Here is a 56,253-nt window from a genome sequence, read left to right as displayed (position 1 = left end):
CGGTGGTCCCCGGCCACCGCCACCTCGACCCGCACATGGTCCGGGGCGGTGTGCACCGGGCCGCCCATGACGCGGGTCAGCGAGACCACTCCCGGCACCCCGGCGGCCGCCGTCGCCACCGCGCCCTCCGGCTCCGCGCCCCGGGCCGACGGCGCCGTCTCCGCCGTCGTCACCTGATCGGCCGCACCGACCTCCAGCAATGCCGTCACCGTCAGATCCACCTCGGCGATCTCCAGACCCAGCCGGGCGGTGGCGGCCGCGAGGAGCGCCGCGCGCAGGGCCGCCGCGGCGTCGGGCAGCGGCCGGTCCGGGGTGGTGGAGAACTCCGCCTCGATCCGCAGCGCTACCGGCGGCAGCGCGTTCGGCGGAGCCGGGGGCGGCACCGGCTCCGCCGGGTCCCGCGATGCGTCGTGGCCGCCGGCCACCGCTGCCTCCACCGCTTCCTCCGTCGGGCCGATCCGCAGCTTCCCCAGCACCGTCCCGGGGCGGGCCGTCGCCCCGCGCAGCACCGCGGCGGCAGCCGTCTCCGCGATCCACGCGCCGTCCGCCGGGCCGCCCAGCGGCAGCAGCCTGCCCAGGCCCAGCCGTTGCCGTACCGCGGCGGTCCATCCGTCGACCCTCTGCGGGTCCCGCGCTGTTGTCATCGCCCCAGCCTGCCGCATCCACGGCGCGGGATGGGGAAAGCGCACTTAACGTGGGCAAGGAAGTCCCCTCCTGTCCCGAAGGGAAGATCGGCGATGACTGAGAGTTCCCAGCGCAACAATCCCGACAGCGGCTCGGGCGGCAAGTCGCTCGGCAAGCGTGGCGGCGGCGACCCCGGCACCCGGGGCCGTACCACCATTGCCGACGGCGTCGTCGAGAAGATCGCCGGAATGGCGGCCCGCGACGTGGCCGGCGTCCACGCGATGGGCAGCGGCCTGTCGAGGACGTTCGGCGCCGTCCGCGACCGGGTCCCCGGCGGCGGCAAGTCCGTCACCCGCGGCGTGAAGGCGGAGGTCGGCGAGTCCCAGGCGGCCCTCGACCTGGAGATCGTCGTCGACTACGGCGTGTCCATCTCCGACGTGGCCCGCGACGTGCGCGAGAACGTCGTCGCCGCGGTGGAGCGCATGACCGGTCTCGAAGTCGTCGAGGTCAACATCGCGGTCAGCGACGTCAAGCTGCCCGACGAGGAGGACGACGAGGACGAGTCCGAACAGCGGGTCCAGTAGCCCTTCCGCATCTCCGTCGCACGCCAGTTGAGGAGAGAAACACGATGAGCATGGCTGTCGCCGGCCTGTTGGCCGGCATGGCACTCGGGTTCGCCGGATACTTCGGCGGGTTCGGAGCCTTCGTCCTGGTGGCCGCGCTGGGCGCGGTCGGCTTCATCGCCGGCCGCTTCCTGGACGGTGACCTGGAACCCGGCGACTTCTTCCGGAGTCGCGAGCGCGGCGACCGGCGACGGTGACGGCGGTGACCGGCCGGGTCGCCGCCGCCGAACGGGGCGAGACCCGGATCGCCGACCGCGTCGTCGCCAAGATCGCCGCCCAGGCGGCGAAGGAGGCGATCGACGAACCGCCCGCGGACGGGCCGTCGCCCCGTGCCACGGTCACCGTGCACCGCGACGCGGCCCGGGTCCGCGTCAGCCTGGAGCTCGGCTACCCCAGCGACATCGGCCGCCAGTGCGGCGCCGTACGCCGCCGGGTCGCCCAGCGGGTCAAGGCACTGGCCGGCATGGAGGTGCCCGAGGTGGCCGTGCAGGTCGAACGGCTGCACCCCGCCGGAGCCGCACAGGGGAGGATCCGATGACCGAACCCGGTGAACCGACCGGCTCCACCCGGCGGATGCCCACCGTGGAACAGGGCGACGGCGACGCGCACACACCGCTCCCGGACGCTTCGGCCGACGCCCGCGAACCGGTCCCCACCCTGGAACAGGGCGACAGCGGCGCCGGCCGCTTCTGGTCCGCGCGCCGGGTCCCGGCCGCCCTGCTGGCCCTCGTGCTCCTGGGCGGGGCCGGGCTGCTGCTCTACGACATCGCCGCCGTACGGGCCGACCACCCGGCCATGCAGTGGCGTCGCTCCCTCGCCGACGGACTGGCCGAACGGCACCTGGACGACGTCGTGGTGCTCATCGGGGCGGGCGTCGCGGCGTTGATCGGCCTCTGGCTGATCCTGCTCGCCCTCACCCCCGGACTGCGCGACCTGCTGCCGATGCGCCGCGACCGCGCCGACGTCCGGGCCGGACTCGACCGCACCGCCGCCGCACTGGTCCTGCGGGACCGGGCCGTGGAGGTGTCCGGCGTGCAGTCCGTGCGGGTCAGGATGGGACGGCGGAAGGCGAAGGTGCGCGCGCTCTCCCACTTCCGGGAACTCGACGACGTGCGGACCGACCTGGACACCGTGCTGGAGAACGCCGTACGGGAGCTGGGCCTGGCGAAGCCGCCGGTCCTCTCCGTCGAGGTGCACCGACCGGCGAAGAAGGGATGAGCCGCATGCGCTCCACCGTCAACCGGGTCCTGCTGGCCCTGGCCGGGCTGGTGCTGGTCGTCGTCGGCGGAGCCGTGCTCGCCGCCGGCCTCGGCGTGTCCGTGCCGTCCTGGTGGCCCTGGGACGGCAAGACCGACGTGCTGCTCAGCGTGGCCGACCGGCAGCGCTGGCGCGACGACGGCTGGTGGTGGCCGACGGTGATCGCCGTCCTGGCCGTCCTCGTGGTCCTCGCCCTGTGGTGGTTCCTGGCCCAGCTCCGCCGCGGCCGGCTCGCCGACGTACTGGTCGACAGCGGCGACGGCGAAGGGGCACAGCTGCGGGGCCGCGCCCTGGAGAGCGTCCTCGCCGAGGAGGCGGGCGGACTCGACGGAGTGGCCCGCGCCCAGGCGATGCTGACCGGCCGCCCCACCGAGCCCCGGGCCCGGGTCCGGCTGCTGATGGAACCGCACGCCGCGCCCCTGGGGACGCTGAACGCGGTCGTCGACGGGGCGCTGGCACACGCCAGGAACTCCGCGGGCCTGGACGGACTTCCCGCCGAGGTACGCCTCAAGGCCGTCAAGCACCGCGCGGAGCGGGTTTCCTGACGGCCCCTTCGGCACCGGAGGAGCGTCGGTCCGGTCAGAAGCCGTGCCGTGCTCCGCCGTCGACCGGGACCATGATTCCCGTCAGGTACGAGGCCGCGGGGGAGAGCAGGAAGGCCGCGGTCTTCCCGAACTCCTCGGGCGTCCCGTAGCGCCGCAGCGGGATCCGCGCCTCGTTCGCGGTACGGGCGGCTTCCGCGTCGCCGGACAGGGCGTCCAGTTCGCGGACCCGGTCGGTGTCGATCCGGGCCGGCAGCACGCCCACCACCCGGATGCCGCGCGGGCCCAGCTCATCGGCCAGCGACTTGGCGAAACCGGCGAGACCGGGGCGCAGCCCGTTGGAGATGGTCAGCCCCGCGATCGGCTCATGGACCGATCCGGAGAGCACCAGGCCGATCACGCCGCCCTCGCCGAGCGCCGCCGCCGCCGTCCGGGCGAGCCGTACCGCTCCCAGGAACACCGTCTCGAACGCCGTCTGCCACTGGTCGTCCGTGTTGTCCGCGAGGAAGCCGGGGGCAGGTCCGCCGACGCTGATGAGGATGCCGTCGAGCCGCCCGAAGCGGTCCCGCGCGGTGTCGACCAGGCGCTGCGCGGCGCTCGGGTCGGCGTTGTCGGCGGCGAGCCCGACCGCGTCCGGGCCCAGCTCGGCGGCGGCCTCCACGACGGACTTCTCGTCCCGGCCCGTGATGATCAGTTTCGCGCCGTCGGCGGCCAAGGAGCGGGCCGTGGCGTTGCCGAGGCCCCGGGTCGCTCCGGTGACGATGTAGACGCGGTCCTTCAGTCCAAGATCCATGGCCCTATCCTGCCGGGTCCTCCCCGGCCAGGTCGACAGCGGAGTTCACCAGACCGATATGACTGAAGGCCTGCGGGAAGTTGCCCAGCTGCCGCCCGGCCGCCACGCCGTACTCCTCGGCCAGCAGACCCACGTCGTTGCGCAACTCCAGCAGATGCTCGAACAGCTCCCGCGCCTCGTCCGGCCTGCCGATCCGCTGCAACGCGTCGACCAGCCAGAACGAGCAGGCGAGGAACGCGCCCTCGTCGCCCGGCAGTCCGTCCACCGAGGCGCCCTGGGTGCTGTAGCGACGGACCAGACCGTCGCTGCCCAGCTCCTCGCGGACCGCGTCCACCGTGCCGATCACCCGGGGGTCGTCCGGCGGCAGGAACCCGGTCCGCACGATGAGCAGCGTCGAGGCGTCCAGCTCCCGTGACCCGTACGACTGGGTGAAGGTGTTCCGCTCGGGGTCGTACCCCTTCTCGCAGACCTCGGCGTGCACGGCGTCCCGCATCGCCCGCCAGCGCTCCGGGTCGCCGGGCAGCTCGGAATTCTCCTCCAGGGAGCGGACCGCCCGGTCGGCGGCGACCCAGGCCATCACCTTGGAGTGCACGAAGTGCCGCCGGGCGCCGCGGATCTCCCACAGCCCCTCGTCCGGCTCGCGCCAGGTCGACTCCAGGAAGCCGAGCAGGCTGAGCTGGAGATTCCAGGCGTGCGGCTTGTCGCCGAGACCGGCGACGCGGGCGAGCCGGAGCGCGTCGATGACCTCGCCGTACACATCGAGCTGACGCTGCCGGACGGCCGCGTTGCCGGTGCGCACCGGCCGGGAGTGCTCGTACCCGGCGAGCCAGGGCAGCTCCGACTCGGGCAGCCGCCGCTCGCCCGCCAGCCCGTACATGATCTGGAGGTCGGCCGGGTCCCCGGCGACGGCCCGCAGCAGCCAGTCCCGCCAGGCCTCCGCCTCCTCCAGATAGCCGGCCGAGACCATCGCCCCGAGCGTCAGGGTGGCGTCCCGCAACCAGCAGAAGCGGTAGTCCCAGTTCCGTACGCCGCCGATCTCCTCCGGCAGGGAGGTGGTCGGGGCCGCCACGATGCCGCCCGTCGGGCCGTACGTCAGCGCCTTCAGGGTGATCAGGGAGCGCAGCACGGCGTCGCGGTAGGGGCCTTCGTAGGTGCACCGCGCGGTCCACTTCGCCCAGTCGTGCAGGGTGTGCTTCAACGCCTTGTGCGGGTCGATGAGCTTCGGGCGCGGCGAGTGCGAGGGGTGCCAGGTCAGGACGAACGCCACGCTCTCGCCCTCGGTGACGGTGAACGAGGAGCAGGTGCTGAACTGCTGGCCCCACGTCTTGACCGGCGGCTCGCTGCGCAGCCATACGGAGTCGGGGCCGGCGACCGCCACCCGGTGGCCGTGCGACCGCCGCACCCAGGGCACCACCGAACCGAAGTCGAAGCGCAGCCGCAGCACCGAACTCATGTCGACGGTGCCGCTGACGCCCTCGACGATCCGCATCAGGTCCGGCGACCTGTCGCGCTGCGGCATGAAGTCGATGACCTTCACCGTGCCGGTCCGCGTCTCCCAGTACGTCTCCAGGACCAGGGAGTCACCCGCGTATCCGCGCCGGGTGCAGGTGTCCGAGGCGCCCGCACCCTTGGGCGCGATGCGCCAGTGGCCGTTCTCCTCGGTGCCGAGGAGGGCGGCGAAGCAGGCGCCGGAATCGAAGCGGGGCAGGCAGAGCCAGTCGACGGAACCGTTCCTGCCGACGAGCGCGGCGGTCTGGAGATCGCCGATCAGGGCGTAGTCCTCGATGCGTGGGGTCACGCCAGGCGTTTTCCCGAACCGGGCCGATGTCAACCAGCCGACCGGTCAACGGTCCGAGCGTGTGCCGGGAGTCTCAGGCGCTCGCCGGTTCGGGCTGCTCCGGGGCGTCGGCCGTCGCGTTCTCGGCCGCGGCCTGCTCACGGTCGCGCTTCTCACGGCGTACGAGAATGATCCAGCCGACCGGGACGGCGGCGACGAACAGCCACCACTGGACGGCGTAGGCCATGTGCGGGCCGATCGAGCTGTCGTCGGGGGAGGCGATCTGCTCGGGCAGATCCCCCGTCGGCCGGGGGGCGGTCTGCTCGATGTACCCGCCGAGGACCGTCCGGGACAGCAGCTGGGACTGCTGGTCGCTGTTGATCAGCATCACCTGCCGGTCCGGCAGTCCCGCCAGGTCCTTGATGCCGCTGCTGCCGGTCGTCTCGTCCGCCTTGAGGCGGCCGGTGACGGTCACTTCGCCCCGGGGCGCGGGCGGCACGTCGGGGAAGGCGGTCTGGTTCGGCGCGGCCGGGACCCAGCCTCGGTTGATCAGGACGGTGCCGCCGCCCTTGAGGTCCAGCGGGGTCAGGACATGGACGCCGATGCGGTCGTCGTCCGAGGTCCGGCGGCGGACGACCACCTCGTGCTCCGTGTCGAACGTCCCCGTCGCGGTGACCGCCCGCCAGTAGTCCGAGCGCGGGACGGTGTGTCCGGGAGAGGTGAGTTCGGAGACCGGGACCGGCTGGGCGTCGAGGTTCCGCGAGATCAGCGCGTTCTGCTCGACCCGGTGTTCGTGCCGGTGGAACTGCCAGAAACCCAGCTCGATCATCGTCGGGATCAGCGCGAGGCCGAGCAGGGTGAGGATCACCCACTGCCGGGTCAACAGGAAGCGGTACACCCCATGACCGTACAACCGGGGTCATGGGGTGCGGCACTCAGGGGTGCTGCCGGAGCGATCCGGCGATGGGATGTTCCGTCACACTTTGTCCACGATGCCTGCCTTCCCCTCGGCGCGGGCGCAGTGGGCGCCGCAGTACCAGTGCCCGTCGACCTCGACGCCCTGCCCGATCACCTGGACCCGGCAGTGCTCGCAGATCGGCGCCATGCGGTGGATGGCGCAGGAGAAGCAGTCGAAGACGTGCACCGCGCCCTGCGCGTGCACCTCGAAGGACATGCCGTAGTCGTTTCCGCAAACCTCGCAACGTGCCATGCGCCACAGGGTGGGACGCCCGGCGGCCACGGGGCGAGCGGCTGCCGGGCGAGTCGTGCCCGGTTCACTCCGATGACGGTGCGGGGGCCTGGTGCGGCAGAGCCGCCCCCGGAGCCGGTACGGCGGGGGCCACATCGCGCAGCAGATGGGTGAAGGCGCTCTCCTCCAGGATCGGCGTGCCGAACGTCTTGGCCTTCTGCGTCTTGGAGGTGGCCGCGTCCGGATCGTTGGTCACCAGCAGACTGGTCAGCCGCGACACACTGGTCGCCACGTGCAGGCCGGCCTCCACCGCCCGGTCCTCCAGCAGCTCCCGGTCGATCGAGGTGTCCCCGGAGAAGGCCACCCGCATCCCCTGCTGGAGCGGCTTCTCCTTCTCGTACCGCCCCGGGTTGGGATACGGGCAGGCCGGCCGCTTGCGCGAGGGCCGCCAGCTGTTCTGCTGCCGGGAGGGCTGGTAGCCGACGCGCGGGGTGACGGGGGAGTCGGACCACTCGGTCAGCGGACGGCACTCCAGCAGGGGCAGCCGCACCCCGCCCCGGGCCGCCGCGTGCAGGCTCGGCCGGAACGCCTCGGCGAGCACCCGGGCGTCGTCCAGGGCGTGGTGGGCCTGCTGCTGCACGACTCCGAAATGCGCGGCGAGCGAGGCCAGCTTGTGGTTGGGCAGCGGCAGGCGCAGCTCCTTGGCCAGCGCGATCGTGCACAGCCGGTGCTCGACCGGGGCGATCACCGAGGCCCGTGCGTACTCCCGGGCGATCATCGACCAGTCGAACGCCGCGTTGTGCGCGACGAGCACCCGGTCCTTGAGCCGCTCCGACAGCTCGGCGGCCACGTCGGGGAAGAGCGGCGCGCCTTCGAGCACGTCGCTCGTCAGCCCGTGGATCCAGACGGGACCGGGGTCCCGCTCCGGGTTGACCAGCGTGTACCAGTGGTCCTCGACATTGCCCAGGGCGTCCAGCCGGTAGACGGCGGCGGAGATTATCCGGTCGTCGCGGGCGAGTCCGGTGGTCTCCACGTCGACGACCGCGTACCCCTGGGGGTAGGCGGTCGGCCATGGTGCGGCTGTCAGGCGGTCGTCGAGCATGGTCACAGAGAATACGGGCCATGACTGACAGTCCCCTATTCGGCCGTCTCCGGTGACGTGGTCGCGCGGTCAGCGGAGGCGGACGATGCGCTCGGGCGGGAAGAGTTCGGCGCCGGTGACGTGGGTGTTGTGGGTCAGGTGGATGGTCAGGTTTTCGGAGGCAGCGAGGGGAGCGAGATCGAACGGCTCCTCGTCCCCGTGGAGGGTGAGGGCAGTGAGGGATGGGAGTTCGCCGAGAGGGGTGAGGTCCAACTGCTGGTCGCCTGCTACCAGGAAGAGTTTGTGCAGCCTGGTGAGTGGGGCCATCAACTCCAGGTCGATGTTCGGCATGTACATCAGATGCATGCGCTCCAGGTTGTGCAGCGACGGCATCCGGCTCAGCTGCCGGAGGTGGGTCACGCCGTACAGGCTCAACGCTCGCAGACTCGTCCAGCGCTCCAGTCCCTCCAGGCTCAGGTAGCGGGTCTGCCGCGGCAGCTCGAGTTCGGTCACCTGTTCGCAGACCGGGAGTTCGCCGATGCTCTCCATGACGAAGGGGTGGCAGAGCGCCAAGAACCGGAGATCCGGCATGTTCGCGAGCGGGGACGGATCGAGTGACGGGTTGAGTTCGGCAAGGGACAGCCACTCCAGCCCAGGTCGTGCCAGGGGTTCGATGCAACGGATCCGTGGGCAGCCGCTCAACCCGATCTCGCGCAGGCGTGGCATGGCCGCGAGTGCGCTCACGTCCTCGATCAGGCTGTTGCGGTACACGAAGACCCGCTGCACGTCCTGCCGCGAGGTCACCTGGGAGAGATCATGGCGATCACCCGTCACGTGTACGTCGCTCAGATCGGGGATGTGGTGCAGTGCGGAGAGCTGCGCCTCGGTCTCCGCTCGCGCATAGCTGCCTTCCCAGGTACGGAAAGCCATGATCTCCCGCGCGTACGGCTCCGCGTCGAATCCTGCCCAGGCCTGGGACACGGCATCGCCGATCAACTCGTCCTCGTCGTCCCGGAACTGCTTCACCAGCTCGTACGCCGCTTCGCTGCCCACCGCCCCGGCCGTACGTACGACCGCAGCCGCTTCCCGATCGTTCAGCCCGTCCAGCATCGACGACAACAGCTCCAGTGCCAGATCGCCCACCTTGGCCAGCTCGTCGATGTCCTCCTGGCTGTCCGGCGGCAGCAGCCTCTCCGTCCGTGCCTCCACCTCCTCCCGCACCGTCGGATCCAGTTCCGGCGCATGGGCCAGACTCCCCGCCGCCAGCAGGACCAACCGGTGCCCGTGCTCGGGCTCCGCGTCCGCCCGCTCCAGCAAGGACGTGAGCAACGTCGCCCGCTCGTCCGGCCGGGCGTGACCCACCGCCATCTGCACCACGTCGTCCCACTGGTCCTCATGGGCGTGGCGGACCAGGACGCCGAAGTCACGGGCTTCCACGGCGGCCTTCGCGCCCAGGTAGTCCTGGAACGTCCGGTGCACGAAGTCCACCGCGCCCGGGGCCGGTTCGCGCAGGAGACCGCTCCGGTTGAGCAGGTGTGTGAAGACCTGGTCGGGGGCGCCCCGGACCTGCGACATGGCCCGCATCCAGTCGGAGATCAGAGACACCGCCTCGTCCTGCCGCGCCTCGACCAGCCCGTTGCGGATCAGCCAGTACGCGAGTCGTTGCAGCAGGGCCGTCTGCTCCTCGCGGGTCAGGTCGACGCCCTCCACCCCGATGATCTCGCGCTCCGTGTCGCGCCGGACCAGCAGCATGTCCAGCGCCGCGTCGTACAGCTCCTTGCGCGCCCGGGGCAGCTGCATCCGGCGGTCCCGGTTCAGCGCGCAGAGCAGGGCGCACATCAGCGGGTTCGTCGCGAGCAGTCCCAGGTCCCTGCGCGTCCCGACCGCACGGCGCAGGGCGTTCTCGTACGGGTCCAGCTCGGCGCGTTCCTCCTCCGAGCGGCACTCCGAGCGGGCCGCCCGGTGCCAGTGTTCGATGAAGGCGCGGACGTCCTCCTGGCTCATCGCCAGCAAACTGTGCGGCTCGAAGCCGGAGCTGGACAGCCAGGTCTCCGGGACCGCCGACGGGCGGGTCGTCACCACGTACCTGGCCCGCGGATAGGCGGCGATCAGGTCCCTCAGCCAGCGTTCCGTGCGCTTGCGGAGCCGGTCCGGAACCTCGTCGACCCCGTCCACGAGGACCAGCGCCCGGCCCTGTTGGAGCAGCCGGTCCGCCCAGCCGGGCGGGGCCGAGCCGTGCAGCGGTACACCGGCCGCGCGCAGGAAGTCCGCCGGGGCGGGCAGGACGTCGAGGGCCGTGAAGGCGCGAAGGCGCAGGACGAAGGGGACGCACCGGTTCCAGTCCGCCAGCTCGCCGCCGAACGTCTGCCGCGCGGCGTTCAGCGCCAGCCACTGCACCAGCGTGCTCTTGCCGGAACCGGCCGGGCCGCGCAGCAGCAGCCGGTCCCACTCGCCGAGGGCCTGCTCGATCCCGATCGAGGTCCGGACCGGCTGCCCCGGAACGTGCCCGCCGTCGACCTCGTAACCGCTGACCGAGAGACTGATGTAGGCCGTCTCCAGCGGCCACCCGCCGGCCGACCGCCCCAGCGTCAGCCCGAACAGCTCCACCCGGCCGTTGGCCGTCGCCACGAACTCCGCGTACCGCCGCTCGAAGTCCAGATCCGCCGCGTCCGGGCGCGGCCCGACCCGGTCGCGTACGTCCTCCACCAGTTCCCGCGTCCGCCCCGTCGCGCGGACCTGCTCCACCGCCGCCCGCGCCGCGAACGACGGGTGTGCGGTCAGCTGCTCCACCAGGTGCGCACAGCAGCGGCCGAGCAGGTCCTCGTACAGGTCGACGGCCCGCGCCGACAGCCCGGCGGCGGGGGCCGACAGCTCGGCGCGCAGTCGCTCGGGGTCCAGCTCCAGGGCGAAGAGCCGTCCGGCGTCCGGCTCGTCCGCCGCCGCGAACGTGTCCTGTACGGAGGTGAGCGCGGCCAGCCGCTCGTGCTCGGGCAGGTCGGCGAACGCATCGGCCATGCGGCCCGCGAGCACCTTCGCCAGCCGGTCCGGCTTCGCGGGGCGGGGGAGGGGGCGCACCGGATCCGGGACCAGGCGCGCGCCCGGCCCGGGGGTCAGCAGTGCCTTCGCCGCCGCGCCGATCACCGTCGTGGCCAGCCGTAACAGGGCAACTTCCGTACCGGACACGTGTGTTCCTCCCCCTCGGCGGCACGCGTTCCGTAGATCCTACGGCCGGCCCCTTGGCAGAAGGTGCCAAAGACTGCTGACGCCAGGTCTCGCATACTTGTGGGTAACAACGTCTAGCCCTCGCCGACCAGCGGCCCTACGGTGCTCGCATGGAGCCGAACCTGCCCGATGTCGTGCTGTGGTCAATACCGGCCTTCGTGCTGCTCACCGTGATCGAGATGGTCAGTTACCGCCTCCACCCGGACGAGGACGCCGCCGGGTACGAGACCAAGGACGCCGCCACCAGCCTCACCATGGGCATCGGCAGCCTGGGCTTCGACCTGCTGTGGAAGATCCCCATCCTGGCGATCTACATGGGGGTCTACGAACTGACGCCGCTGCGGGTGCCCGTGCTGTGGTGGACCGTCCTGCTGATGCTTCTGGCCCAGGACTTCTTCTACTACTGGTCCCACCGGGGCCACCATGTGATCCGGATCCTGTGGGCCTGCCACGTGGTCCACCACTCCAGCGAGAAGTTCAACCTCACCACCGCACTGCGCCAGCCCTGGACCTCCGCGACCGTCTGGCCCTTCTACCTGCCGCTGATCGCCTGCGGGGTGCACCCGGCGGCGCTCGCGTTCTGCCAGTCGGCCAACCTCGTCTACCAGTTCTGGGTGCACACCGAGCGCGTCGGCAAGCTCCCGCGCCCCTTCGAGTACGTCCTCAACACGCCCTCCCACCACCGCGTCCACCACGCCTCGCAGGGCGGCTACCTGGACCGCAACTACGGCGGGATCCTGATCGTCTGGGACCGGATGTTCGGGTCCTTCGCGGCCGAGACCGAGCGGCCCGTCTACGGGCTCACCAAGAACATCTCCACCCACAACCCGCTGCGCGTCGCGACCCACGAGTACGCCGCCATCGCCCGGGACGTCAGGGCCGCCGACACCTGGAGCGAGCGGGCCGGACGGGTGTTCCGCGGGCCGGGCTGGCAGCCGGTGCCGAAGGCAGGAGCGGCTGGAGCGGGAGAGGGGGTGGGAGCGGGGACGGAGGCCTCGGCATCCGCCCCCGTACCCGCTCAGGCCACCGCCTCCGCGCCCGCCACCGCCTCCGCGCCCGCCGCCGCCTCCGCGCCTGCCGCGGCCTCCGCCGCCCCGGCCCCGGAGCGCACCCCGTGACCGCCACCGCGTCCCGCCCCGGCGGCACCGGGCACGGCGGACGCGCCGAGCGCTTCGCCCGCCCCGTGCTCCTCGCCTTCCTCCTCGCCGCCGCGGTGGACCTGGTCGGGCTCCTCGCCGGGGCCGACACCGTCCACTTGGTCGCCAAGCCGCTGCTGATGCCGCTGCTCGCCGGGTACGCGGCACTGCGCGGCGGACCCCGGCTGCTCGTCGCGGCCCTGCTGTTCGGGTGGGGCGGCGACGTCTTCCTGCTCGCCGACAACGACCTGGCGTTCCTCGTCGGCATGGGCTCCTTCGCCGTCGGCCATGTCTGCTACCTGACGCTGTTCGGCCGCGACCGGGCCCGCGCGCCACTGGCCACGGGCGCCGGATACGTCCTCGTCCTCGTCGTCTTCCTCGTGCTGATCTGGCCGGACCTCCCGGCGGACCTGCGTATCCCGCTGACCGGCTACAGCCTGCTGCTCACCGCCATGGCCTGGCGGGCCGGCGTGCTCGGCCCGTACGCGGCGGCCGGCGGGGCGCTCTTCCTGCTCTCCGACGCCCTCATCGCCACCGGCATCGCGGAATGGCCGCAGGCGCCCGCCCCCGACTTCTGGGTGATGCTCACCTACATCGCCGCCCAGGCCCTGCTGACCCTCGGGGTGCTCACCGCGGCCCCGGCCGGGGGAACCGGGCGAACCGGGGCGTACCGTGAACGGGGTACCAGCATCTGAGACCGGCAAGGACCCCGAACGTATGCGCGCCACCGTTATCCACGCCCCCCACGACATCCGGGTGCAGGAGGTGCCGGACCCGGGGATCCAGCAGCCCACCGACGTGGTGCTCAGGGTCCTGCGGGCCTGCATCTGCGGCAGCGACCTGTGGGCCTACCGGGGCGAGTCGGCCCGGCGGTCCGGTCAGCGCATCGGCCACGAGTTCCTCGGCGTCGTCGAGGAGGTCGGCCCCGGGGTGAACGGCTTCGCCGTCGGCGATCTGGCCGTCGCCCCGTTCGTCTGGTCCGACGGCACCTGCACCTACTGCGCCGAGGGCCTCACCACCTCCTGCCCCGAGGGCGGCTTCTGGGGCTCGGTCGGCCCGGACGGCGCGCAGTCGGACGGCGGCCAGGGCGAGGCCGTCCGCGTCCCCCACGCCGACGGCACCCTGGTCAAGCTCCCGGCCGCCGCCGCATCCGACGACCGCCTGCTCACCGCCCTGCTGGCGCTCTCCGACGTCCTGGGCACCGGACACCACGCCGCCGTCGGCGCGGGCGTCGCGCCGGGCGGCACCGTCGCGGTCGTCGGTGACGGCGCGGCGGCCCTCGCCGCCGTCCGCGAGCTGACCCGGGGCGAGGGCGCGCACAGCGTCATCGAGGCCGTCGGCACCGAGCAGTCGATGCGCACCGCCCTCGGCATCGTCCGCGACGGCGGCTCCATCGGCTACGTCGGCGTCCCGCACGGCAGCGCCACCGGCGTGGACCTCGGCGTGATGTTCGGGCGGAACATCGCCCTGCGCGGCGGCGTCGCCCCCGTACGCACGTACATACCGGAGCTGCTCCCGGACGTGCTGGACGGCACGATCGACCCGTCGCCCGTCTTCGACCGGTCCATCGGCCTGGACGAGGTGCCCGTCGGCTACAAGGAGATGGACGAGCGGACCGCTCTGAAGGTCCTGATCACGCCGTAGCGCCCCGACACGGGGCGAGGGCCCGGGGAGAACGTTCTCCCCGGGCCCTCGCTCCTTGCTCGGTCACGTGCCTACCAGCGCACCGCGTCCAGCGCGTCGACCACTCCGGCCCCGTAGAAGCCGTTGTAGTTCTTGCCGCCCTCGCAGACCGCGTCGATGACGCCGTCACCGTTGATGTCGTACGGCTCACCGCACGCCTTCGCGTCCGCCTCGAGCGTCAGCAGCGCCTTCACCGCGGCCGGCGAGGCGTAGGGGTGCTTCGACTTGATCAGCGCCACGACGCCCGCGACGTGCGGGGACGCCATCGACGTACCGGCCTTGTAGCCGAACTTGCCGCCCGGCAGCGTCGACAGGATCAGCCCGTTGACGGCCGGCGGCTCGGGGGTCTGGTAGACCGTCGAGTCACCGCCCGGGGCCGCCACGTCGATGATGCCCTTGCCGTAGTTCGAGTACGAGGACTTCAGGCCCTTCGCACCCGTCGCGGAGACCGTCACGACACCCGGCAGCATGGTCGGGATGTCCGGGCACGCGCTCGGGTCGACCGTCCGCGTGACCGCCTCGGTGTCGTTCGGGCTGGTCGTGTCCTCGATCGCGTCGAGCGCCAGGTCGTGGCGGGAGTTCCCGGCCGCCGCGACGTTGACCGTGCCCTTGCGCTCCGCGTACTTCACGGCGCGGGTGAGGGCGTCGACCAGGGCGCCCTGGTCCGGGTCGTTCTTGCAGTTGAACAGCCACGGGTCGGTGTAGTAGCTGTTGTTGGTCACCTCGACGCCGCGCTCGGCGGCCCAGAGGAACCCGCAGACGACGGCCTCGGTGTAGAAGAACCCGTCCGGGTTCGACACCTTGATGCCCGACACCTTCACGCCCGGGGCGACGCCGGTGACGCCGGCGCCGTTCTTCGCGGCGGCGATGGTGCCCGCGACATGCGTGCCGTGGTCGCTCTCGCCCGCCGCCGGACGCCAGGAGCCGGCGGTGGTGTCCGGAGCGCCCGACACGCAGTTGGCCGAGGCGCCGGTGTCGAAGTTCGGGGCCAGGTCCGGGTGGGTGTCGTCGACGCCCGTGTCGATGACGGCGACCGTCACCTTCTTCGAACCCAGCGTCTTCTCGTGCGCCTTGTCCGCCTTGATCGCGGGCAGCGACCACTGGAGGGGCTCCAGCGGGTCCTCGCCGGCCTTCGCGTCCGCGGCGGCGGCCGCCGCCTGCTCGGCGGTGAGCGGCTGTGCTATCGAGCCGACGTCCTTGGTGGCCTGCGGGACGATCGGGTTCGTGCGGGTGGCGCCCGCCGACTCCACGCCGCGTACCCGACGAATCGTTTCGCCGAACGCGGGGTTCTGCGAGTGGACGACGATGACGCCGATCTGCTCATAGGCGATGACGACAGTGCCGCCGGCCTTGGCGATCGCCTTCTTGACGTTCTTGACGGTGCCGTGGCCGCCCCGGGTGTTGACCACGTAGGACAGCTTCGGCCCGTCGGTCCGCACACTCGCGGAGGTCTGCTCGCCGGTGGGCGCCGCCGTGGCCGTCGCCGTCGGCAGGAAGCCGAGCGATGCGGTCAGCGCGAGTCCGACGGGCACCGCGAGTGCGCGGGTCCGTCTCGATGCCAGATGAGCCATGGGTTCTCCACATCATCCGTGCCGAACGACCGGACACCTGGCGTGCTCGGTCGCGTACATGACGAGTGAAGCTATCGCTGATCATCCCGGTGCATCAACGCTTACGGGCAAGTGAGTTCGAAGAGTGACCTGTGCGGCTGAATGTGGACGGGGGACTTCCGGGCAACCGGACGCACCGCGACACCTCCGAGAAGGCGAAAGACGCGGTGAACCGGTTCGTCGCGCCCTCCGTGCCGTTGTCCAGGAGGCACATCACCGACCCCCCGGTATCGAGGCTTCCCATGACACCCACCGTCCCCCAGACCACCGCACCCGCGTCGCGAGGAGATTCCGTGGCTACCGATGCACCGCCGCCCGAGGGCGGTTCGCCCGCCGGCCCCGTCCAGCCCACCACCGAGGCGTTCGTCGCGATGCAGGCGAGCCCGGACTTCGCCGACCTGCGCCGCTCCCACCGCTCCTTCGCCTTCCCCCTGACCATCGCCTTCGTGACCTGGTACCTGCTCTACGTCCTGCTCTGCAACTACGCGGGCGGATTCATGGCCACCGAGGTCGTCGGCAACATCAACATGGCGCTCGTCCTCGGACTCGCCCAGTTCGTCACCACCTTCCTCATCGCCTGGCTCTACTCCCGGCACGCCGCCACCAAGCTCGACCCCAAGGCCGACGCGATCAAGTCCCGTATGGAGGCCGACGTATGAGCGCCGCCCACGCCCTCTATCCCACCGTCCAGCTCGCCGCCACCGAGGGCGCGAGCGAGCACCGGCCGCTGATCATCACGCTGTTCGCCGCCTTCGTCGTGGCGACCCTCGTCATCACCGTGTGGGCGGGCCGCCAGACCAAGAGCGCCTCCGACTTCTACGCGGGCGGCCGCCAGTTCACCGGATTCCAGAACGGACTCGCGGTCTCCGGCGACTACATGTCCGCCGCGTCCTTCCTCGGCATCGCCGGAGCCATCGCGCTCTTCGGGTACGACGGCTTCCTGTACTCCATCGGCTTCCTCGTCGCCTGGCTCGTCGCCCTGCTCCTGGTCGCCGAACCGCTGCGCAACTCCGGCCGCTACACCATGGGCGACGTCCTCGCCTACCGGATGCGCCAGCGCCCCGTCCGCACCGCCGCCGGCACGTCCACGATCGTCGTCTCGATCTTCTACCTGCTGGCCCAGATGGCAGGCGCGGGCGTCCTCGTCTCGCTGCTGCTCGGCATCACCAGCGACGCCGGGAAGATCCTCATCGTCGCCCTGGTCGGCGTGCTCATGATCCTCTACGTCACCATCGGCGGCATGAAGGGCACCACCTGGGTGCAGATGGTCAAGGCCGTCCTGCTCATCGCGGGCACCCTGCTCATCACCTTCCTGATCCTGCTGAAGTTCAACTTCAACATCTCCGACCTGCTCGGCACCGCCGCCAGCAACAGCGGCAAGGGCGCGGCCTTCCTGGAGCCCGGTCTGAAGTACGGCGCCGACAGCGTCTCGAAGCTGGACTTCATCTCGCTCGGCATCGCCCTGGTCCTCGGCACCGCCGGCCTGCCGCACATCCTGATCCGCTTCTACACCGTGCCCACCGCCAAGGCCGCCCGTAAGTCCGTGAACTGGGCGATCGGCATCATCGGCGCCTTCTACCTGATGACGATCGTGCTCGGCTTCGGCGCCGCGGCGATCCTCAAGCCCGGCGACATCATCGCCTCCAACAAGGCGGGCAACACCGCGGCGCCACTCGCCGCACTGGAGATCGGCGGCGGCTCCGGATCCACCGGCGGCGCCATCCTCCTCGCGGTGATCTCCGCCGTCGCCTTCGCCACCATCCTCGCCGTCGTCGCCGGACTCACCCTCGCCTCCTCCTCGTCCTTCGCGCACGACATCTACGCCAACGTCATCCGCAGGGGGCAGGCCACCGAAAAGGAAGAGGTCCGCGCCGCACGCTGGGCCACCGTCGCGATCGGCGTCGTCTCCATCGGCCTCGGCGCACTCGCCCGCGACCTGAACGTCGCCGGGCTCGTCGCCCTGGCCTTCGCGGTCGCCGCCTCCGCCAACCTGCCGACGATCCTCTACAGCCTCTTCTGGAAGCGCTTCACCACGCAGGGCGCCCTCTGGTCCATCTACGGAGGCCTCGCCTCCTCCGTGCTGCTGGTGCTGTTCTCGCCGGTCGTCTCCTCCAAGCCGACCTCGATGTTCCCGGACGTCGACTTCGCCTGGTTCCCGCTGGAGAACCCCGGCCTGATCTCGATCCCGCTCGGCTTCCTGCTCGGCTGGGTCGGCTCCCTGCTCTCCAAGGAGAAGCCCGACACGGACAAGTACGCCGAACTGGAGGTCAAGTCCCTCACCGGCGTCGGAGCCCACTGAGCACACCGGGACGGGCCCCTTCGGATCGTCACCGACGGGCCCTTCGGCTCATCACCCACGGTCGGCGGCCGGGCCGCGTCGTAGAGTCCTACGACGCGGCCCGGCCACGCCTCGTGGCAAACGGGCCACCCCGATGTCAGCGGTCTCACGTAGGCTCGGTAGTACCGGAACCCCGAAGGGCCGACGTCTCGCACGAGGCGACGACCCGGCAGGGGTGACGGCCCGAAAAGAGCGACCGCACCACCGCGGACACACCGGGGGAGGGGCCCACCGTGCTCATCGACACCTACGACCGGGTCGCCACCGACCTGCGCGTGTCACTCACCGACAAGTGCAACCTGCGCTGTACCTACTGCATGCCCGAAGAGGGCCTTCAGTGGCTCGGCAAGAGCGAGCTGCTCTCCGACGACGAGATCGTGCGCCTGATCCGTATCGCCGTCACCTCGCTCGGCATCACCGAAGTCCGCTTCACCGGCGGCGAGCCCCTGCTCCGCCCCGGCCTCGTCTCCATCGTCGAGCAGTGCGCCGCGCTCACCCCGCGCCCCCGCATGTCGCTCACGACCAACGGCATCGGACTCAAGCGGACCGCCACCGCCCTCAAGGCCGCGGGGCTCGACCGGGTCAACGTCTCGCTGGACACCCTGCGCCCCGACGTCTTCAAGACCCTCACCCGCCGCGACCGCCACAGGGACGTGCTGGACGGCCTGGAGGCCGCCCGCGAGGCCGGGCTCACCCCGGTGAAGGTCAACTCCGTCCTGATGCCGGGACTCAACGACGACGAGGCCCCCGAGCTGCTCGCCTGGGCCGTCGCCCACGACTACGAACTCCGCTTCATCGAGCAGATGCCGCTCGACGCCCAGCACGGCTGGAAGCGCGACGGCATGATCACCGCCGGGGACATCCTCGCCTCGCTCCGCACCCGCTTCACCCTCACCGCCGAGAGCGACGAGTCCCGCGGCTCCGCCCCCGCCGAGCGCTGGACCGTCGACGGCGGCCCGCACCGCGTCGGCGTGATCGCCTCCGTCACCCGCCCGTTCTGCCGTGCCTGCGACCGCACCCGGCTCACCGCCGACGGCCAGGTCCGCACCTGCCTCTTCGCCCGTGAGGAGACGGACCTGCGCGGAGCACTGCGCGGGGACGCGCCGGACGAGGAGATCGCCCAGCTCTGGAAGACGGCCATGTGGGGCAAGAAGGCGGGCTCCGGACTGGACGACCCGTCCTTCCTGCAGCCCGACCGCCCGATGTCGGCGATCGGCGGCTGAGGCCCGGGCGGACGAGGCTCAAGGACCCTGCGCCCATCTGCGCTCAAGGCCTCCGGCCTCAAGGCCCCGAAGCTCAGGCCCCGGTCTCCTTCCCGTCCCCGGATCCCCATTCCTTCAGCGCCACGACGTCCTTGAGGAAACCCCGTACACCGAGGAACGAGGACAGATGCTCCCGGTGCTCGTCGCAGGCCAGCCAGGTCTTGCGCCGCTCGGGCGTGTGCAGTTTGGGGTTGTTCCAGGCGAGCACCCACACAGCGGCGGCCCGGCAGCCCTTGGCGGAACAGAGCGGGGCGCCGGTGGGACTCTCGGCGGATGTCTCGGGAAAAATCACGTGACCCAGCCTAAGTCAGGTGCTCCACGAGCTTTCTGACGCATCCCCGGCCGGAGAAAGGGCGACGCCGAGCAGCCACGGGGGGAGCTGCCCGGCGTCGGTCCGTCGCTCCGACGGGGGATGCGGAGCGCCTTCGAAGTATGTCACGGGGACCGGGGTGCGGTGCACCGGAACGTCATGATTGATCTGAGCTTTTCTTGAGCTTCGCGGGACGTGCGGGCTCAGGTGTGCTCGTGCGGCGGCCGGGCCGTGCCGGACGCGCCGCCGGAGTCCCCGGGCTCCGCGGGACCGGGCACCGGCGCGGCCTCCAGAGCGGGCTGCAGCGGCATCTGCACGAACGTCGTCGGCAGCGAAGTCACGTTCTCCCGGCCCGCGTTGGCGATGACCACCGCAACGTACGGCAGCAACACCCCCAGCACGAGCGCCACGATCGCCACATGCCGCTCCACGTTCCACAGCACCGCGGCCAGCACCACCGACACCGTGCGCACCGACATCGAGATCACATAGCGTCGCTGCCGGCCGCGAACGTCGTCCGTCAGTCCCTGACGGGCGCCCGTGATCCGGATGACCTCCGTACCCGCGCTCTTCCGCGCCATGCTCCACCACCAGATCTCGTCGCCGGACGCTCCCGGCCCGGGCCGCATCCACGGTACGCCCGGCACCGGCCGGGCAGGCGACCGGGGCGGCCGAACGAGGGGTAGCGGGCGCGGCGGGCGAGTCCCTCGGACGGCGCAACCGGGCATGCGCCGACCGGGCGGTGGGCCAAGACTGGGCGGACGCGCACTCCGCGCCGTACGAGGAGGCGAAATGAGCTGGTTGTGGGCAATCATCGTGGGATTGGTGCTCGGTGTCATCGCCAGAGCGATCCTGCCGGGTAAGCAGGACATCCCGCTCTGGCTGACGGCCGTGTTCGGCATCCTCGGCAGCATCCTCGGCAACGCCGTGGCCGGCTGGATCGGTGTGGAGGACACCAAGGGCATCGACTGGATCCGTCACCTGCTGCAACTGGCGGGCGCCGTGGCGGTCGTCGCCGTCGGCGACATGGCCTGGCAGTCCTTCCGCGGCAGCCGCAAACAGCGAACCTGACCCACCGGGTCACCCCAGCGCCGCGGCCGGACACGCTTTCCTCGCGTGTCCGGCCGCGGCGCTCTGCTGCGGGCGGCCGGTGAAGCGGCGTACCGGGCTCGCGGGGTGCGGTTCCCGGGCCCAGACTGGAAGGGAGGATCTCTTGCTGCGTCCTTCGACAGATGAGCAAGGAGGAACCATGACAGCCACGACGCGGAAGGACACTCCTGTCGTCATCGAGGGCGACGGAGTGGAGCTGCGTGTTCAGGACTTCGGCGGAGACATGTCCGTCGCCTTCGTGAAGTTTCCCGAGGGCACCGACATGGCGCCGGCTCTCAAGGGTCTGGCCGACGACCTCTGCCCGTGCCCGCACTGGGGCTATCTCTTCAAGGGCCGGCTGAAGATGCGGACGCCCCGCGGCGACGAGGTCTACGAAGCGGGTGAGGCGTTCTACTGGTCGCCCGGACATGCCCCGATGGCGCTCGAGGACTGCGAGTACATCGACTTCTCGCCGGCCAAGGAGTTCAACGAGGTCGTCGACCACATCAAGGCGCAGGCGGGATGACGGTCGTCATGTGAGGGCCGGCCGACGTCCCACGGCCCGCACGACGGCCGGACCGGGCCCTGCCGCGACCGGACACCCGAAGAAAGGTGTCCGGCCGCGGCACTGTGACGCGGGGAGGATCAGCCCGCCGGGACGAGCTCCACGGCCGCCAGGTTCTTCTTGCCCCGGCGCAGCACCAGCCAGCGGCCGTGCAGCAGCTCCCCGGCGGACGGTGCGACTTCGCCGTCGACGACCTTCACGTTGTTCACGTAGGCGCCGCCCTCCTTGACCGTGCGGCGCGCCCCCGACTTGCTGGGCGCCAGACCGACCTCCACCAGCAGGTCCACCAGCGGACCCAGCTCGGCGACGGTGGCGTGCGGCACCTCGGACAGCGCCGCGCTCAGCGTCGCCTCGTCCAGCTCGGCCAGGTCGCCCTGCCCGAACAGCGCCTTCGACGCCGCGATGACCGCGGCGCACTGCGCACCGCCGTGCACCAGCGTGGTCAGCTCCTCGGCCAGCGCGCGCTGCGCGGAGCGGGCCTGCGGCCGCTCCTCGGTCAGCTGCTCCAGCTCCTCCAGCTCAGCACGGCTCTTGAAGCTGAGGATGCGCAGGTAGCGCGAGACGTCCCGGTCGTCCACGTTCAGCCAGAACTGGTAGAACGCGTACGGCGTCGTCATCTCCGGGTCGAGCCAGACGGCGCCGCTCTCCGACTTGCCGAACTTCGTCCCGTCCGCCTTCGTCATCAGCGGTGTCGCCAGCGCGTGCACGGCGGCGCCCGGCTCCAGCCGGTGGATCAGGTCGATGCCCGCGGTGAGGTTGCCCCACTGGTCGCTGCCGCCCTGCTGAAGGGTGCAGCCGTGCCGGCGGTACAGCTCCAGGAAGTCCATGCCCTGGAGCAGCTGGTAGCTGAACTCCGTGTAGCTGATGCCCTCCTGCGACTCCAGCCGCCGGGCGACCGAGTCCTTGGTGAGCATCTTGTTGACCCGGAAGTGCTTGCCGATGTCCCGCAGGAACTCGATCGCGGACATACCCGCGGTCCAGTCCAGGTTGTTGACCATCGTCGCCGCGTTCTCGCCCTCGAAGGCGAGGAAGGGCTCGATCTGCCCCCGCAGCCGCTGCACCCAGGCCGCGATGGTCTCCGGGTCGTTGAGCGTGCGCTCGGCGGTGGGCCGCGGGTCACCGATCTGACCCGTGGCCCCGCCGACCAGCGCGAGCGGCTTCAGCCCGGCCTGCTGGAGCCGCCGCATGGTGAGCACCTGCACCAGGTGCCCCACATGCAGGCTGGCCGCGGTCGGGTCGAAGCCGCAATAGAAGGTGACGGGACCGTCCGCGAGAGCCTTGCGCAATGCGTCCTCGTCAGTGGACTGGGCGAACAGCCCGCGCCACTTCAGCTCGTCGACGATGTCCGTCACGGTTCCGGTGCTCCTTATGACTGGTAGAGATGCTGGTAGAGATGTACAGGTCAGTCTAGGCGGGTCACACCCCCGGGCTGACCGAGCTCATGTTGAAGTCCGGGATGCGCAGCGCGGGCATCGCGGCCCGGGTGAACCAGTCGCCCCACTCGCGCGGCAGCGTCTTCTCCGTACGCCCCGCCTCCGAGGCCCGGGACAGCAGGTCCACCGGCGACTCGTTGAACCGGAAGTTGTTCACCTCGCCGACGACCTCGCCGTCCTCGACCAGATAGACGCCGTCCCGGGTCAGCCCGGTCAGCAGCAGCGTCGCCGGGTCCACCTCGCGGATGTACCAGAGGCAGGTCAGCAGCAGCGCCCGCCCGGACGTCGCGGCGACCATCTCCTCCAGGGACCGCTCGCCGCCGCCGTCCAGCAGCAGGTTGTCGATGCCCGGGGCCACCGGAAGCCCGGTCAGGCCCGCGGTGTGCCGGGTCGTCGTCAGCCGCTCCAGCTTCCCTTCCCGGACCCAGTCCGTCGGGGCCAGCGGCAGCCCGTTGTCGAAGACGGAACCGCCGTCGCCGGAGGAGTGGGCGATCACGAACGGCGCCGACTCCAGACCCGGCGCGTGCGGATCGCTGCGCAGGGTGAGCGGAAGCGGGGAGAGCGTCTCGCCCAGCCGCGTACCGCCGCCCGGTGTGGAGAACACCGTCCGGCCCTCAGCGGCGTCCCGCGCGGTCGACGACCAGAGCTGGTAGATCAGCAGGTCCGCCACCGCGGCCGGCGGCAGCAGCGTCTCGTACCGGCCGGCGGGCAGCTCGATGCGCCGCTCCGCCCAGCGCAGCCGCTGTGCCAGCTCCGCGTCCATCGCCGCCGGGTCGACGTCCTTGAAGTCCCGGGTCGCCCGGCCCGCCCACGTGGAGCGCGTACGGTCCGGCGACTTCGCGTTCAGCTCCAGGGTCCCGTTCGGCTGGTCGTGGCGCAGCCGCAGCCCCGTCGATGTCCCCAGGTAGGTGGAGGTCAGCTCGTGGTTCGCGAACCCGTACAGCTCGCGGCCCCCGGCCCGGGCGCGCGCGAAGGCGTCGCCGAGCGCCGGGGCGAAGTCGGCGAAGACCTCCGAGCCGGTCTCGGCGGGCGCGTCCGTGAAGTCGGGGGAGGAGGGCACCCCGCTCACCAGCGGCTGCGCGTCCTCCGCCGGACCCGCGCCCCGTGCGGCGGCCTCGGCGGCGCGCACCAGCGGCTCCAGGTCGTCCGTGGTCACCGCGGACCGGGAGACGACGCCGGACGCCGTGCCCTGCGCGCCGTCCACGGTCGCGATGACGGTCAGGGTCCGCCCCCGGGTCACCCCGTTCGTGGTGAGCGCGTTGCCCGCCCAGCGCAGATTGGCGGACGACTGCTCGTCGGCGATGACCACCAGGCCGTCCGTGGTGGACAGCTCCAGGGCCCGCTCGACGATCTCGTACGGCTTGCTGACGCGGCTCATCGTCCGGCCTCCTGCGTCGTATTGAGACTGTGCCTGCCCGGGGGACGACCCCCGGACCCCCAGCCGGTTCCGTGGTCGCGGCTCATCGTCCGGCCTCCTGCGTCGTATTGAGGATGTTGACGCCCCGGAAGAGGGCGGAGGGGCAGCCGTGCGAGACCGCCGCGACCTGGCCCGGCTGGGCCTTGCCGCAGTTGAAGGCGCCGCCGAGCACGTACGTCTGGGGGCCGCCGACCTTCTCCATCGAGCCCCAGAAGTCCGTGGTCGTCGCCTGGTACGCCACATCCCGCAACTGCCCGGCCAGCCTGCCGTTCTCGATGCGGAAGAACCGCTGCCCGGTGAACTGGAAGTTGTAGCGCTGCATGTCGATCGACCAGGACCGGTCGCCGACCACGTAGATCCCGCGCTCCACCCCGCCGATCAGGTCCTCCGTCGACAGCCCGCCCGGGTCCGGCCGCAGGGACACGTTCGCCATGCGCTGTACGGGGACGTGGCCCGGCGAGTCCGCGTACGCGCAGCCGTTGGAGCGGCCGAGGCCCGTCAGCTTCGCGATCCGGCGGTCCAGTTGGTAGCCGACGAGCGTGCCGTCCTTCACCAGGTCCCACGACTGCGCCTCGACGCCCTCGTCGTCGTACCCGATCGTCGCGAGCCCGTGCTCGGCCGTGCGGTCACCGGTCACGTTCATCACGGGGGAGCCGTACGCCAGCTTGCCCAGCTGGTCGAAGGTGGCGAACGAGGTCCCGGCGTACGCCGCCTCGTACCCCAGCGCCCGGTCCAGCTCGGTGGCGTGGCCGATCGACTCGTGGATGGTCAGCCACAGGTTCGACGGGTCGACGACCAGGTCGTACGCCCCCGCCTCGACGCTCGGCGCGCGCATCTTCTCCGCGAGCAGCCCGGGGATCCGGTCCAGCTCGTCGTCCCAGTCCCAACCGGTCCCGGTCAGGTATTCCCAGCCCCGGCCCGCCGGCGGCGCGATGGTCCGCATCGAGTCGAACTCACCGCTCGTGCCGTCCACCGCGACGGCGGTGAACTGCGGGTGGATCCGCACCCGTTGCTGCGTGGTGACGGTGCCCGCCGTGTCCGCGTAGAACTTGTTCTCGTGCACGGTCATCAGGGACGCGTCCACATGCGCGACCCCCTCCGCGCCCAGCAGCCGCCCGCTCCACTCGGCGAGCAGGGCCGCCTTCTCCTCGTCCGGCACGGAGAAGGGGTCGACGTCGTACGCCGAGACCCAGATCCGCTCGCCGTGCACCGGCTCGTCCGCCAGCTCGACCCGCTCGTCGGAGCCGGCCGCCGCGATCACCTTCGCCGACAGCTTCGCCATCGCGACGGCCTGCGAGGCCACCTTCGCGGCGGCGTCCATCGTCAGGTCGACGCCCGAGGCGAACCCCCACGCACCGCCGTGCACCACACGCACCGCGTACCCGAGGTCCGTGCTGTCCGACGCCCCGGCCGGCCGGGCGTCCCGCAGCCGCCAGGAGGCGCTGCGCACCCGCTCCAGCCGGAAGTCGGCGTGGGTGGCGCCGAGCGCCCGCGCTCTGGCGAGCGCCGCGTCGGCCAGCGCGCGCGACGGCAGGGCCAGGAATGACTGATCTACCTCGTGGGGCACAGGGAGTTCCCTTCTCGATACACCACGGCAGTGAACCATGCCTCCCCGCGCCGCATACGGGCAGTTCGGCCGCGCCCCGGGGCGGAGCCTGACCTTCCGTCATGAGATCCGCCAACTCCATGGACCCCGGAGGCGCTGCGGTGAGAAGATCCGCCTGTGCACGGGTGGCCGGTGGGGCTGAGCCCGGTTCTTCCCCAAGTCCCCCGGAGTTCCGGGCCGGAGAATGAGGTCATCGTCCTGATGGAGAGAACCGCGCCCGCCGTGGCCGCGCAGGACGTGTTGGCGGAGTTGCGCAGTTCGGGGCAGCGGCTGGCGGCCGCCCTGCGCGCGTCGGCCATCGCAGTCGAGGCCGGGACCGTGCCGGTAGCCGGTGCCGCCGACGAGCTGATCCGGTGGACGGGCGACCGGGCCAGGGTCGCCGAGACCCTGGGCGCGGAGGGCTGTCCGTGGCCCGCGGACGCCGGGTACGAGGTGGCCGAGTCCGCACTCGCCCGCGTACACAGCGCTCGGCAGGAGCAGGCTGAGGCGCTCCGGCACAAGGCGGCCTCGTACACCCAGCTCCTGGAGATGGCCGACGAGGGGGAGGAGGCCGACGACCTGCGGCGCCATCTGCATCGCATCCAGAAGCAGTTGGAGCAGTACGGCGATGTGGTCGGCACCGTTCTCCCGGAGGCCTCCGGCGCGGTCGCGAGGCCGCCGGGCACCGGTGCGGGAGCGGAGTCGGAGGGGGAGGCTGCCGGAGAGGCAGGCCTCGACGAGGGCGGAGGGACCGGAAAAGGGGAGGTCGGACCGTCTGAGGAGGCTCCCGATCCACCCGAGGAGGCGGAGCTTGCGAGGCCCGTCCCTGACGCTGTTGCCCCACCGGATGAGCGTCCGGCCCCGCGGCGGCGTCCGGATCCCGTACCGGAGCAGCCGGAGCCGGTGCTCTGCGAGACGCCCGAACAGGCGCCGGAGGCCGAGCCGGCCGAGCCGGCCGCACCTTCCGCCGAGGCCGAGCCGGTCGCGGCCGATTCCGCCGCCGAAACGGCAGCCGAGAGCCCGGCGGGGCTCCGGTCGCGGCAGCCCGCCCCGCCGAGTGAGGAGTCGTGGCCCGAGGGTGTGGACCACCCCGACTGGGACCCGCGGGCGCCCTGGGACACGGGGACGGTCTCGCCCGTGGTGCGCCTGCTCGCGGAGGGCCGGGTCGCCGAGGCGTACTGGATGACCGTCGCCTCCGACGAGAGCCCCCTACGAGCCAGAGCCCTCGCCTTCGCCACCGCCGCCTTCGGCTGTGTGTCGGACACCGAGGCCACCCCCGTACAGATCGCACACGAGTTCGAGCCCACCTTGGCGGCGGAGGACCGCGAAGCGCACCTCGTCGCGCTGGCCGCCGCGCTCCGGACCGGCGTCACCACCCGCTGGCCGCACGTCCTCATCAGCGGGTTCGTCTCACCGGCCGGTCTCTCCGGCCCCTGGCAGCACCTGCTCAACGTCATGGTTTCCGCCGTCCGTGACGGGAGAGTCTTCGAGCCGGGCATGCTGCAGACCGACGAAGGCCGGCTGGAGGCCAACGCCCGCGACGAGATCGGCCGCACCGCTCGCAGGCTGCTCGACGACCTCCCGCGCCGCAAGATGAAGTACCAGCGCGCCTCCCAGGTCCTCCAGCACCTGGTCGGCCCGTCCGGGCGGCTCCGTCAGGCGCTGAACCGGGTCATCGAATGGGCCGAGGGCAACCAGGGGGCCGAGGCGGGCGGATTCCGCGTCCTCGGCGAGGAACTGTGGCGCCCCGAGGACATCGACCGCCTCATCCAGGAGACCGACGCGCTGTTCCGTACCTCCAAGCAGGCGAAGGAACCGATAACCGCAGGTGCGCTGCGACAGCTCCACACCGCGTGCCGCTCCGTCGGAGAGGTCATGATGCGGGCCGAAGCCGCGGCTGCGGCGACCCGCCCTCAGCCCGGGGCCAACGAGCGGGGTATTCCCGAGCTGGTCTCGGTGGTCCGCGACCTGGCGGACCACCCCGAGCCGACCAGCGTGGGCGGTGCCGCGCTCGGGCTGCTGCGCAGGTGGCTCGCCGGCGAACCTGTGCCGCTGACGGAGAGCGCGGAGCGCATCCGGGAGAACGGCGGCCCGGTCCCGCCCTCCGACTGCCTGCTGGGCCTGCCCGACCTGCCCCGAGGGCCTGACGGCGAACCCCGGCTCGGCGACCCGCGGACGGCCCTGCGGATGGCGGCTCTCCTGGCCCCTGGGGACGCGGAGTCGGCACTCGACCGCTATCTGGAGAACGGCGATCTCCACCTGGCCCGCGCGCTCATCACGGCCGCCGAACGCGAGCCAGCCGCCTTCGGCACCGGTCCGGAGTGGGCCGACGCCGCACAGCCGCGCCTGGCCCAGGGGCACGAGGACTGGCGCCGGGAGGTCGGTTCACGCCACCGCGCCGCCGCCGGACTGCTGGCCCAGATGCGGACGCTCAACCAGCTCGCACCCGACCGGGAACGCGAGTTCGCCGGTCGGCTGCAGGAGTTCGCCGACGGGGAGGAGACGGGGCGCTACCGCTTCGCCCTCGACTCGCTGCACGCCCTGGAGACGGAACTGTCCTCCCTGGTCCACGAGGCCACCCGCGCCCTCCGACAAGACCTGGCCCAGCTCCGCCGGGACCCGGATCACCCGATGGACCCGGTCGACCACGAGCGCATCGCGCGCCTCATCGACGAGGGGGACACGGTCACCGCCCAGGAGTTCCTCGCGCTCGCGTCGAGCCACCAGTCCCTGCCCGAACGCATCGCGGACGAAGGCGACGAACTGGCGGGCTTCCTCGCCGGCGTCGTCGCCCCCGACGCGCCCCGCGCTGGAGGAGAGGGCGTCGAAGCCCACTGGTGGGCCGACCGGTACAGCGACCCCAGCGCCTCTCTCACCCAGGCGGCCCGCGCGGGACTCGACTCCTGGCGGTCCCTGTGCACCAAGCAGGGTCGCAGCAGCGAGTGGCAGCAACACCTGCCCCGGGTGCTGAGACTGCTGGGCCTCGAACTCTCCGGGAGCCAGCTTCACACTGACCGTGCCGCCCTCGGCCAGGGAATGCGTCGCTTCAAGGTGCGGGCGAACGTCGCCGAACGGGTCGGCTACGTCGCGGCCCTAGGTTCACGCGCCACGTCGTACACGGTCCTGCTCGTCTGGGAGGAGCAGCCCGCCGACGGGCCGCTCGCTCACCTGGAGGACGCCGACGTGGGCGCCAACATCGTCCTCTATCTGCACCCCCTCGGCTCCGAGGGGCGGCGCAGCCTCGCGGAGTCGGCCCGCTCCTTCGCTCAGCAGGCCCTTGTCGTCGATTCCGCCGTCATGGGCTGGATGGCCGCGCGAGCCCCAGGGGCCTTCCGGTCGCTCCAGCGCGTGACCCTGCCCTGGGCGGCGTACAACCCTTACACCCCCTTCGTCGCCGGGCTCGTGCCGCCCGAGGTCTTCTACGGGCGCGACGACGAGATGCGCGAAGTCATGGGGCGCGAGGGCGGGATGTTTCTCTACGGAGGCCGGCAGCTCGGCAAGTCCGCCCTGCTGCGCCGGGTTGCGGAGATTTTCCCCAGCCGCTCCGACACGCACGTCGCGGTCTACCTGGACCTGCTCAAGGCCGAGATCGGCCACGCCGAGGCGCCGGAGCGCATCTGGAGCAGGCTGGTGGAGGACCTCAAGCGCAAGGGGGTCTTCAACAACAAGATGTCCGAACAGGCTGGCCCCGAAGTGGTGGTGAAGAACCTCCGGGCCTGGCTCGACGAGGACGACACCCGCCGCGTGCTGGTCCTCGCGGACGAGGCGGACGCCTTCCTGAACACCGACTCCCGTCGCGCCTTCCGGGTCGGCAGCGAGTCGACCTTCCCGAACGTCATGCTGTTCCAGCGGCTCATGGAGCAGACGGAACGCCGCTTCAAGATCGTGTTCGCTGGTCTGCACCAGGTGCAGCGGTTCGGCCACCTCTCCAACGTCTCCACCGTGCACGGCGGTCCCGACGTGCTGGTCGGCCCGTTGGGCCAGCAGGCCGCCATCCGGCTGGTCACCGAGCCTATGGCCGCCCTCGGCCACTCCTTCGAGCGGGCCGAGCTGGTGTGGCGGATCCTTGCCATCACCAACTACCAGGCCAACCTGGTGCAGATCTTCTGCCGCGAGCTGGTGCGCACCCTGCACTCCCGCCCCTACGCGTTCTCCGACGGACCGGTGCGTATCACCGAGGACGACGTGCAGAAGGTCGCCGCTTCGGAGACCGTACGACGGCAGATCGCCGAGCGGCTCCGCTTCACGATCAACTTGGAGGACCGCTACCGGGTCCTCGCCCTCGTCATCGCGTTGCGCAGCCTCAAGGACGGCTACCGGGGCGACTACACGGCGAGCGCCCTGCTGCAGGAGGCGCGGGAGGCGTGGCCGCAGGGCTTCGAGATGCTGAGTGCCAAGCAGGCCCAGATTTTCCTGACCGAGATGGTCGGCCTCGGCCTGCTCATCCAGCTCGGTGACCGGTCCCGGTTCGCGGTGCGCAGCCCCAACGTCGTGAACATGCTCGGCACCCGTGAGGAGCTCGAACTCGAGCTCAAGGAAACCGAGTTCGGTCTGCCATACGACTACAACCCACGGGCCGCGCGACGGATCCTGGGCCGGGACCGGCACAGCGTGCAGCGCTACAGTCCACTGACCGAGGAGCAGTTGCACGACACCGCCCAGCCGGGCGTGAGCGTCATCGGCACGACCGAGCTCTTCCGACCGGAGCTGGTGCGGCAGGCGGTGGTCGCCTTCGCCGAGAACCGGGGCGTGGAGGTGCTCAAGCACGAGCGCGGTGGAGACCTTCCGGCGCTGGTCAAGCAGCGCAGGCGCAAGGCGCACCTCCTCATCGCCGACCTCCGCGGAAGCAGCGCGGGAGAGCTGCGCACAGCGGTACAAGTGCTGCTCAACCACGCCGGTCCGGCCTCCGACGACCTGGTCAGGCAGGTCGCGGGCCGCACCAGCAGCACCGCGAACCGTTCCGCCGTCGTGGTGGCCGACGCGGCTGCGGTCGCCGAAATGGAGGCGGCCGCCGGGGAGGAGCTCTCGGTCCGGCATCTGCGGCCGGAACGCTGGACGGCCGACGCGCTGCGCGCGTGGTCCGAGTGCCCGTTCGTCTCCCGCGAGGACCGGAGCCGACTGGTCGCGGCGACCGGAGGGTGGCCGCACTGGATGGAGGCGGCGGTGACGGATGTTTCGGTACACGGCTCCACTCTCGTGCAGGCCGTCGAGCGCATCCGGGCCGTCATCGACCGGCCGGCCAACGCGGATCTACACCTGCGCCGGTCCGGTCTGGACGCCGGAGACCTGGACCTGCTCACCGCCTGGACCAACTACGTCGAGGAGGGGCAGGGCGCGCCGCTCGACGATGTCCAGGCCGCGGTCGAGCTGACCGAACCGGAGACCGATGAGTGGCTGACCCGGCTGGAGCGGCTCGGCCTCCTCGACACCACCGACCAAGGCTTCGTCGTGGAACCGGTGACCTACCGCGCGGTGCGCGCGAGGGCTGCCGCCGGGGAGAGGTGAGATGTCGGACGAACCGGTCGGGCTGCCGGCCCTGGCCGACCTTCCGGGGGCGCGCGCGCAACTGCACGGGGTGACGGAGGACCTGCGCGCGGGCCTGAACAGCATCTGGCTGCTGCCCGACCGGCTGGTGGCCACCGGGCAGGCCGAGGAACTGTATCTGCGGGCCCTGTCCGGCGCGCGGCCGCACATCGACGTGCCCCCGCCCCCGGCGCCCGACACCGAACTCCCGCTGTCCGCACGACAGGCCGAGAGACGTCCGGCGCGGGCCGCCGGGTACGGGGACGACGCTGATCAGCTCCCTTACCTCGACCAGTACGACGACGGATTCGATCTCGGCTGGGAAACGGACGGGTACGCCCCGGTGATCCCCGCGCCCAGGGCGGAGAGCACCCGTGCGGCTGTACTGCAGGACGGGCTGACGCTGCGGGTCGCCAAGGAACTCTCGGTCCAGGTCCACGACGTCATCCCGTGGCTCGTGGCGCCGGACGGCGGCGGGCCGCCACCCGTGATCGGGATACGCGCCTGGGCGGAACCGGACGGCGGGCTGGTGCGCGGAGCGGCCGTCGAGCGGCTGTACCGCTCGCTGTCCGCGGCGGGCAAGGCGGCCGGCCTGCCACCGGGGGAGCGGCCGAGGCTGCTGGTCGCCGCCCGGCTGCGCGACCTGCCGGCGGGGTTGCCGGACGCGCTGCACCTCGACTCGGCGGCCACATCCGTGCACTGGTGGTGGGACGCGCTGGGGCGGCTGGACGTCTCGACCGCCGTCGCGTCGTGCCTGACCGCCGCCCGGACCGCGCGGCGGGACGGGGACTCGCTGGGAGACCGCGTACTGCGCCAGCTCACGGCGGAGACGGTCATCGAGGTCTGCGGTCCGGATCTGGAGCTGGCACGGCGGCTCGCCCTCGACTGGGACGGCAGGCAGCGTACTCTCGACGCCGCACTCCGGCGGTGCCTCGCCGCCGGTACGCCGGTGACCGGCGGCTCTCCGGAGGCGCCCGCGCGGATGGGTGCCCGGCACCGCCCGGGAGCCAACGTGCGTGAGGCGTGGTCGGGCGGCGCCATCGCGGCGTGGGAGGGGCGGCTGCGCACGCACCCGGGCACCTGGTACCCCGTCGGCCCGGTCGCCGAACTAACCGGGGACGCCAGGGCGCGGCTGGCCGCCCTGATCGCCCAGGCCCAGCAGCGGGTGGTGCTGCCGTGGATCGAGGAGGCCCGGCAGCGGCTGGCCGCGCGCTCCCTGCACCATCTGAACCGTCCCGTCGAGAGCGTCGTCGAGGACTACATCGAGCGCCCCGTCCTTCACCTGCGCACCCGGCCCGAGCGCGCGTTCCTCGAAATCCAGGTGGGGGAGTTGCTGCACGCCCACCGGCAGGGTGCGGTGGCGCTGCCCGGACAAGAGGCGCAGCTGCTGAGGCTCCTGGTCAAGGTGCGCAACATCCTGTCCCACCGGTCCGTGCTGCACGACGCCACCTTGAGAGAGTTTGGCGACGAACTGTCCCGGTCGGACCTGCGGACACCCTGACACGGGCGGATCCGGGCGTTCCGGTACGCCCCGGCTCGCCGGGTACGTGGAACACACACGTGGTGACGCGGACTGTAGGAACCCGACAGCACCCCGGACAAGCCACTGTCAGGGCCCGATTCCTCGATCGGAGCACGGTACCGATAGGTTTTCGACGTACCAGACCGCCAAGGAAAGGGTGATCCGTTGAGCCGCTCGGTTCTCGTCACCGGAGGAAACCGGGGCATCGGCCTCGCCATCGCCCGCGCCTTCGCCGACAACGGCGACCAGGTCGCGATCACCTACCGTTCCGGAGAGCCGCCCCAGGTGCTCACCGAAGCCGGTGTCCTCGCGGTCCGCTGCGACATCACGGACGTCGAGCAGGTGGAGCAGGCCTACAAGGAGATCGAGGAGAAGCACGGTCCCGTGGAGGTGCTGGTCGCCAACGCCGGCATCACCAAGGACCAGTTGCTGATGCGGATGTCGGAGGAGGACTTCACCTCCGTCCTCGACACCAACCTCACGGGGACCTTCCGGGTCGTCAAGCGCGCCAATCGCGGCATGCTGCGCGCCAAGAAGGGCCGTGTCGTCCTGATCTCCTCCGTCGTCGGCCTCCTCGGCTCGGCCGGCCAGGCCAACTACGCCGCCTCCAAGGCCGGGCTCGTCGGCTTCGCCCGGTCGCTGGCCCGTGAACTCGGTTCGCGGAACATCACCTTCAACGTCGTCGCCCCCGGTTTTGTCGACACCGACATGACCCAGGCGCTCACCGAGGAGCAGCGCAAGGGCATCGTGTCCCAGGTGCCGCTCGGCCGCTACGCGCAGCCCGAGGAGATCGCCGCCGCGGTGCGCTTCCTCGCCTCCGACGACGCGTCGTACATCACTGGAGCCGTCATTCCCGTTGACGGCGGATTGGGCATGGGTCACTGATCACCATGAGCGGAATTCTCGACGGCAAGCGCATCCTGATCACCGGGGTGCTGATGGAGTCGTCCATCGCGTTCCACGCCGCGAAGGTGGCCCAGGAGCAGGGCGCCGAGGTCATCCTGACGGCCTTCCCCCGCCCCACCCTGACCGAGCGCATCGCCAGGAAGCTGCCGAAGCCGGCCAAGGTCATCGAGCTGGACGTGACCAACCAGGAGCACCTGGACCGGCTGGCCGGCCTGGTGCGCGAGGAGCTCGGCTCCCTGGACGGCGTCGTCCACTCCATCGGCTTCGCGCCGCAGGACGCGCTCGGCGGCAACTTCCTCAACACGCCGTTCGAGTCCGTCGCCACGGCGATGCACGTCTCGGCGTTCTCCCTGAAGTCGCTGGCCATGGCCTGCAAGCCGCTGATGAGCGAGGGCGGCTCGATCGTCGGCCTCACCTTCGACGCCCAGTACGCCTGGCCGCAGTACGACTGGATGGGCCCGGCCAAGGCCGCGCTGGAGGCCACCTCCCGCTACCTCGCCCGTGACCTGGGCAAGGACGGGCTGCGCTGCAACCTGATCTCCGCCGGACCGCTCCGCTCCATGGCCGCCAAGTCCATCCCGGGCTTCGAGGAGCTGGCCGACGTCTGGAACAACCGCGCCCCGCTGGCCTGGGACATGAACGACCCGGAGCCGGCCGGCCGCAGCATCGTCGCCCTGCTCTCCGACTTCTTCCCGCGCACCACGGGCGAGATCATCCACGTCGACAGCGGCGTGCACATGATGGGCGCCTGACCGCGCACCACCCCTGCGAGACGGCCCCCGGCCGCGTACCCCCTCCCGGTTCTCCGGAGGTGGTACGCGGCCGGGGGCCGTTCACGGTCCGTGGCCCCCCGGTGCCGCTCCGGTCGAAAAGTCGGCCGATCCACCGCAGAATGAGGAGGAACCGGACTTCTTGTCAGGCTGCGGGAGGGAGATCGCCGTGCGTCCCACGCGCCGCCGAACCCGTCTCCTCCTGGCCGCCCCGGTGGTCGTCGCCGCCCTCGCCGTCCCCCTGGGGGTCCACGCCGCCAGAGGAGCCGACTCCGGTACGGAGGCGGAGCCCCCGAAGCCCGAGCCGGCCGGTTCGGAGTGCCGTACGTCCGTCGAGGGCTCCCGGGTTGTCGCCTACTGCCACAACCCCTATCCCTCCACCGACCTGGTCCGGCTGCACACCGAGTGCGACCGCTGGTGGGACGTCGACGCGGACGGCGCGGCGGTCGCGGTGGAGCCCGGCCGAACCGTACGTCTCGAGGACCGCTGCTGGAAAGAGATCGCCACGGCCTGGGTCAGCCACCGCCCCGCCCCCGTCTGAGCGGATGCTCCGGCCGTACGTGGCCCGGGGCGCCGCTACACCCGGTCCGTCAGGCAGGTCAGCGCGTGGCTCGCCGCCTCGGCCGCCGCCGTCTCCGCGTCCCCGGCCCGGATCGCCTCGACCAGCCGACCGTGGTCCATGTGGTTCTCCGGCCGCAGCTCGGGACCCACATCGCCGCGGAGGTAGTCGCGCAGCAGATCCCCGAGGTCGGCGTAGAGCTCGGTCAGGACGTCGTTGTGCGAGGCCGCCACCACCGCCAGGTGCAACGTCGCGTCCGCCGCCACGAACGCCTCCGCGCTCCCCGACGCCCAGGCCTCCTCGCGGCGCGCCATCAACGTGTCCAGCTGCCGCAGATCCCGCTCGGTGCGCCGGGCGGCCGCCAGCCGGGCCGCCGACGACTCCAGCGTCGAGCGCAGCTCCGCGATATGACGCGGATCGGCCGCCGCGAACCTGCGGTGCATCACCCCGGCCAGCTCACTCGTGGCGATCACATAGGTGCCGGAGCCCTGCCGGATGTCCAGCAGCCCGTTGTGCGCGAGGGCCCGCACGGCCTCGCGGACGGTGTTACGGGCCACGCCCAGCTGCTCGACCAGCTCGGGCTCGGTCGGAATCCGCGAGCCGACCGGCCACTCGCCCGAGGTGATCTGATTCCTCAGCTGGGCGATCACCTGGTCGGCGAGTGCCGAACGCCGCGGAGACGTCAACGCCATGGTGCTCCTTGCTCGTGGGCCGGCCCGGGGGAGGGCCGGGCCGAAGAGGGTGTCGGGGCCGGATTCTCGCAGGAATCCCGGGCGGTCAGGGGATGGGACGGATTGGACAATCAATCATCCCATGATTCTATGATGACCCCATGCCGGACGACGAGACGCAGACCCCGACCCTGAACCGTGGCGCCGCCGCGCGCACCTCCCACGAACTCCACGCCCAGCGGCTCCCCGGAGCGGGCGACACCCCCGCACCCTGGCTGCTGCGCCTCATCGCCGTGGGACTCGTCCTGGCCGCCCTGAACCTCCGCCCCGCCATCACCAGCCTCGGCGCCCTCCTCGAAGAGGTCCGCGAGGGGCTGCACATGAGCGGGAGCGTGGCAGGCGTCCTCACCTCCGTACCGCCGCTCTGCTTCGCGGTCTTCGGAGTCATGGCACCGCGCCTGGCCCGCCGCTTCGGCGCGGGCGCCGTGGTCTGCGCGGGCATGGCCGCCATCGCGGCGGGCCTGGTCATCCGCCCGTACATCGGCTCCACCGCCGGGTTCCTGGCCGCCAGCGCCCTGGCCCTGATGGGCATCGCCGTCAGCAACATCCTGATGCCGGTGATCGTCAAGCGCTGGTTCCCCGACCGCGTCGGCACCATGACCGGCCTCTACTCCATGGCCCTGGCCCTCGGCACCGCCCTGGCCGCCGCCGTCACCGTCCCCGTCACCGGGGCGCTGGGCGGCGACTGGCAGGCAGGTCTGGTCGTCTGGGCCGTGCCGGCCGCCCTCGCGGTGCTGCCCTGGATCGTCCTCGTACGCGACCGCACCCCGGCCCCCGGCCTCCCGGCCCCCGCCCCGGCCGCCCCGGGTCCGTCCGCTCCGGGCCGGGCCGCGCCGGAAGCGCCGGCCCTCCGGATCACCCGCAGCCGCACCGCGTGGGGCCTCGCCTGCTTCTTCGGGCTCCAGGCCACCGCCGCGTACATCACCATGGGCTGGATGCCGCAGATCTTCCGCGACGCCGGGGTCTCCGCCGGCACGGCCGGACTCCTGCTCGCGGTCACCATGGCGATGGGCGTCCCGCTCGCCTTCGTCATCCCCCGGGTCGCCTCCCGCCTCAAGCAGCAGGGCCCCATCGTCGTCGTCCTCGGCCTGTGCGGCCTGATCGGCTACGGCGGGCTCTACCTCGCCCCCGCCGCCGGAGCCTGGGCCTGGGCCCTGCTCCTCGGGGTGGCCAACTGCGCCTTCCCCCTCGCGCTCACCATGATCGGCATGCGGGCCCGGTCCGGCGCGGGCGTGGTCCGGCTCTCCGCCTTCGCCCAGTCCACCGGCTACCTGATCTCGATCCCCGGTCCGCTGCTCGTCGGCGTGCTCTACCAGCACAGCGGAGGCTGGGGGCTGCCGATCGCGCTGATGGCGGGCCTCATGATTCCCCAGATGGTGGCCGGGATCCTCGCGGGCCGGGACCGGACGATCGAGGACGAATGCTGAGATGCGACACTGGCCTCATGCCAGTGCTCGATCCGAATCCCCAGAACGGCCAGAAGAAGCTTCTCCTCGTGTTCGGGGCGATGCTCCTCATCACCGTCGTCATCGGCGTGATCGCCACGATCGCCTCGCCCTGACGCCCGAAGACCCCGAGGGACCCCGAGGGGTGGGGCTAGCACCACCTTCCCCTAGGGGGTCAGGGTCAGGGTGAAGTGGGTGGGTCACCGGATGGGGCAGGCCGCCTCGGGTCCGTAGGTTCTTCGGTGACGACCCGATGACTTGACGGAGGCGGACATGCCGACACCGACGCACACCAGGTCCCATCGACCGGCCGCGGACGGTGTCGAGATCCGGCTGCCCTGGTGGGCCGTCGCCCTGCCCGCCGTGGCGTTCGCCGCTCTCCTGCTGATGATCCTCAGCCCCGGACAGGCCCAGGCCGCCACCACCGGCGATCCCGCGCTCGGACAGCTGATCGAGCGGACCCTCCAGCTCCTGTCCCGCTGAGCCGAAGCAGCCCCGGACCAGCGCACCATCTCCCCGGACGAGCACGTCAACACCCTGCGCCAGAGGCCGCGTTTCATGCGAAGCTGAGGTGTATGAGCGTCGAGACACCTCGCAGGATCGTCCTTCTCCGGCATGCCAAGGCGGAATGGTCACAGGCTTCCGATCATGAGCGCCCGCTGGCCGAGCGCGGCCGCAAGGACGCGCCCGTGGCCGGCCGCAGGCTCGCCGATTCCGGCATCGATTTCGATCTGGCCCTCTGCTCCAGTGCCGCCAGGACGCGGGAGACCTGGAAGCTGGCGGTCCATGAATTCTCCCAGCGCCCCCGCACCGTCTACGAGGAGAGGCTGTACGAGGCCTCCCTCGGCGAACTGATCGCCCTGTTCAACGAGACCCCGGACGAGGTGCGCAACCTTCTGGTCATCGGCCACAACCCCGGGATGCACGGGGCCGCCGACGCCCTCTCGGGATCGGCCGACGGCGACACCCTGGCCCGGATGACCCGGGACGGCTTTCCCACGGCCGCCTACGCCGTGGTGGAGTTCCCCGGCTCCTGGAAGAGCGTGGAGCACGGGGCCGGCAAGCTCACCGAGTACTGGACACCGAACGGCTGAGCGCCCGGTACCGCTGAACACGTGAACGCGCGGGCCCCGGCACAGATCCTGTGCCGGGGCCCTTCTGCGTGCGACCACGTGCGACTGCGTACGGCCGCGTGCGACCACCTGCGGCCGCGTGCGCCTGTGTACGACTCCGAAACCGGCGGTCCCGGACCGTCAGTCGACGAGACCGTCCGCCGCCTCGACCTCTTCACGGGTGATGCCGAGCAGATAGAGCACGGTGTCCAGGAACGGCACGTTCACCGCGGTGTGCGCCGCCTCGCGCACCATCGGCTTCGCGTTGAACGCGACACCGAGCCCGGCGGTGTTCAGCATGTCGAGATCGTTCGCCCCGTCCCCGATCGCCACCGTCTGGGCCAGCGGCACCCCCGCCTGTTCGGCGAAGCTCCGCAGCAGCCGGGCCTTGCCCGCCCGGTCCACCACCTCGCCGACGACCCGGCCGGTGAACTTGCCGTCCACCACCTCCAGGGTGTTGGCCGACGCGAAGTCGAGGCCGAGCCGTTCCTTCAGGTCGTCCGTGACCTGGGTGAAGCCGCCGGAGACGACGCCGACCTGGTAGCCGAGCCGCTTCAGCGTACGGATCAGGGTGCGGGCGCCGGGGGTGAGCCGTACCTCGGTGCGGACCTTGTCCACCACCGAGGCGTCCAGACCGGCCAGCAGTGCGACCCGGGCGTGCAGCGACTGCTCGAAGTCCAGCTCGCCGCGCATCGCCTGCTCGGTCACCCGGGCGACCTGTTCCTCGCAGCCCGCGTGCGCAGCGAAGAGCTCGATCACCTCGTCCTGGATCAGCGTGGAGTCGACGTCCATGACCACCAGCCGCTGGGCCCGGCGGCTCAGCCCGGCCGAGACCACCGCGACGTCCACGCCGATCTCCGCGGCCTCGGTCGCCAGCGCGGTGCGCAGCTCCGCCGTCCCTGTCCCCGACACCGCGAACTCGACGGCGGTGACCGGGTACTTCGCCAGCCGGAAGATACGGTCGATGTTCCCGCCGGTCGAGGTGATGGTGGCCGCTATGGCGGCGGTCGACTCCGCGGTCAGGGGGTGTCCCAGCACCGTCACATGGGAACGGCCGTCACCGCGGGGGCGGTTGTCGCCGATGCCGGAGATGATCTCGGCCTGCAGCGTCAGGGATTCGGCCCAGCTGTGCACGGTCGCCCGCAGATCGCCCTCGGTGGTCCCGCCCGCGGTGGGCGAGGTGACCAGAGCGCACAGCACGATGCGGCCCCGGGTGACGACCTGCTCGATGTCCACGACGTCGACCGCGTACGCGGCGAGGGTGTCGAAGAGTCCGGCGGTGATGCCGGGACGGTCCTTGCCGAAGATCTTGACGAGAAGCGTGGGTGCGTCGCTGCCCGGAGGGGGCCCGCCGCCGGTGCCGTCGACCCGACGGGGCTCAGGGGGCTCAGAAGACGAGAGGGGCTGAGGTGGCTGAGATGCGCTCATGGTGCTCCCACCGTATCGGTCCCGCCGTCTCCTCCGGCCGCCCGTCCCGAGTGCCGGACGGAATCGCCCCGGTACGGTCCGCGGTGCCGGGAGGCGGTCTCGGCCCGGGAGCGCGGGGCGTCGTGGATCTGGCCGGTACGGGTCTTGCGTCCGGCCGCGCCAGGCGTCTCGTATCTGTCGTTATACGGTCGATGAACCTTCTCCGGGCGGTAACCAGAGGTTCATCCGGACTTCGCCCGTTCCGCGCCTGTTTCACCCCCCGGTATCGGGGCCTTCGCGCAGGTCTCCGCGCGCTCTTCACCCGCCCGACTTTCGGATCGGGGACTGGTCCTGGAATAGTTCCCCACGATGTTCAGCATCCCTAGACTCCCTGCGACGGGGGTAACACGGGGGACAACTAGTGGGGCGCGGAGTGCCGGAACTCGTACTGGAATTGAATGGCAACACCTGGACGCTCGATCCGTCCAGGTCGTACACCCTTGGACGTGATCCGCAGGGGGACCTGGCGATCGACGACGCCAGGGTGTCGTGGCGGCATGCCACGATCAGCTGGAGCGGCCGTAGTTGGTTCATCGAGGACCACGGCAGCACCAACGGCACCTATGTGCAGGGTCAGCGGATCCAGCAGGTGGAAATCGGCCCCGGCTCGGTGCTGCACCTGGGCAACGCCACCGACGGACCCCGGGTGAGCCTCAGCGCCGCCGCGGGCGCCGGTGTCACCGGCGGCCAGGCGGCGCCCGTGCAGCAGCCCCACCAGCAGCCCCAGGGCGGCGGCGCGGGCTGGCACGGACAGCAGGCGCCGGCGCACCAGGCCCCTGCCCAGCACCAAGCTCCTGCTCAGCACCAGGCCCCTGCTCAGCACCAGGCCCCTGCCCAGCACCAAGCTCCTGCTCAGCACCAGGCTGCTGCCCCGCAGCAGGCCTGGCAGCAGCCGCAGGCACCGCAGCAGCAGGTCCCGCAGCAGCAGCCTTCGCACCAGAAGGTGCCGCACCAGCAGAGCCCCGGGCATCCGGCCGGACCGGGACAGGGCGGTGCCGCGGGGGCGCCGCCGGTCTACGGCGACCGCAGCCCGACCACGTTCCACCAGCTGGCCCTCGGCCGGGTCATGCGCATCGGTCGTGCGCTGGAGAACGAGCTGGTCGTCTCCGACCTCCAGGTCTCCCGCCACCACGCCGAGTTCCACGCGACGCCCGACGGCCGCTTCGAGATCCGCGACCTCGGCTCGCACAACGGCACGTACGTCAACGGTCTGCCGCTCCACAAGTCCGGCTCCGCGCTCATCGGCGCGAACGACATCGTCGGCGTCGGCCACTCGACGTTCCGGCTGGTCGGGGACCGGCTGGAAGAGTTCGTCGACACCGGTGAGGTCTCCTTCTCCGCCCGCCACCTCACGGTGACGGTCGACGGCGGGAAGCAGATCCTCAAGGACGTCTCCTTCGGCGTCCCCGAGAAGTCGCTGATCGCGGTCATCGGCCCGTCCGGTTCCGGAAAGTCCACCCTGCTCAAGGCGCTCACCGGATACCGGCCCGCCAACCAGGGTGACGTCCTCTACGACAACCGAAACCTGTACAAGCAGTTCGCCGAGCTGCGCCAGCGCATCGGTCTGGTCCCGCAGGACGACATCCTGCACAAGGAACTGACCGTCACCAAGGCCCTCAAGTACGCGGCCAAGCTCCGCTTCCCCGCGGACACCACCGAGGCCGAGCGCCAGTCCCGAATCACCGAGGTCCTCGCCGAGCTCAAGCTCGACATCCACAAGGACAAGAAGATCACCTCGCTCTCCGGCGGCCAGCGCAAGCGCGTCTCGGTCGCCCTGGAGCTGCTCACCAAGCCCTCGCTGATCTTCCTGGACGAGCCGACCTCCGGCCTCGACCCGGGTATGGACCGCGACGTCATGCAGCTGCTGCGCGGCCTCGCCGACGACGGCCGCACGGTGCTCGTGGTCACGCACTCGGTCGCCGAGCTGGCGATCTGCGACAAGCTCCTCGTGATGGCCCCCGGCGGTTCCGTCGCCTACTTCGGTCCGCCGGAGGAAGCGCTGAACTTCTTCGGCTACACCAGCTGGGCCGACGTCTTCTCCGCCTTCGAGAACTACCGCGACTACGACTGGGCGGGCCGCTGGCGCGGCTCGCAGCACTACCAGATGTACGCCGCCGACATCGACGCGGTCGCGGCCCAGCCGGTCAACATGCCGCCCCCGCAGCAGATGCGCCCGCCGAAGCCGCAGGGCTGGATGGCGCAGCTGTGGACGCTGATCCGGAGATACTCCTCCGTCATCGCGTCCGACAAGGGCTTCATGGGCCTGATGCTGATCCTGCCCGCCGTGCTGGGCGTGGTCAGCGTGGTCATCCCGGCGGAGTTCGGTCTCGCCGAGCCCGACCCGCCGTCCCGGTTCAACGGCAAGGCCGGAACGATCATGCTGATCCTCGCGGTCGGCATGTGCTTCTCCGGCGCAGCCAACTCCGTACGGGAGCTGATCAAGGAACGGGTCATCTACGAACGGGAGCGGGCCACCGGCCTGTCCCGTTCCGCGTACCTGATGTCCAAGGTGATCGTCCTCGGCGTGATCACTGCCTTCCAGGGCGTGATCATCTGCGGCATCGGCTTCGCCACCCGCGATCTGCCCGCGGAGGGCCTGATCATGCCGCCGGCCGTCGAGATCTGCCTCTCGATCATCGCGCTGGGCTTCACCTCGATGATGTTCGGCCTGGTCATCTCCTCGCTGGTGAAGACCTCCGAGAAGACCATGCCGCTGCTGGTCATGTTCGCGATCATCCAGGTCGTCTTCACCGGTGTGCTCTTCCAGGTGTACGGGTCGCCCGGCCTGGAGCAGTTCGCCTGGCTGATGCCGTCCCGCTGGGCGATGGCCGCGGCCGGCACCACCCTGGACCTGGCGCACCTGATGCCGCCGTGGGACCCGAAGAACCCCACCGACCTCGACCCGCTGTGGGAACACACCGCGAGCCAGTGGGGCATCAACATCGCCGTGCTGCTCGCGCTCGGCGTGATCTGCGGCGTCGCGGTCGCGCGCCTGCTGCGGCGCCACGAGCCCGAGGTCATGCGCAAGTAGCGCTCCGCCGGGACGGAACGACGCCGGAGGCCGGCACCCCTCGGGGTGCCGGCCTCCGGCATGTGTACGGCTGGGCTCAGTACGCGCTGTCGACGTTGTCCATGGTGCCGTAGCGGTCGGCCGCGTAGTTGCAGGCGGCGACGATGTTGGCGACCGGGTCGTACAGGTCCTTCTTGGTACCCGCCACGTGGTAGCGGTCGAAGGTCGGCTGGATCACCTGGAGCAGGCCCTTGGACGGGATGCCGTTCTGGGCGTTGATGTCCCAGTTGTTGATGGCCCAGCGGTTACCGCTGGACTCGCGGATGATGTTGCGGTGGATCCCCTCGTAGGAGCCGGGGATGCCTTCCTTCTTCATGATCGCCATGGCCTCGCGGATCCAGCCGTCCAGGTTGTTCGCGTAGACGGGCTTGCGCGGGGTGGAGCGGTTCGCGGCCTCGGTGCCGCGCTTCTTCGCGTCCGCCTTGGCCTTGGCGGCCTTGTCCTTCGCGTCGGCGGCGGCCTTCGCCTTCGCCTTGGCGTCCGCGGCGGCCTTGGCCTTCGCCTCGGACGCGGCCTTCGCCTTCGCGGCGGCGGCCTTGGTCTCGGCGGCGGCCTTCGCCTTGGCGGCGTCGGCGGCCTTCACCAGCTGCTCGGCGGTGGAGTGCTGCTCGAGCATGCTGTTCTGCACGGTCTTGGCCTGGGCGGAACCCGCGGCGTTGGTGAAGGCGACCGGCGCGGCGGCTGCCGCCGCCTGCGGGGCGATCTCGGGCTCGGTGTTCGACGGGACGAGCGAGAAGGTCAGGGCGGCGACGCCAAGGGCCGACACACCGGCCACGGAGATCTTCTGGACCTTGTTCAGACGACGGACACGGCTGGGTATGCGAGTCGCAGACATGTAGGGCTACCTCTTCGAATGCTCAGGGTGTCCTCACGGAGGACGAGACCGGAGGCGGTGATGCGTACCTCCGTCGGGGACGAGAGCAATTCTTAGCGGCAGCAAAATCGTGTGGCAAAGGTGTGACGTACGAAGGTGAGTAGTGGAACAGGGTCCTGTTCGTCCGAATTGACCCCTGCTCACGCCTGCTCAAATCGCCCTTATGTACCCACTAGGTGCGTTCGTAAGTGACGTAGACCCTATGCCTGGGCTCACATCGGCGACGTAACGGTCTCACCACTCGTTGCTGGAGCAATTCGGAGCGTTACGTTCCTCATCCGGCAGGATGAGGTGGACGTCCCCGAACTCGTGCCAGAGGTACCGCTCCCGCAGCGCCGCCTCGTACCCACGGCGCAGCGCCTCACGCCCCGCCACCGCCTCCAGCATCAGCAGATGCGAGGCCTGCGGCTCGTGCAGCCCGGTCAGCAGCCCGTCCACCACCCGCACGCCCCGCCGAGGCGTCACCACCAGATCCGTCCACCCCCCGGCCGGCCGGACCACCCCGTCGTCCCCCGCCGCCGACTCCAGCGCCCGCACGGCCGTCGTCCCCACCGCGATCACCCGCCCGCCCGACGCCAGGTCCCCACCTCGCGCCGCCCGTACGGCGTTCACCAGCCACGCCGTCGCCGCCGGCACCGCGAACCGCTCCGGGTACGGCGGCTCGTGCACCTCCGCCGAAGCCACCCCCGTATGCAGGGACAGCGGAGCGAACAGCACCCCCCGGCGTACCAGCTCCGCCACCAGCGCGGCCGTGAAGGGGCGCGCGGCACTCGGCATCTCCGCCGAACCGTTCCCGTCCGGGGAGGGCGCCGCGAACACCGTTTGATACGCCGACAGCGGCTGATCCCGCTCCGTGTACCCGTACCGGATCGGCCGCCCGTACCGCCGCAACAGCTCCGGCACCGGCTCCGGCGCCCGCGCCCACCACAGCCGGGACCCCGCCGAGGGCCCCAGCGGCTCCTCCAGCACCAGGGCCCGCCCGCCCGGCAGCCGCACCACCGCTCCAGCGGGACCGCCCGGGCGCGGCCCGGTGACCCCCGGTCCGCCGGGAGCCCGCAGCTCCACCGCCCACCGCCCGTCCTCACCCCGCGTCGAGAAGTGCACGACGACCCGCTCCCCGCCCACCCGCCCGTTCACGGCGGCGGGCAGCGTCATGGACGTGTTCACCACCAGCACGTCCCCGGCCCGCAACTGCCCGGGCAACTCCCGGAACGCATGGTGCGAGACCGCGCACCCCCGTGACACGAGCAGCCGTACGTCGTCACGCCCCGAACCCCGCTGCTCGGCCGGCACCCGGGCCGACAGAGCGGCAGGCACCCGCCACGCCACCGGGGCCTCCGGCCCACCGCCGCCAGCACCCAGCCGCGCGCCGCCGCCGGACCGCACTTCACCGGCTCCCGCGAAGCCGGGACCCGGCACGTCGGTCGGCACCCTGTCCGGGTTGTGCGCGTCCGTGGTCACCCGGCCCCGGCCGGGCGCGTCCGAGTTCACCCCGCCCGAGCCGGGCGCGGCTGTCTCGACTCCGCTCGGACGGGACGTGTCGGTGTCCACCCGGCCCGGGCCGGGCGCAGCCGTGTTAACCCCGCCCGGGCGGGACGTGTCCGTGTCGACCCGGTCCGGGCGGGACGTGTCCGTGTGGCCCCCGTCCGGGCTGTGCGCAGCCGTCCCCACCCCGCCCGGCCTGGGCGCGGCCGCCCCCACCCCGTCCGCGCACCGCCCGCGCGCGTTCACCGCGAGCCCCCGCCCGGCCCCGTCGGCTCCTGCAGCAGGGCCGGAGCGGCGAACCGCCCGCTGGCCGGCCGCTCCCGCACCAGCCGCAGGAACGCGGGCGCCACGCTCTCCGGCGTGGGCCGCACCTCGTCCGCCTCCTCCGGGACCGCCGCCGCGTACAGGTCCGTCGCCATGTCACCCGGGTCGACGGCCCACACCCGCAGCCCCGGCTCCTCCTCGCCCAGCACCGCCGCCAGCTGGTCCAGGGCTGCCTTCGACGCCCCGTAACCGCCCCACGTCGGGTACGGCTCCGCCGCCGCGTCCGAGCTGATCACCACCACCGCCCCCGCGTCCGAGGCCCGCAGCGACGGCAACGCCTCCTGTACGAGACCGAGCGCCGCCACCACGTTCGTCTCCAGCGCCCGCCGCAGCCCCTCCAGCGGCAGCGCGTCCAGCCGGACCAGCGGTTCCGCACCCAGCACGCTCGCATTGCTCACCAGCAGATCGAGACCGCCCAGCGACCCGGCCGCCGCCACCAGATCCGCCCGGTGCGCCGCGTCCGTCACGTCCCCCGGCACCGCCACCACCCGCGTCCCGAACCGCCCGCGCAGCTCCCGCGCCGTGTCCTCCAGCACCCCGGCGGTCCGCGCGTCCAGCACCAGGTCCCACCCCTGCCCGGCCAGCGCCCCCGCCAGCGCCCGCCCCAGCCCCTTCGAACCACCCGTGATCATCGCGACCGGCATGGTGACCGTCCCCTTCGTACCCTCGGCTTCTGCCGGGAGACCCCGGCGAGCCCACGGTAGGAAGCCCGGGCCGCACCGCGCCTCGCCCGGGAGCCGCAGCCGTACCCGGTACTTCGGCGTAGGTCCCGGGCAGTCCTACGACCTTCGGCTGAGGGGCCCGCCGCCCGGGCCTAGGCCACCCGCACGCCCACCACCGCCCACGGCCCGATACGACCGCGCGGTCCCCGCCGGTACGGTGATCCCATGAGTCATCGCCCACCGTCGGGCCTCGCCGCGGTGAGTGCCGCGCTCCTCTCCATGAGCCGGCACCTCGAAGTGGGCGACGTCCTCAAGACGATCGTCGCCTCCGCCCGTGAACTGCTCGACGCCCAGTACGCGGCCCTCGGCGTCCCGGACGACCACGGCGGCTTCGCCCAGTTCGTGGTCGACGGCGTCAGCGACGAACAGTGGAGGGCCATCGGCCCGCTGCCCCGCCAGCACGGCATCCTCGCCGCGATGCTCCACCAGGCGAAGCCCGAACGGCTCGCCGACGTCCGCAAGGACCCCCGCTTCGAGGGCTGGCCCGACGCCCACCCCGACATGTCCGACTTCCTCGGCCTGCCCATCACGGACGGCGACGAGATCATCGGAGCGCTGTTCCTCGCCAACAAGCTGTGCCCCAAGCCCGAGGGCGGCTGCGGCTTCACCGCCGAGGACGAGGAACTGCTCTCGATCCTCGCCCAGCACGCGGCGATCGCCCTGACCAACGCCCGGCTCTACGAACGCAGCCGCGAGCTGACCATCGCCGAGGAACGCTCCCGCCTGGCCCACGAACTGCACGACGCGGTCAGCCAGAAGCTGTTCTCGCTCCGCCTCACCGCCCAGGCCGCCGCCGCCCTCGTCGACCGCGACCCGGCCCGTGCCAAGGGCGAGCTCCAGCAGGTCGCCGCCCTCGCCGCCGAGGCGGTGGACGAGCTGCGGGCCGCCGTCGTGGAACTGCGGCCGGCCGCCCTCGACGAGGACGGGCTCATCGCCACGCTTCGCACCCAGATCCAGGTCCTGGACCGGGCGCACGCCGCCGAGGTCGCCTTCGAGAGCTGCGGAGTGCGCGCGCTGCCGGCCGCCCAGGAGGAAGCGCTGCTCCGGGTGGCGCAGGAGGCCCTCCACAACGCCCTGCGCCACTCCGGCGCGGAGCGCGTGAGCGTCACCCTGGCCCGGCGCGGCACCGACACCGTCCTGCGCGTCACCGACAACGGGGGCGGCTTCGATCCCACCGCCGTCCGGCGGGCGGGCCGCCACCTCGGCCTCGTCTCCATGCGTCACCGGGCGAACAGCGTCGGCGGCCGACTCACCGTTGCCTCGGAGCCCGGCAAGGGCGCCACGATCGAGATGGAGGTCCCCGGTGGCTGACAAGATCATCAGGGTGCTGCTGGTCGACGACCATCAGGTGGTCCGCCGCGGACTGCGTACGTTCCTGGAGATCCAGGAGGACATAGAGGTCGTCGGCGAGGCGTCCGACGGCGCGGAGGGCGTGGCCCGGACCGAGGAGCTCCGCCCCGACGTCGTGCTGATGGACATCAAGATGCCCGGCACCGACGGCATCGAGGCCCTGCGCCGCCTCCGGGAGCTGGACAACCCCGCCAAGGTCCTCATCGTCACCAGCTTCACCGAACAGCGCACGGTGGTCCCCGCCCTGCGCGCCGGAGCCTCCGGTTACGTCTACAAGGACGTCGACCCGGACGCCTTGGCCGGGGCGATCCGTTCGGTCCACGCCGGTCATGTCCTGCTCCAGCCGGAGGTCGCGGGTGCGCTGCTGGCCCAGGACGACGCGGGCACCGGCACGGGCCGGGGGAGCACGCTCACCGAGCGGGAACGCGAAGTCCTCGCCCTCATCGCGGACGGGCGGTCGAACCGCGAGATCGCCCGTGCGTTCGTCCTCTCGGAGAAGACGGTCAAGACGCATGTGTCGAACATCCTGATGAAGCTGGACCTGGCCGACCGGACCCAGGCGGCGCTGTGGGCGGTACGCAACGGAGCGGCGGGCTGACGCCGCGACTGCTGCGGGTTCCCGTCCGGACCGAGATTCATACTGTCGGGTGTATGTCACCCGTACGGCGCATCGTTCCCGGCCGCACGGCGTTCTCCAGGGCGTGCTGCGACGGCTTGTCGCAGCCTCTCTAGGAGGATCCTGAAGTGAAGAACCTGAAGAAGGCCGCCGCCGTCACCATGATCGCGGGCGGGCTCATCGCCGCCGGCGCCGGAGCCGCCTCCGCCACCGGCCACAGCGGCGCCGACGCCCACGGCCTGGCCACCCACTCCCCGGGCGTCGCCAGCGGCAACCTCGCGCAGGTTCCCGTCGCCGTCCCGGTCAACGTGGTCGGCAACACGGTCAACGTGGTGGGCCTGCTCAACCCGGCCTTCGGCAACCTCGGCCTCAACCACTGACCCACAGCCCCTCCCGAAAGCCGGACGCCCCTGCATCCCCCAAGGGCCCGTCCGGCTTTCGCCGCTCCCCACCCCTCTCCCCCTGCGCCAACCCCACCCAGACCCCCGGCCCGCCTGGCTCCCCTCCCCGCCGGCCCGCACCCACCCAGCCGGGCCGCACTCACCCAGCCGGGCCGCACTCACCCAGCCCCCCCGGCCCAACCCAGCCCGTCCGGCGTTTGAGGACGGACCCCTCGCCAAGGGGCCCCCGAGCCGAACGAACCCCCCAGGGCGGTGAGCCCTCCACGGCCCCACAGCCGCACGCACGCACCCACCCCGCAGGCCCGCACCCACCCAGCCCGTCCGGCGCTTGAGGACGGACCCCCCGAGCCGGGCCCCCCGAGGCCAAGGCGTCCCGACGAGGGGGGCAACCCAGCCCGTCCGGCGCTTGAGGACAGAGGCCCGCGGCCCTACCGCCGAACCTCCCCGCCCTCCACATACGCGTTGTACGCCGCCACCTGAGCCCGCCGAGCCACCCGCTCCACCGGCCGCAGCGCCTCCCCCCGCGCCGCGATCTCGGACGCGCTCACCGCACCGCCGTGCCCGTTCTCGTACGCCACCGAGACCAGCAGCCCCACCCGCTGCGCCATCTCCAGCACCCGCACCGCCCGCGGCGGATACCCGGGCGCCAGCACATCGCGCCCCCGCTCCGCCCGCGCCCGGTACGCGTCCATCGCGGCCTCCGCCACCGGCCCGGAACCGGCCACGTCCAGCCGCGACAGCACAGCCGTCGCATCCCGCAACGCCTCCGCCAGCTCCCGCTCCGCCTCGCCCAGCGACGGGACGTCCGCCGGCGGCGCCTCCCGTACCGGCAGCACCCGCCACACCACCTCGACGTGCAGATCCCCGGCGGGCCCCGCCTCGGTGACCTCGGGCACCAGCCCGTACGGCACCCCGTACGCGACCACCGCCTCCTCCGCCTCCAGCGCCCGCGCATTGAAATCGGGCGGACCGCTCAGCCCCAGCGGATGCCCCGGCACCGGCAGCGCGACCCGGAACCCGGTCGCTCCCAGACCCCTCAGCCGGCCGAGCGCCAGCGTCAGCCCGACCGGCCCCGCCTCACCCGGCAGTCCGTCGACGCGGTGCACCGCGTCCTCCCCGACAATCGCGAGGGCCGCCTCGTCCGGCGAGACGAGTCCCGCCAGAAGTGCGTTTCCCCAAGCGGCCAACAACCCTGAACGTGGTTCGACAAGCATGCCGACAGCCTAGGCAACGCCTGGGAACGGCCCTCACGCCGGAAGCACTCGCGCGGTGGCGTAGGTTTTCCCTGGGAGCCGTGCCCACCGGCACGCGACGATCGACGAGACTGCTTGGGGAGACAACGCGCCATGAGCGATGTACTGGAGCTGGTGGACGTATCCGTGGTCCGCGACGGACGCGCTCTGGTGGACGATGTCTCCTGGTCGGTCAAGGAGGGGGAGCGCTGGGTCATCCTGGGCCCCAACGGCGCCGGCAAGACGACCCTCCTCAACCTCGCCTCCAGCTACCTCTTCCCGAGCACGGGAACGGCCACGATCCTCGGCGAACAGCTCGGCGGCGTCGGCACCGACGTCTTCGAGCTCCGCCCCCGGATCGGTATGGCGGGTGTGGCGATGGCCGACAAGCTGCCCAAGCGCCAGACGGTGCTGCAGACGGTCCTCACCGCCGCGTACGGCATGACCGCCACCTGGCACGAGAACTACGAAGCCGTCGACGAGGAGCGCGCCCGCGCCTTCCTCGACCGCCTCGGCATGACCGAGTACCTGGACCGCAAGTTCGGCACGCTCTCCGAAGGAGAGCGCAAGCGCACCCTGATCGCCCGCGCCATGATGACCGACCCCGAACTGCTGCTCCTGGACGAGCCCGCCGCCGGGCTCGACCTCGGCGGGCGCGAGGACCTCGTCCGCCGCCTCGGCCGCCTCGCCCGCGACCCGTTCGCCCCCTCCATGATCATGGTCACCCACCATGTCGAGGAGATCGCCCCCGGGTTCACCCACGTGCTGATGATCCGCCAGGGCAAGATCCTCGCCGCCGGCCCCATGGAGACCGAGCTCAGCTCCCGCAACCTCTCCCTCTGCTTCGGTCTGCCGCTCATCGTCGAGAACACCGGCGACCGCTACACCGCCCACGGCCTCCCGCTCTCCTGACCCCGAATCCGCCGCGTACGGCCCTCTCCGCCGGGTGCCAACGGGCCTTCGGGCCGCGATCGGCAGGCCGTGCACCGCAGTTGACCACCCGTGCGCCCTGTCGGTGACGCACCGACAGTCCTACGATGACCATGTGGACATCGACGCATGGGTGTGGTGGCTGATCGGCGCGGTGGGACTGGGCATCCCCCTCGTCCTGACCGCGATGCCCGAATTCGGGATGTTCGCCGTCGGGGCGGTGGCCGCATCGGCCGTCGCCGCCCTCGGCGGCGGAATCGTCGCCCAGGTTCTGGTCTTCGTCCTGGTCTCGATCGCACTGATCGCCGTCGTGCGCCCGATCGCCGCCAGACACCGGGCCGGACAGGCCGGGCACGCCAGCGGCATCGACGCCCTGAAGGGACGTCAAGCGGTCGTGCTGGAACGGGTATCGGCCTCCGGGGGCCGCATCAAGCTCGCCGGTGAGGTCTGGTCGGCCCGCACACTCGACTCCGACCAGGTCTTCGACCCCGGCAGCCAGGTCGATGTCGTGGACATCGACGGAGCGACGGCCGTCGTCATGTGACCGAAGCGTGCACGAGGCGGGCCCAGGTCTGCCAGACTCGAAGTCGATCATCGTGAGAACCTGGACCGGCCCCGCACCGCACGGACCACCGGCTCCACATGAGAACCGACCCCGATAACCGCGATCCACCGGCCAACCGAAGGGCACGAGAGACACCATGAATGCGATCGTCATCGTCCTGATCATTCTGGTGGTGCTCGTCTTCATCGCCCTGATCAAGACGATTCAGGTCATCCCGCAGGCCAGCGCCGCCATCGTGGAGCGGTTCGGCCGCTACACCCGCACCCTGAACGCGGGTCTGAACATCGTCGTCCCGTTCATCGACTCGATCCGCAACCGGATCGACCTCCGTGAACAGGTGGTGCCCTTCCCGCCGCAGCCGGTGATCACCCAGGACAACCTGGTCGTCAACATCGACACGGTCATCTACTACCAGGTCACCGACGCCCGCGCCGCGACCTACGAAGTCGCCAGCTACATCCAGGCGATCGAGCAGCTCACCGTCACCACCCTCCGCAACATCATCGGCGGCATGGACCTGGAGCGGACCCTGACCTCCCGTGAGGAGATCAACGCGGCCCTGCGCGGAGTCCTCGACGAAGCGACCGGCAAGTGGGGCATCCGCGTCAACCGCGTCGAGCTCAAGGCGATCGAGCCGCCGACCTCCATCCAGGACTCGATGGAGAAGCAGATGCGCGCCGACCGCGACAAGCGCGCCGCGATCCTCACCGCCGAGGGCATCAGGCAGTCCCAGATCCTCACCGCCGAGGGCGAGAAGCAGTCCGCGATCCTGCGCGCCGAGGGCGAGGCCAAGGCCGCCGCCCTGCGCGCCGAGGGTGAAGCCCAGGCCGTCCGTACGGTCTTCGAGGCCATCCACGCCGGAGACCCGGACCAGAAGCTCCTCTCGTACCAGTACCTCCAGATGCTCCCGAAGATCGCCGAGGGCGACGCCAACAAGCTCTGGATCGTGCCCAGCGAGATCGGCGACGCCCTCAAGGGCCTCAGCGGAGCCTTCGGGAACCTCGGCGGTGGCATGCCCGGCTTCAACACCGGCGGCAACGGCAACGGCGGCAACGGAGGGAACGGCAACGGCGGGAACGGCCACGGCTCCATCCCCGCCCCGGCGGTGGAACGACGCGAGGAGCCCCCGGTCTCCTGACCCGAAAGCCCTTTCGTGCATGATCAGTGAGGCCCCTCGACCTTCATGGCGGGGAGGCGTCACTGACCAACGAAGGAGATGGCCTTGTCCATCTGGGAAATACTCGCCGTCTTCGCGGCCGGCGTCGGAGCGGGCACGATCAACACGATCGTCGGCTCGGGCACGTTGATCACCTTCCCCGTCCTGCTCGCCACCGGCCTCCCGCCGGTCACCGCGACCGTGTCCAACGCGCTGGGTCTCATCCCCGGCTCCATCAGCGGGGCCATCGGCTACCGCAAGGAACTCGCCGGACAGCGCCGACGCATCCTCAAGCTGAGCGTCGGCGCGGCGATCGGCGGCCTCTGCGGGGCGACCCTGCTCCTCGCCCTGCCCTCCACGGCCTTCGAGACGATCGTCCCCGTCCTGGTCGCCCTGGCGCTCGTCCTGGTGGTCCTGCAACCACGCATCAGCAAAGCCGTCCAGCGCCGCCGCGAGAACACCGGCGCCACGCCCCGCGCCGACGGCGGGCCGCTCCTGTTCACCGGGCTGATGCTCGCCAGCGTCTACGGCGGCTACTTCACCGCCGCCCAGGGGATCATCTACCTCTCGCTGATGGGCATGCTGCTCGACGACACGATGCAGCGCCTCAACGCCGTCAAGAACGTCCTGGCCGCCGTGGTCAACACCATCGCCGCGCTGTTCTTCCTCTTCGTCGCCCACTTCGACTGGACGGCCGTCGTCCTCATCGCGGTCGGCTCGGCCATAGGCGGCCAGATAGGCGCCAAGGTCGGCCGCCGACTGAGCCCCACCGTCCTGCGCGCCCTCATCGTGGCCGTCGGCACGATGGCCATCGTCCAACTGCTGCTCCGCTGACACACGTGGGCCCGCCCCCTCACGGGAACGGGCCCACGCATACGTCACCAGGCGTACGCCGACTACGTCCTTACGCCGCCGCCGCTGCCCGGTCCAGCCACTCGGGCAGCGCCGAGCGGTCGCCGGCCCCCATCGCCAGCAGCATCGCCTCGGCGGGGGAGGGGACGAACGGCTGCTTCAGCAGCGGCATCCCCGCCTGCTCCGGCGTCCGGGCGGCCTTGCGGTGGTTGTCCTCGGCGCAGGAGGCCACCGTGTTCAGCCAGGTGTCCTTCCCGCCCTGGGCACGCGGCACCACATGGTCGACGGTGGACGCCCGCCGCCCGCAGTACGCGCACCGGTGCTGGTCCCGTATCAGCACACCCCTTCTGGACCACGGTGCCTGTCTTCGGAACGGCACCCGTACGTACCGGCAGAGCCGGATCACCCGGGGCGCCGGAATATCCACAGCGGCACCACGCATACGGAGCTCGGGATGCGACTGCTCGACGACGGCCTTGTCCGTCAGGATCAGGACCACCGCACGGTTGAGCGTCACTGTCGACAGCGGCTCGAAGCTCGCGTTGAGAACCAGCGTGTCACGCATCCTGCCCACCTCCCGTGTGCCGCCCGCCCCCTGGCAGGCCCGGATCAACTCTGGCTGGGCAGGCCGCGATGGACAACGCAATAAAAAATGCCCTGCTCTGATCTCTCCAAGACCAGAGCAGGGCAAACAGCAAACGAACTAATCGCCGACGGGAGCCTCGTACGTACCGATCAGCTGAGCACGTCCCAGCGTGTGGAACCGGAGATTGAATCCGGCCACCGCGGGAGACGCGTCGCTGTCGATCCCGAGCTTCTCGGTGTCCACCGCGTACACGGTGAACACATAGCGGTGGTTCTCCCCGGGCGGCGGCGCGGCGCCCCCGAAGTCCTTGGAGCCGTAGTCGTTACGGGCCTGGACGGCCCCTTCGGGCAGCCCCTCGAACTTTCCGCTGCCCGCACCGGCCGGAAGCTCCGTCACCGAGGCCGGGACGTCGAAGAGCACCCAGTGCCAGAACCCGCTGCCCGTCGGGGCGTCCGGGTCGAAACACGTCACGGCGAAGCTCTTGGTCCCCTCGGGGAAACCCTCCCACCGCAGCTGCGGCGAAGTGTTCCCACCCGCAAGCACCTGGGCATCGCCCAGCACGGCCCCCGGCGCCAGGTCGTCGCTCACCACGGTGAACGCCGGAACCTCCGGATGGAAGTCGTGCGGCAGCGGGGCCCTCTTCGGCTCGGTCACGTCTCGCACCTCTCCTGATCGGTTCGTCTGCCTTCCCACCCGACCTTAGAGGGCGGTGCCGAGCTCTAGAGCCAGTTGCGCTGTCCACCGACCTGGGCGAGCCACTGGTTGAGGTACGCGGCCCAGTCGGTCTGCTGGTAGTCGTGCAGTCCCACCTTGAACGCGCGGTAGGAGTCGCTGCCCTCGCTGAACAGACCCGGCTTCTTGTCCATCTCCAGAACGACGTCCATCTCGCGGTCGTCGGCGACGAACGTCAGCTCCACCTGGTGCAGCCCGCGGTACTGCGTCGGCGGGACGAACTCGATCTCCTGGTAGAACGGCAGCCGCTGACGCGTGCCGCGGATGTGGCCGCGCTCCATGTCCGCGCTGCGGAAGCCGAAGCCCAGCTGCCGGAAGGCGTTCAGGATGGCCTCCTGCGCCGGCAGCGGGTGCACGTTGATCGGGTCCAGGTCACCGGAGTCCAGAGCGCGGGCGATCTCCAGCTCGGTGGTCACCCCGATGTTCATCCCGCGCAGCTGCTGGCCGCCGAACATGGTGATCGGCGTCTCCCACGGGATCTCCAGACCGAACGGCACCACGTGCACCGCGCCCGCCTGCACCTCGAAGGCGCCCCCGAGGCTCAGCTTGGTGAACTCGATGTCCTGCTTGGTCTCCTGGTCCCCGCCCTCGACCTCGACCCGCGCCTGGAGACCGACGGAGAGCCCCTCGATCTGCTGGGCGACCGAACCGCCCTGGATCCGCACCTCGCCCTGGACGACCCCGCCGGGGACGACATTCACCTCGGTGAGCTCGGTCTCCACCGAGGCACCGCCGGCACCCATGCTCGCGAGCAGTCGCTTGAAGCCCATAGTCACTCCTTCTTGGTCCTGACCCCTACATACGCGCCACGACGGTAGCCGGTTCCCGTCCGAGCGATCGCAGTACCCTCGGTCGCCATGACCAAGAGCCCGGACCGCGCCCCACTGACGCGAGAGTTCTTCGACCGCTCCGTACTGGAAGTGGCCCCCGACCTCCTGGGCCGCACGCTCGTCCGCCGCAGCGCGGCGGGCACGATCGAACTCCGCCTGACCGAGGTGGAGGCGTACGCGGGCGAGGTCGACCCCGGATCGCACGCCTTCCGGGGCCGCACCGAGCGCAACAGCGTGATGTTCGGACCGCCCGGGCACACGTACGTCTACTTCACGTACGGGATGTGGCACTGCCTCAACCTGGTCTGCGGCCCTGAAGGCCGCGCGAGCGGGGTGCTGCTCCGGGCGGGCGAGATCAATGTCGGCGCCGCCCTGGCCCGCGACCGACGCGTCTCGGCCCGCAACGACAAGGAACTGGCCAAAGGCCCGGCCCGCCTCGCCACCGCCCTGGATGTCGACCGCGACCTGAACGGCAGCGATCTCTTCGGCGGCCCCGCCCCCGCGCTGTCCGTACTGCACGGCACCCCGCCGCCGCGTGACCTCGTACGCAGTGGCCCCCGCACAGGGGTGGGCGGCGACGGAGCCCACCAGCCGTGGCGCTTCTGGATCGAGGGCGATCCCACGGTGAGCCCGTACCGCGCCCATGCACCGCGCCGCCGGCCGAGCAGCAAGGCGACTTGACGCACCCTCGGCGGACGCCTAATGTAGTCCGAGCCGCTTGACACGGGTACAGCTCTCGGCACAGTCCATCGGACCGGACCGAGCCACTCGAAGCGGCCACACCACTACCTACGAATCACCCTGGCGGGTGCGAATTCGGCATGCCCGTAATTCGCCCTATCGGCTCGATTATGAGTTGCCAAGAGAATCGGCTAACGTAGTGAACACGCCGAAAGGCAAGGCCACTCCACAGGCCACCGGAAATCAAATTCGGACCGGAAACGGAACGGAAAAGAG

General features: G+C 71.4%; 53 protein-coding genes (1 of these 53 only partly in view). 31 read left to right on the top strand and 22 right to left on the bottom strand.

Going from position 1 to position 56,253, the window contains the following annotated elements:
* Window positions 1–644, bottom strand: the 5' portion of a protein-coding gene (locus tag IE272_RS00260; protein WP_050358231.1) for a hypothetical protein. Its footprint begins 100 nt before the window's first position; 644 of the gene's 744 nt are visible here — the first part of the coding sequence; the start codon lies at window positions 642–644; its stop codon lies beyond the left edge, outside the window.
* A 93-nt stretch (window positions 645–737) separates the two neighbouring features.
* Here IE272_RS00260 and IE272_RS00255 point away from each other — a divergent pair, with 93 nt between their 5' ends.
* The 5 genes from IE272_RS00255 to amaP are packed head-to-tail and all read left to right on the top strand — an operon-like array spanning window position 738 to window position 3,049.
* Complete coding sequence (locus tag IE272_RS00255) at window positions 738–1,208, top strand: Asp23/Gls24 family envelope stress response protein (protein WP_050358232.1); 471 nt, start codon at window positions 738–740, stop codon at window positions 1,206–1,208.
* Window positions 1,209–1,252: 44 nt separating this feature from the next.
* Window positions 1,253–1,444 (top strand): hypothetical protein, encoded by a 192-nt coding sequence (locus IE272_RS00250; protein WP_012381448.1) that lies wholly within the window; start codon window positions 1,253–1,255, stop codon window positions 1,442–1,444.
* On the top strand, window positions 1,441–1,785 hold the full coding sequence (locus IE272_RS00245) for an Asp23/Gls24 family envelope stress response protein (protein WP_050358233.1): 345 nt from the start codon (window positions 1,441–1,443) through the stop codon (window positions 1,783–1,785). Before IE272_RS00250 ends, IE272_RS00245 begins: the two co-directional genes overlap by 4 nt.
* Window positions 1,782–2,465, top strand: coding sequence for a DUF6286 domain-containing protein (locus tag IE272_RS00240; protein ID WP_190006004.1), 684 nt, complete (start codon window positions 1,782–1,784; stop codon window positions 2,463–2,465). Before IE272_RS00245 ends, IE272_RS00240 begins: the two co-directional genes overlap by 4 nt.
* A gap of 5 nt (window positions 2,466–2,470) precedes the next feature.
* Entirely contained in the window at window positions 2,471–3,049 is a 579-nt protein-coding gene (gene amaP, locus IE272_RS00235; protein ID WP_050358235.1) for an alkaline shock response membrane anchor protein AmaP, read from the top strand.
* A 34-nt stretch (window positions 3,050–3,083) separates the two neighbouring features.
* On the opposite strand, the gene IE272_RS00230 is transcribed toward amaP, so the two are convergent.
* From IE272_RS00230 to IE272_RS00205, 6 genes are all read right to left on the bottom strand, one after another.
* Window positions 3,084–3,839 carry an SDR family oxidoreductase gene (locus IE272_RS00230; protein WP_007459454.1) on the bottom strand — a complete coding sequence of 252 codons (756 nt, stop codon included), beginning with the start codon at window positions 3,837–3,839 and terminating at the stop codon, window positions 3,084–3,086.
* Window positions 3,840–3,843: 4 nt separating this feature from the next.
* Window positions 3,844–5,637: a glycoside hydrolase family 15 protein gene (locus IE272_RS00225; RefSeq protein ID WP_050358236.1), complete on the bottom strand. Its 1,794-nt coding sequence runs from the start codon at window positions 5,635–5,637 to the stop codon at window positions 3,844–3,846.
* Between the two features lie 73 nt (window positions 5,638–5,710).
* The gene (locus IE272_RS00220; RefSeq protein WP_050358237.1) at window positions 5,711–6,514 is read right to left on the bottom strand and encodes an SURF1 family cytochrome oxidase biogenesis protein; all 804 of its coding nucleotides are present in this window, start codon (window positions 6,512–6,514) and stop codon (window positions 5,711–5,713) included.
* A gap of 78 nt (window positions 6,515–6,592) precedes the next feature.
* Window positions 6,593–6,826: a metallothionein gene (locus IE272_RS00215; RefSeq protein ID WP_007459448.1), complete on the bottom strand. Its 234-nt coding sequence runs from the start codon at window positions 6,824–6,826 to the stop codon at window positions 6,593–6,595.
* A gap of 64 nt (window positions 6,827–6,890) precedes the next feature.
* Window positions 6,891–7,913 carry a DEDDh family exonuclease gene (locus tag IE272_RS00210; RefSeq protein WP_050358238.1) on the bottom strand — a complete coding sequence of 341 codons (1,023 nt, stop codon included), beginning with the start codon at window positions 7,911–7,913 and terminating at the stop codon, window positions 6,891–6,893.
* A gap of 63 nt (window positions 7,914–7,976) precedes the next feature.
* The gene (locus IE272_RS00205) at window positions 7,977–11,069 is read right to left on the bottom strand and encodes an NACHT domain-containing protein (protein ID WP_190006003.1); all 3,093 of its coding nucleotides are present in this window, start codon (window positions 11,067–11,069) and stop codon (window positions 7,977–7,979) included.
* Window positions 11,070–11,218: 149 nt separating this feature from the next.
* On the opposite strand from IE272_RS00205, the gene IE272_RS00200 reads away from it, so the two are divergent.
* Genes IE272_RS00200 through IE272_RS00190 form a run of 3 tightly spaced genes read left to right on the top strand, consistent with a single transcriptional unit; the run spans window position 11,219 to window position 13,888 of the window.
* A complete protein-coding gene (locus tag IE272_RS00200) occupies window positions 11,219–12,226 on the top strand; it encodes a sterol desaturase family protein (RefSeq protein WP_190006002.1) in 1,008 nt (335 codons plus the stop codon).
* Window positions 12,223–12,939, top strand: coding sequence for a lysoplasmalogenase (locus IE272_RS00195; RefSeq protein ID WP_190006001.1), 717 nt, complete (start codon window positions 12,223–12,225; stop codon window positions 12,937–12,939). The genes IE272_RS00200 and IE272_RS00195 overlap by 4 nt, the downstream gene beginning before the upstream one ends.
* 22 nt (window positions 12,940–12,961) lie before the next feature.
* Window positions 12,962–13,888: an alcohol dehydrogenase catalytic domain-containing protein gene (locus tag IE272_RS00190; protein WP_190006000.1), complete on the top strand. Its 927-nt coding sequence runs from the start codon at window positions 12,962–12,964 to the stop codon at window positions 13,886–13,888.
* Window positions 13,889–13,959: 71 nt separating this feature from the next.
* Here IE272_RS00190 and IE272_RS00185 read toward each other — a convergent pair whose 3' ends face one another.
* A complete protein-coding gene (locus tag IE272_RS00185; RefSeq protein WP_050358243.1) occupies window positions 13,960–15,498 on the bottom strand; it encodes a S8 family peptidase in 1,539 nt (512 codons plus the stop codon).
* Window positions 15,499–15,830: 332 nt separating this feature from the next.
* Here IE272_RS00185 and IE272_RS00180 point away from each other — a divergent pair, with 332 nt between their 5' ends.
* The 3 genes from IE272_RS00180 (at window position 15,831) to moaA (ending at window position 19,098) form a co-directional block, all read left to right on the top strand.
* The gene (locus tag IE272_RS00180) at window positions 15,831–16,196 is read left to right on the top strand and encodes a DUF485 domain-containing protein (protein ID WP_050358244.1); all 366 of its coding nucleotides are present in this window, start codon (window positions 15,831–15,833) and stop codon (window positions 16,194–16,196) included.
* A complete protein-coding gene (locus IE272_RS00175; protein WP_007459431.1) occupies window positions 16,193–17,836 on the top strand; it encodes a monocarboxylic acid transporter in 1,644 nt (547 codons plus the stop codon). Before IE272_RS00180 ends, IE272_RS00175 begins: the two co-directional genes overlap by 4 nt.
* A gap of 272 nt (window positions 17,837–18,108) precedes the next feature.
* A complete protein-coding gene (gene moaA, locus IE272_RS00170) occupies window positions 18,109–19,098 on the top strand; it encodes a GTP 3',8-cyclase MoaA (RefSeq protein WP_050358245.1) in 990 nt (329 codons plus the stop codon).
* Window positions 19,099–19,171: 73 nt separating this feature from the next.
* Here moaA and IE272_RS00165 read toward each other — a convergent pair whose 3' ends face one another.
* Both IE272_RS00165 and IE272_RS00160 read right to left on the bottom strand, forming a co-directional pair.
* Window positions 19,172–19,429, bottom strand: coding sequence for a hypothetical protein (locus tag IE272_RS00165; RefSeq protein ID WP_050358246.1), 258 nt, complete (start codon window positions 19,427–19,429; stop codon window positions 19,172–19,174).
* A 221-nt stretch (window positions 19,430–19,650) separates the two neighbouring features.
* Window positions 19,651–20,028 (bottom strand): DUF3099 domain-containing protein, encoded by a 378-nt coding sequence (locus IE272_RS00160; RefSeq protein ID WP_050358311.1) that lies wholly within the window; start codon window positions 20,026–20,028, stop codon window positions 19,651–19,653.
* Window positions 20,029–20,239: 211 nt separating this feature from the next.
* Between IE272_RS00160 and IE272_RS00155 the strand changes: the two genes are divergently transcribed.
* Window positions 20,240–20,518 carry a GlsB/YeaQ/YmgE family stress response membrane protein gene (locus IE272_RS00155; protein WP_056711732.1) on the top strand — a complete coding sequence of 93 codons (279 nt, stop codon included), beginning with the start codon at window positions 20,240–20,242 and terminating at the stop codon, window positions 20,516–20,518.
* Between the two features lie 178 nt (window positions 20,519–20,696).
* Complete coding sequence (locus tag IE272_RS00150; RefSeq protein ID WP_190005999.1) at window positions 20,697–21,062, top strand: cupin domain-containing protein; 366 nt, start codon at window positions 20,697–20,699, stop codon at window positions 21,060–21,062.
* A 119-nt stretch (window positions 21,063–21,181) separates the two neighbouring features.
* On the opposite strand, the gene tyrS is transcribed toward IE272_RS00150, so the two are convergent.
* From tyrS to IE272_RS00135, 3 genes are all read right to left on the bottom strand, one after another.
* A complete protein-coding gene (gene tyrS, locus IE272_RS00145; protein ID WP_097966938.1) occupies window positions 21,182–22,453 on the bottom strand; it encodes a tyrosine--tRNA ligase in 1,272 nt (423 codons plus the stop codon).
* A gap of 64 nt (window positions 22,454–22,517) precedes the next feature.
* Window positions 22,518–23,912, bottom strand: coding sequence for a metallopeptidase TldD-related protein (locus tag IE272_RS00140; RefSeq protein ID WP_050358249.1), 1,395 nt, complete (start codon window positions 23,910–23,912; stop codon window positions 22,518–22,520).
* Window positions 23,913–23,994: 82 nt separating this feature from the next.
* Window positions 23,995–25,518, bottom strand: a complete 1,524-nt coding sequence (locus IE272_RS00135) for a TldD/PmbA family protein (protein WP_190005998.1) — start codon at window positions 25,516–25,518, stop codon at window positions 23,995–23,997.
* A gap of 240 nt (window positions 25,519–25,758) precedes the next feature.
* Between IE272_RS00135 and IE272_RS00130 the strand changes: the two genes are divergently transcribed.
* The 5 genes from IE272_RS00130 (at window position 25,759) to IE272_RS00110 (ending at window position 34,798) form a co-directional block, all read left to right on the top strand.
* On the top strand, window positions 25,759–31,041 hold the full coding sequence (locus tag IE272_RS00130; protein WP_190005997.1) for a hypothetical protein: 5,283 nt from the start codon (window positions 25,759–25,761) through the stop codon (window positions 31,039–31,041).
* Window position 31,042: 1 nt separating this feature from the next.
* Window positions 31,043–32,560, top strand: a complete 1,518-nt coding sequence (locus tag IE272_RS00125; RefSeq protein WP_190005996.1) for a hypothetical protein — start codon at window positions 31,043–31,045, stop codon at window positions 32,558–32,560.
* Between the two features lie 186 nt (window positions 32,561–32,746).
* Entirely contained in the window at window positions 32,747–33,466 is a 720-nt protein-coding gene (fabG, locus tag IE272_RS00120; protein ID WP_007446142.1) for a 3-oxoacyl-[acyl-carrier-protein] reductase, read from the top strand.
* A 5-nt stretch (window positions 33,467–33,471) separates the two neighbouring features.
* On the top strand, window positions 33,472–34,239 hold the full coding sequence (fabI, locus tag IE272_RS00115) for an enoyl-ACP reductase FabI (RefSeq protein ID WP_050358251.1): 768 nt from the start codon (window positions 33,472–33,474) through the stop codon (window positions 34,237–34,239).
* 187 nt (window positions 34,240–34,426) lie between these two features.
* Window positions 34,427–34,798, top strand: coding sequence for a hypothetical protein (locus IE272_RS00110; RefSeq protein WP_056706169.1), 372 nt, complete (start codon window positions 34,427–34,429; stop codon window positions 34,796–34,798).
* Between the two features lie 35 nt (window positions 34,799–34,833).
* On the opposite strand, the gene IE272_RS00105 is transcribed toward IE272_RS00110, so the two are convergent.
* Window positions 34,834–35,508 carry a FadR/GntR family transcriptional regulator gene (locus IE272_RS00105; protein ID WP_007446144.1) on the bottom strand — a complete coding sequence of 225 codons (675 nt, stop codon included), beginning with the start codon at window positions 35,506–35,508 and terminating at the stop codon, window positions 34,834–34,836.
* A gap of 140 nt (window positions 35,509–35,648) precedes the next feature.
* Between IE272_RS00105 and IE272_RS00100 the strand changes: the two genes are divergently transcribed.
* From IE272_RS00100 to IE272_RS00090, 4 genes are all read left to right on the top strand, one after another.
* Window positions 35,649–36,974, top strand: a complete 1,326-nt coding sequence (locus IE272_RS00100; protein ID WP_098893310.1) for a CynX/NimT family MFS transporter — start codon at window positions 35,649–35,651, stop codon at window positions 36,972–36,974.
* A gap of 17 nt (window positions 36,975–36,991) precedes the next feature.
* The gene (locus tag IE272_RS39065) at window positions 36,992–37,108 is read left to right on the top strand and encodes an SGM_5486 family transporter-associated protein (RefSeq protein WP_007446146.1); all 117 of its coding nucleotides are present in this window, start codon (window positions 36,992–36,994) and stop codon (window positions 37,106–37,108) included.
* Between the two features lie 157 nt (window positions 37,109–37,265).
* A complete protein-coding gene (locus IE272_RS00095) occupies window positions 37,266–37,475 on the top strand; it encodes a hypothetical protein (RefSeq protein ID WP_050358255.1) in 210 nt (69 codons plus the stop codon).
* Window positions 37,476–37,567: 92 nt separating this feature from the next.
* Window positions 37,568–38,086, top strand: coding sequence for a SixA phosphatase family protein (locus tag IE272_RS00090; protein WP_007446148.1), 519 nt, complete (start codon window positions 37,568–37,570; stop codon window positions 38,084–38,086).
* A gap of 159 nt (window positions 38,087–38,245) precedes the next feature.
* On the opposite strand, the gene serB is transcribed toward IE272_RS00090, so the two are convergent.
* Complete coding sequence (serB, locus tag IE272_RS00085) at window positions 38,246–39,532, bottom strand: phosphoserine phosphatase SerB (RefSeq protein ID WP_050358256.1); 1,287 nt, start codon at window positions 39,530–39,532, stop codon at window positions 38,246–38,248.
* A 400-nt stretch (window positions 39,533–39,932) separates the two neighbouring features.
* Between serB and IE272_RS00080 the strand changes: the two genes are divergently transcribed.
* The gene (locus IE272_RS00080; RefSeq protein WP_190005995.1) at window positions 39,933–42,602 is read left to right on the top strand and encodes an ABC transporter ATP-binding protein/permease; all 2,670 of its coding nucleotides are present in this window, start codon (window positions 39,933–39,935) and stop codon (window positions 42,600–42,602) included.
* A gap of 76 nt (window positions 42,603–42,678) precedes the next feature.
* Here IE272_RS00080 and IE272_RS00075 read toward each other — a convergent pair whose 3' ends face one another.
* The 3 genes from IE272_RS00075 to IE272_RS00065 all read right to left on the bottom strand — a co-directional run bounded on the left by IE272_RS00075 (window position 42,679) and on the right by IE272_RS00065 (window position 45,968).
* Window positions 42,679–43,476, bottom strand: coding sequence for a transglycosylase SLT domain-containing protein (locus IE272_RS00075; protein WP_050358258.1), 798 nt, complete (start codon window positions 43,474–43,476; stop codon window positions 42,679–42,681).
* Window positions 43,477–43,749: 273 nt separating this feature from the next.
* Complete coding sequence (locus IE272_RS00070; RefSeq protein WP_373304155.1) at window positions 43,750–44,901, bottom strand: S-adenosylmethionine:tRNA ribosyltransferase-isomerase; 1,152 nt, start codon at window positions 44,899–44,901, stop codon at window positions 43,750–43,752.
* 341 nt (window positions 44,902–45,242) lie between these two features.
* The gene (locus IE272_RS00065) at window positions 45,243–45,968 is read right to left on the bottom strand and encodes an SDR family NAD(P)-dependent oxidoreductase (RefSeq protein WP_190005994.1); all 726 of its coding nucleotides are present in this window, start codon (window positions 45,966–45,968) and stop codon (window positions 45,243–45,245) included.
* A 243-nt stretch (window positions 45,969–46,211) separates the two neighbouring features.
* On the opposite strand from IE272_RS00065, the gene IE272_RS00060 reads away from it, so the two are divergent.
* From IE272_RS00060 to IE272_RS00050, 3 genes are all read left to right on the top strand, one after another.
* Window positions 46,212–47,357, top strand: a complete 1,146-nt coding sequence (locus IE272_RS00060) for a GAF domain-containing sensor histidine kinase (RefSeq protein WP_079044156.1) — start codon at window positions 46,212–46,214, stop codon at window positions 47,355–47,357.
* Window positions 47,350–47,994 carry a response regulator gene (locus IE272_RS00055; protein ID WP_047175965.1) on the top strand — a complete coding sequence of 215 codons (645 nt, stop codon included), beginning with the start codon at window positions 47,350–47,352 and terminating at the stop codon, window positions 47,992–47,994. Before IE272_RS00060 ends, IE272_RS00055 begins: the two co-directional genes overlap by 8 nt.
* 146 nt (window positions 47,995–48,140) lie before the next feature.
* On the top strand, window positions 48,141–48,392 hold the full coding sequence (locus IE272_RS00050; RefSeq protein ID WP_007446161.1) for a chaplin: 252 nt from the start codon (window positions 48,141–48,143) through the stop codon (window positions 48,390–48,392).
* Window positions 48,393–48,841: 449 nt separating this feature from the next.
* Here the strand turns inward: IE272_RS00050 and IE272_RS00045 are convergent, their stop codons facing one another.
* Window positions 48,842–49,627, bottom strand: a complete 786-nt coding sequence (locus tag IE272_RS00045) for an Rv1486c family protein (protein WP_032789803.1) — start codon at window positions 49,625–49,627, stop codon at window positions 48,842–48,844.
* Between the two features lie 132 nt (window positions 49,628–49,759).
* Here IE272_RS00045 and IE272_RS00040 point away from each other — a divergent pair, with 132 nt between their 5' ends.
* The 4 genes from IE272_RS00040 to IE272_RS00025 all read left to right on the top strand — a co-directional run bounded on the left by IE272_RS00040 (window position 49,760) and on the right by IE272_RS00025 (window position 53,130).
* Complete coding sequence (locus tag IE272_RS00040) at window positions 49,760–50,557, top strand: ABC transporter ATP-binding protein (RefSeq protein ID WP_007446171.1); 798 nt, start codon at window positions 49,760–49,762, stop codon at window positions 50,555–50,557.
* A gap of 133 nt (window positions 50,558–50,690) precedes the next feature.
* A complete protein-coding gene (locus tag IE272_RS00035) occupies window positions 50,691–51,119 on the top strand; it encodes an NfeD family protein (protein ID WP_047175962.1) in 429 nt (142 codons plus the stop codon).
* A gap of 157 nt (window positions 51,120–51,276) precedes the next feature.
* Window positions 51,277–52,278 carry an SPFH domain-containing protein gene (locus IE272_RS00030; RefSeq protein ID WP_050358261.1) on the top strand — a complete coding sequence of 334 codons (1,002 nt, stop codon included), beginning with the start codon at window positions 51,277–51,279 and terminating at the stop codon, window positions 52,276–52,278.
* A gap of 78 nt (window positions 52,279–52,356) precedes the next feature.
* The gene (locus IE272_RS00025; RefSeq protein ID WP_007446175.1) at window positions 52,357–53,130 is read left to right on the top strand and encodes a sulfite exporter TauE/SafE family protein; all 774 of its coding nucleotides are present in this window, start codon (window positions 52,357–52,359) and stop codon (window positions 53,128–53,130) included.
* Window positions 53,131–53,200: 70 nt separating this feature from the next.
* Here the strand turns inward: IE272_RS00025 and IE272_RS00020 are convergent, their stop codons facing one another.
* The 3 genes from IE272_RS00020 to IE272_RS00010 form a co-directional block, all read right to left on the bottom strand.
* On the bottom strand, window positions 53,201–53,713 hold the full coding sequence (locus IE272_RS00020) for an HNH endonuclease (RefSeq protein ID WP_050358262.1): 513 nt from the start codon (window positions 53,711–53,713) through the stop codon (window positions 53,201–53,203).
* Between the two features lie 138 nt (window positions 53,714–53,851).
* On the bottom strand, window positions 53,852–54,388 hold the full coding sequence (locus IE272_RS00015; protein ID WP_050358263.1) for a YbhB/YbcL family Raf kinase inhibitor-like protein: 537 nt from the start codon (window positions 54,386–54,388) through the stop codon (window positions 53,852–53,854).
* A gap of 65 nt (window positions 54,389–54,453) precedes the next feature.
* Window positions 54,454–55,236, bottom strand: a complete 783-nt coding sequence (locus IE272_RS00010) for a sporulation protein (RefSeq protein WP_050358264.1) — start codon at window positions 55,234–55,236, stop codon at window positions 54,454–54,456.
* A gap of 87 nt (window positions 55,237–55,323) precedes the next feature.
* Here IE272_RS00010 and IE272_RS00005 point away from each other — a divergent pair, with 87 nt between their 5' ends.
* Window positions 55,324–55,977, top strand: coding sequence for a DNA-3-methyladenine glycosylase (locus IE272_RS00005; protein WP_050358265.1), 654 nt, complete (start codon window positions 55,324–55,326; stop codon window positions 55,975–55,977).
* The last annotated feature ends 276 nt before the right edge of the window (window positions 55,978–56,253 follow it).

Source organism: Streptomyces anulatus (assembly GCF_014650675.1).
In the GTDB taxonomy this organism is placed as follows: domain Bacteria; phylum Actinomycetota; class Actinomycetes; order Streptomycetales; family Streptomycetaceae; genus Streptomyces; species Streptomyces anulatus.
Note: the sequence above shows the minus strand (reverse complement) of the source record. Positions and strands in the feature narration are given on the sequence as shown.

Bases quoted from the DNA above. Each gene is read 5' to 3' on its own strand.
- IE272_RS00060 (WP_079044156.1), top strand. From the start codon at position 46,212: ATGAGTCATCGCCCACCGTCGGGCCTCGCCGCGGTGAGTGCCGCGCTC.
- IE272_RS00230 (WP_007459454.1), bottom strand. From the start codon at position 3,839: ATGGATCTTGGACTGAAGGACCGCGTCTACATCGTCACCGGAGCGACC.
- IE272_RS00250 (WP_012381448.1), top strand. From the start codon at position 1,253: ATGAGCATGGCTGTCGCCGGCCTGTTGGCCGGCATGGCACTCGGGTTC.
- IE272_RS00150 (WP_190005999.1), top strand. From the start codon at position 20,697: ATGACAGCCACGACGCGGAAGGACACTCCTGTCGTCATCGAGGGCGAC.
- IE272_RS00065 (WP_190005994.1), bottom strand. From the start codon at position 45,968: ATGCCGGTCGCGATGATCACGGGTGGTTCGAAGGGGCTGGGGCGGGCG.
- amaP (WP_050358235.1), top strand. From the start codon at position 2,471: ATGCGCTCCACCGTCAACCGGGTCCTGCTGGCCCTGGCCGGGCTGGTG.
- IE272_RS00075 (WP_050358258.1), bottom strand. From the start codon at position 43,476: ATGTCTGCGACTCGCATACCCAGCCGTGTCCGTCGTCTGAACAAGGTC.
- IE272_RS00160 (WP_050358311.1), bottom strand. From the start codon at position 20,028: ATGGCGCGGAAGAGCGCGGGTACGGAGGTCATCCGGATCACGGGCGCC.
- IE272_RS00020 (WP_050358262.1), bottom strand. From the start codon at position 53,713: ATGCGTGACACGCTGGTTCTCAACGCGAGCTTCGAGCCGCTGTCGACA.
- fabI (WP_050358251.1), top strand. From the start codon at position 33,472: ATGAGCGGAATTCTCGACGGCAAGCGCATCCTGATCACCGGGGTGCTG.
- IE272_RS00030 (WP_050358261.1), top strand. From the start codon at position 51,277: ATGAATGCGATCGTCATCGTCCTGATCATTCTGGTGGTGCTCGTCTTC.
- IE272_RS00105 (WP_007446144.1), bottom strand. From the start codon at position 35,508: ATGGCGTTGACGTCTCCGCGGCGTTCGGCACTCGCCGACCAGGTGATC.
- IE272_RS00100 (WP_098893310.1), top strand. From the start codon at position 35,649: ATGCCGGACGACGAGACGCAGACCCCGACCCTGAACCGTGGCGCCGCC.
- IE272_RS39065 (WP_007446146.1), top strand. From the start codon at position 36,992: ATGCCAGTGCTCGATCCGAATCCCCAGAACGGCCAGAAGAAGCTTCTC.
- IE272_RS00095 (WP_050358255.1), top strand. From the start codon at position 37,266: ATGCCGACACCGACGCACACCAGGTCCCATCGACCGGCCGCGGACGGT.
- IE272_RS00175 (WP_007459431.1), top strand. From the start codon at position 16,193: ATGAGCGCCGCCCACGCCCTCTATCCCACCGTCCAGCTCGCCGCCACC.
- IE272_RS00185 (WP_050358243.1), bottom strand. From the start codon at position 15,498: ATGGCTCATCTGGCATCGAGACGGACCCGCGCACTCGCGGTGCCCGTC.
- IE272_RS00215 (WP_007459448.1), bottom strand. From the start codon at position 6,826: ATGGCACGTTGCGAGGTTTGCGGAAACGACTACGGCATGTCCTTCGAG.
- IE272_RS00200 (WP_190006002.1), top strand. From the start codon at position 11,219: ATGGAGCCGAACCTGCCCGATGTCGTGCTGTGGTCAATACCGGCCTTC.
- IE272_RS00005 (WP_050358265.1), top strand. From the start codon at position 55,324: ATGACCAAGAGCCCGGACCGCGCCCCACTGACGCGAGAGTTCTTCGAC.
- serB (WP_050358256.1), bottom strand. From the start codon at position 39,532: ATGAGCGCATCTCAGCCACCTCAGCCCCTCTCGTCTTCTGAGCCCCCT.
- IE272_RS00190 (WP_190006000.1), top strand. From the start codon at position 12,962: ATGCGCGCCACCGTTATCCACGCCCCCCACGACATCCGGGTGCAGGAG.
- IE272_RS00045 (WP_032789803.1), bottom strand. From the start codon at position 49,627: ATGCTTGTCGAACCACGTTCAGGGTTGTTGGCCGCTTGGGGAAACGCA.
- IE272_RS00240 (WP_190006004.1), top strand. From the start codon at position 1,782: ATGACCGAACCCGGTGAACCGACCGGCTCCACCCGGCGGATGCCCACC.
- IE272_RS00255 (WP_050358232.1), top strand. From the start codon at position 738: ATGACTGAGAGTTCCCAGCGCAACAATCCCGACAGCGGCTCGGGCGGC.
- IE272_RS00090 (WP_007446148.1), top strand. From the start codon at position 37,568: ATGAGCGTCGAGACACCTCGCAGGATCGTCCTTCTCCGGCATGCCAAG.
- IE272_RS00140 (WP_050358249.1), bottom strand. From the start codon at position 23,912: ATGAGCCGCGTCAGCAAGCCGTACGAGATCGTCGAGCGGGCCCTGGAG.
- IE272_RS00125 (WP_190005996.1), top strand. From the start codon at position 31,043: ATGTCGGACGAACCGGTCGGGCTGCCGGCCCTGGCCGACCTTCCGGGG.
- IE272_RS00040 (WP_007446171.1), top strand. From the start codon at position 49,760: ATGAGCGATGTACTGGAGCTGGTGGACGTATCCGTGGTCCGCGACGGA.
- IE272_RS00025 (WP_007446175.1), top strand. From the start codon at position 52,357: ATGGCCTTGTCCATCTGGGAAATACTCGCCGTCTTCGCGGCCGGCGTC.
- IE272_RS00010 (WP_050358264.1), bottom strand. From the start codon at position 55,236: ATGGGCTTCAAGCGACTGCTCGCGAGCATGGGTGCCGGCGGTGCCTCG.
- IE272_RS00130 (WP_190005997.1), top strand. From the start codon at position 25,759: ATGGAGAGAACCGCGCCCGCCGTGGCCGCGCAGGACGTGTTGGCGGAG.
- IE272_RS00155 (WP_056711732.1), top strand. From the start codon at position 20,240: ATGAGCTGGTTGTGGGCAATCATCGTGGGATTGGTGCTCGGTGTCATC.